Below are 57,671 nucleotides of genomic sequence, written 5' to 3'. Positions count from 1 at the left end.
TGGAAGCCTGACAGCTAAAACGGATTCCGTTTGGTGGCAGGGATGGATTGAGCTTGGCAAATTGCTGACGCAGGTTTTCCTTTTGCACCTTAATGGTATTTGGACTTGTCAGGTCGGCAGGAATTTTCAGGCGCTCGGCAAAGTTGATCACCGTCCTGAAATACTGACTGGCATTCATAGGGACACAGCCGCCAACATTTTGCCAAAGTTGAACCCGTGCGTTTTCATCAGGCATAACCCGTGCGACAACTCTTGCCTGCAATGGGCTTAGTTTTGCTGAAGTCTTGGTTTCACAGTTTTTATTGACAGGCACTTCTGGCAGCAGACTAGAGATGGTTAGTGAATAACCCTCCAGACATTTTCGCTGTTTCTGCTTCGATGTATCCAATTCACAAGCCGCAGGCGTCATTTGTATATGCATGACATAACCCACCAGATCGTTATTATCTGCTGCATATAATGGCGCACTGAATGATAGAACCAAGTAGCAGAACAGGCTCTGCAAGGTTAACAACATTGATCGCTTGAATATTTTTTTCAATTTCATCAAATACAAAAACTTCATTGTTTCAAATTAAACATCTCGTGTTCTAGGGTTCATTGCGCACAGGAATGATATTCATGCGTTTCTGCAAGGATTGCGCACCCTGCCCTAGTACCACGCCATAATGTGTTGCATTGGTCATGACATGCTTGACGTAATCACGTGTTTCCAATAATGGAATGCTTTCTGTGTACTGGTCTGCCGCCATGCTCTGGAAATCTGGCTGCCAGCGTCTTGCCCGATTTGGACCAGCGTTATAACCTGCTGTTGCCAGTACCGCATTGCCACTGAGCTGGCTTTGAATCATGGACAAGTAATAGGTGCCATAGCGAATATTGGTATTCATTTCGCTCAGTGCGGCTGGGTTATAGGTTTCCCCCATTTGGCGGGCAACCAACTTGGCCGTGTTTGGCATGATCTGCATCAAGCCACCCGCTCCAACATTGGAACGCGCTGTTGTTACAAATCGGCTTTCCTGACGCATTAAACCATACGCCCAGGCAGGATCAATACCAGCATTGTAACTATGGCTGGTGACATTGCTACGGTGCGGTGTTGGAAAACGGTAGGTGTCGTTATGCTTGTTGATGGTACGGTCAGCCGCATAGATTGCCCGATCATACCAACCCATGTCATGTGCACGTTTTGCCGCGGCCAGCAACATTCCATCATCCTGCTGCAAGTAGGCCTGACGAACCGCCCAGTTCCATTCCCTGTTGATGTAGTTTGCTGGCGCATTCACATCCCGAAGTGCAAATGCACGTCTAAAATGGATGTTTTGATTTAAACGCTGTATATCCTGTGAACTCGGCTGCTCATCATAGGGTTGATGGTTATAACGCTCGCCCAAACGATCCTTGGCAAGCAAGTTATGATAGTCATCACCACTTTGCGCCAGTTTGCGATAAATCTGCTGCGCCGCCTGTTTTGATGCCGCATTTGAACGTTGCTCAGAGGCACGCGCCAACCAATATTGCCAACGATCTTCCTGTTTCTGGGTGACTGACATCGCATCAATCGCACGAATCAAGCTTTCCCATGCACCGAAACGAATCGCCTGACGCGCGTAAATTTCGGCTTCCTCTGGGCTCAGCGGATAGCCATAACTTTGGTCGTAGGCATTGAGCACTTCACGATTAAAACCATTTTTCATCACTGTGGTGCCACCCACATATCCAATGGTACGGTACAAATATTTTTGTACAGGCGGTGGCGTATCCTGAGCCGCGCGCTGGATATTTGCCAGGGCATTGCTTAAATCACTGTCAGCCACACGCCCCAGAGCAAAAATCAGATAGGCATAATCCGCATCATTGGTTTTTGGCGCACTCCATAAATACCCCAATGGGTTTTCCTGAATCTGATTCAACTGGGCAAGTGAAAGATTCAGCCCCATAGTTTGTGCGGTTGCAATAGCCTGCCCCGACTGCCCTGCGCGCAACTGTCCCCACAAGCGTTGCTGACGGTCCTGAGCAGTCATAAGCGGGCTGGAAAGCATCATTCGCCCCAATCCCGTGCATGAGTCAGGCTGGGCATTGGTGGCTAACCAGACATCTTTATATTCCGCATAAACCAGACTGTCGCCTGTCTGTGCCCTGACCTGCGCAACCGCGCAACTTTCGGCCTGGTCTGGATTGGTCACATAGCTTAAAACGGGTTTTGCTTCGCTAAAATTCGCTTGTTTGACTTTTTCTTCTACATAATCCGCCGCTAGCTTCTCAGCCATTGCAGATTTTGGGTAGCGTTGGGCAAAGCTGAGAATTGAGGACGCAGGCTGAAAACCGAGATTGGTGTTGAGTTTCCAATATTCTGGATAATAGCCCAATACATCATTCTGCATCGCAGCTTGATATTGATCCAGCAAGGCGGTGTTGCTGCTATTGGCCGCACGCAGGGCATCGTTAAACTGTTCATCCAGCGCATAGACAGAAGAGCACACAATCATTCCACCAACCGCCACAATACGGCGGAAGTTTTTCTTGTTATTCAGTTTGTTGGTCACGGTTGTTATAAAATCATGTTGCTTATTCATCTTCATCAATACATTTGCCCAGTTTTGCCCTACGGTTATAGTGTAATAAGTCTGGCTCCCCACTATTGTTGTGTTATGTAACTTGCTGATTCATATTCATTAAGATTCACGTAATTTCACCCACAATGTGTCCATTTTTTTCAGTTTTTTATTCTCTGCGCACATCGAAAAATACTGCTATAATCCGCGGTTTGTTTAAATCTACCTTGTTTAGGAGCCTGCATGACGGTTCAAACATTCATTCCCAGTGCTGTAAAAGCTGCCTCAGAAAACACTGTTACCCAGCCAATGCACACCGCTGATGTTTCAATAAAGAAGCTGTATATTGAAACTCAAGGGTGTCAGATGAATGAGTATGACAGTCATCGTATGGCAGATTTGCTGGGTGATTCACATGGCTATGTGCTCACCGACAATCCAAATGAGGCAGATATTCTGCTCATGAACACCTGCTCGATCCGTGAAAAAGCGCAGGAGAAAGTGTTTAGCGGTTTAGGCCGCTGGCGTAAGCTAAAAGAACAGAATCCTGATCTGGTGATTGGTGTGGGTGGCTGTGTTGCGTCTCAGGAAGGTGACAACATCCAGAAACGTGCGCCCTATGTGGACATGGTGTTTGGCCCGCAAACCCTGCACCGTTTGCCACAAATGCTTGATCAGCATCAGGCACAGGTGGAAAAGCCGAAGAAAGAAAAAATCAAACTGGTTGATATTTCTTTCCCTGACATTGAAAAGTTCGACTTCCTGCCTGAACCACGTGTTGAGGGATTTAAAGCCTTTGTCTCGATTATGGAAGGCTGTTCAAAATACTGTTCATTCTGTGTAGTGCCGTATACTCGTGGTGAAGAGGTTTCTCGCCCACTGGATGATGTGTTGGCAGAAATTGCAGGGCTGGCTGAAAAAGGCGTACGCGAGATCAGCCTACTCGGTCAAAACGTGAATGGTTATCGTGGTGAAACCTTTGATGGTGAAATCTGCACTTTCCCTGAATTACTGCGTTTAGTGGCCGAAATTCCAGGGATTGGTCGTTTGCGTTATACCACCTCCCACCCGCTTGAATTTTCAGATGACCTGATTCAATGCTACCGTGACCTGCCACAGATGGTGTCGCATCTGCACTTGCCTGTGCAAAGTGGTTCCAACGATGTGTTACAGGCAATGAAACGTAACCACACCATTGATGTCTACATCGATAAGATCGCGAAATTGCGTAAGGTCCGCCCAGATATGCATTTATCCAGCGACTTTATTATTGGTTTCCCAGGTGAAACCGATGCACACTTTGCTGAAACCCTACAGTTCATTAAGGACTTGGATTTCGACCATTCCTATAGTTTTATCTATTCAAAACGACCTGGTACGCCTGCGTCAGACCTGCCAGATGATACGCCTGAACAGGTGAAAAAAGACCGTTTGGCTCAGGTTCAGCAAGTGATTAAGCAATCAAGTATTGATAAGACCGATGCCATGCTGGGTAAAATTGAACGTGTCCTGATTGAAAAGGTGTCTGACAAGGACCCGAATGTTTTAATTGGTACAGCGGACAATACCCGTCTTGTGAGCTTTATCGGTGATGTCGCGTGGATTGGGCGTTTCGCGGAGATTGAGATCACTGAAATTAAAACTTTAAATTTAGTTTATGGTGAACTCTTGAATCTTGAACCTGACGTGGCGTAATGTAAGGGTATTCCTACACGTGAGCTAAAAGGGTTTCTCTTGACTTCAGCGATTAAACGTACTGTAACGTTCCCTGAAATTTCCATGGAACATTTAAAACGAATGCTCGGTGCATACAACGGGCATTTAAAGCAAATCGAACAACGTTTAGATGTCAAAATTACTCACCGAGGCGATGCCTTTTATCTAGACGGTGATATCGAAACAATCGAAAGGGCCGAGGCACTGTTGCAACGGCTCTATCAAGAATCAGAAATTTCTTCACAAATCAGTGCCGATGTCCTGCATTTGATGATTCAGGGTTCACAGACCGACCGTGAACTGATGGATGATTCAGATCAGGAACATACAGGACTGGATAGCGTTTGGTTGCAGACCCGCAAAGGACGAATCAATCCGCGTGGTGCCAACCAGAAACGCTATGTGCAGCGTATTTTACAAAGTGACATTTCATTCGGAATTGGCCCTGCGGGTACTGGTAAAACCTATCTCGCCGTTGCTGCCGCAGTGGACATGCTGGAACGCAATGAAATCCAGAGAATCTTATTGGTCCGTCCTGCGGTTGAAGCGGGTGAAAAGCTAGGTTTCCTGCCAGGTGACCTCACCCAGAAAATTGACCCTTATTTACGCCCACTTTACGATGCCCTCTATGAAATGCTGGGCTTTGAAAAAGTGGCCAAACTGATTGAACGTCAGGTAATTGAGGTTGCTCCGCTTGCCTATATGCGTGGACGAACCCTGAATCATTCTTTCGTCATTTTAGATGAGGCACAAAATACCACACCTGAACAGATGAAGATGTTCCTGACCCGTTTAGGTTTTGGTTCGCGTGCCGTGATTACAGGTGACGTGACTCAGGTGGACTTACCTCGTGGACAGCAATCTGGTTTGGCTCATGCCTTACGGGTGCTTGAAAATGTCCATGAAATTCATATTACCCGTTTCCATTCCCGTGATGTGGTGCGTCATCAACTGGTACAAAAAATTGTTGAGGCCTACGAGGGCTGGGACAGCGAACAGCAACGCCTGTCTGCTGAAGCCCGTGCCGAACGCAAAGCTCGACAAGAAGCATTGATTGCAGAAAATGATTCTGCGGCAGATGCACAACACATTTAAAAATCCCCCTCACTCCCCCTTTTATTGCAATACTTTAATCGCATATCAGGGGGACGATTTTAAGGATCTATTTTGAAAATCAATTTAAGTCTTCAACAAGACTTTCAAGCGAATGAATTACCACTAAAACGTGGTCAAATTAAAAAGCAGATTGAAACCACACTGCGTCATGTTGGTTTCAATACAGACTGTGAAATAGGTATTGCCTGTGTTGATCTGGCAGAAAGCCACGAGTTGAATCTACAATACCGCGAGAAAGACAAACCCACCAATGTACTGTCTTTTCCAAGTGACATTCCAGAAGAAGTGCTTAGCTTACTGGATGCAGAACCTTTGGGTGACTTGGTGATTTGTATTCCCGTGGTTTTACAAGAAGCCGCAGAACAGCAAAAAAGAGCAACTGATCATTTCACCCATTTATTGGTTCACGGCATCCTGCATTTGCTTGGCTATGACCATGAAACCACTGAAGCTGATGCTGAAGAAATGGAAGCGTTGGAAATTGAGATTCTTAAAAAGCTTGGTGTTGCAAATCCATATCAGGCAGATGAAATCTAGAATAACCTCCCATGTATATCGTTATTTTTAAAGCCACTGTCAAAGAACTGGATTCAACCCACTCAGCAATGGCACAAAAGCTGAGGAATAAGGCATTGAGTCAATTTAAAGGAATAAGGCATTACGTTTTATCCATTGGAGCGTAAAACCTCGGGGTTTAGCCCGAGGATATAAGCGACTGGCGTAAGCCATACGACATGAAATGTCGTTTTAAATACTTTTGCCATAATCACTATTAAGAAAAATACGGTTAAAATAATTGTATGAAGACACTCAAATTACGCATAAAAGACAAACATTGCAAGGTGCTAAATCAGATGGCATCTGAGGTGAATTTTGTCTGGAATTACGTGAATGATTTGTGTTTTAAACATCTACAACGAAAACAACAATTCTTTTCAGCATACGATATTGCTAAATACACAAAAGGCACATCGAAAGAATGCAATTTGCATAGTCAAACCATTCAAGCCATAACAGAAGAACTCATTACACGCAGAAAGCAATTCAAAAAAGCAAAATTAAAATGGCGAGTCAGCAATAAAAAATCAGCTAGGCGTTCATTGGGCTGGATACCATTCAAAAAAGTTGCAATCAAATATGCTGATGGATATGTTCAATACGGCAAGCATCAATTCAAACTATGGGACAGCTACGGACTAAGCAAATACAATGTTAAAACAGGCTCGTTTGTAGAGGATAGTCGTGGGCGTTGGTATGTCTGTCTTGTAGTTGATTCAATTAAAACAGAGAAAACCAGCGCTAAAACCTCAATTGGTATAGATTTGGGATTAAAAGACTTAGCTACTTGTTCAGATGGTATAAAGCTCAAAGCTCCTAAAATCTATCGCCAATATGAACAAAAACTTGGCATAGCCCAACGAGCTAGAAATAAGAAACGTGTCAAAGCAATTCACGCCAAGATTAAAAATATACGTCAAAACATGCTGCATCAATTCAGCCATAAACTGGTGAATGAACATGCAGCAATCTTCGTTGGCAATGTAAATGCCAAGGCATTAGCACAAACTAAATTAGCTAAATCAGTGCTAGATGCAAGTTGGACAACACTAAGAACCATGCTCAAGTATAAATGCGAGAACGCAGGGGCATGGTATGAAGAAGTCAATGAGGCCTATACCACCCAAACGTGTTCGTGCTGTGGCTCACGCTGTAGTAGTCCGAAAGGTAGGACAGGTCTTGGAATAAGAGAATGGCAGTGCATGGAGTGCGGTACGCTCCATAATCGAGATATAAACTCAGCACTGAATATTCTTGCGCTCGGACATGAGCGTCTAGCAGTAGGAATCCCCGTCCTTTAGGTCGGGGAGGATGTCAATCAATATGCTGTTCGCCCATATAATCAATGCACCTCAAATTCAGCATCGACAGGATCAAAACGCCAGGTACGCACAATTCGTAACTCAGAAATATCTTTCATATTGGCATCAAAAGCTCCAAATGGTGCACCACGGCGTACAGAGGCTTTTGCTGCCTCATCCAGAATTGCATGTCCAGAGCTTTCAATAAGGCGAATGGCACGGATACCCCCCTGCGCATTCAGGATGACCATTAGACGCACTTCACCCGACAGGCGCTGTTGTTTTGCTTCATCTGGATAGTAACGGTTGCCATACAACTCAACTTTCTGACGGAACTTATCCAGATAAGCCGCCGAAGCATCCTGCTTTGCCTGAATGCCATCAACCGTTTTAATACGCTGTTTACGGCTAAAGTTTTGCTGGCGTTTCAGATACTGGGCCTCAAGGCTTGCCACCATTGCCGCTTTCGCCTGAAACTGGCTTTGCAATTCATCCAGTGCCTTTTTCCGCTCACTCTGTTCAGCCTGTTTCTGCCAGCTAAGTACGGTCATCAAGACTTTTTCTTCGAATTTTAATTCCCGTTTTTGTTGAACCTTTTCCAAGCTTTCCAGTTCTGACTCACCTGTCGTTGCATCGGCCTGCATTGGTGAGGGCATGTCACTCGACATCAAGTGTGCCTCGCGGAATTCACCTGAACCCTTTTGGTCAGCCTGTGCCAAAAAGTCGGCATCTTTCACCTGCTCCTTGCTGGGATGAACCGTGACCGCAATTTCCTTGGTTGAGGTATCGGCGGGTGATGGCATCGCAAACTGAATGGTCAAAACAACACCATGCAACAGCATCGCCAAAGCCACTGCTGCAATAAAGACTGGATCTTGCCACCAATAAGGAGACAGTTCAGAACGAAAATTTATTTTCTTCAACATGCGATTCAAGCGACAAAAATGCCTCATCCCCAACGGTGGTTAACGTATAAAAACCTAACCGATATTCAAAATTTTACAAAAATGTGATCCACTTATAGCTACAGTGTTTCCATACCATCATTTTATGAAAATGTAGCAATTAATTTTGCTACACTGCAAGTTAGAAATTTATTTTTATTTTTAGTTATTACAAAGATTGTGGCATTGCATTAAAAACAATTCACTTTCTGGAACAACTTTTATGCAAACGCTAATTTCATCCGTTGTTAAACGTCTACGTAAAGTTTACCAAAAAGCCGAAGAATTCATCGAAGAAGAAAGAGAGTTTTCATTGTCACAAGTGTTTGTCAATGCGACAATGGAACGTTATGTCACAGAAAATGTCAGTATTATGCAAGACCTGCATGCTGACCTCTATGATGGCTGGCTACGCCTCTATACCACTCTGGACGTTAAGGGCTTACACACAACTTTATCTGTCGACTTAAAATTGATTCAGATGGAAATGAATCAAGATGTACAGTTAATGGTGTTTGAACAGATTAGCAATACTCAGGTCATTGAAGCACGTTTCAAGCACATCTTGCAGAAATGGGGATTTTATATTGCGATTTGGTATTATCAAAAATTTCGTGATGAAGATCCTCTAGGCAAAATTTTAGAGCATTTTAAAGTCGTTAGTGTCGAAGGTGATTTACTTTATCTTGATTTAAACCAATGGTTTAAAAATAAGCCAAGTATTATCGAAACACTGAGCAAGGTGCATGTGAACCGTGCCAGAGTACGCCCCGCCGAATTGATTGTCTGGGGCAATGTCAATCTGGCCGCAATCCTGTATCCATCCAACGAAGATCACCTTGATGATGATGGGCTGGACGAGACTGAAGTTACCCCTATCCAACAGAAAGATAGCAGAAGGTAAGGAAATCGCATACATAGGGCATGTTATAAAATCTTTCACGCCTCAAAAATACACATCTTCATGTTTTATACGAAAAATTAACAAGCGCTTAGTAAAAAACCTGATCTTTTCTTCATAATCTACAGGCATAATAAGCATAAATCTTAATGATAAATGAGTGTTCTACTTTGCGACTCACTCAAAGGAAACCATGTTATGACAAAGAAATTATCGAAAGTTCTTGGTTTTACGACAGTAACCTCAGCTGCAATCCTATGTGCAGGCTTATCGAGTCATGCATTGGCAATGGCCCCTTTTCAGGCGAGCTATCAGTTCAGCTACAACAACAAGAATCTCGGTTCTGCGACACGTACCCTTTCGCAACAAGGCAACAACTGGACCTATGTATTCAATGCAAAGGCAGGTGGTATTGCATCCGCAACTGAAACCAGCCAGTTTAGTTTTGTGGACAATAAAATCATCTCACAAAAATTTAACCGCAGCAGTAAAGTCCTGATCCACAATAACACCATGAGCATCAACTTCAATCCAGCCAGCAAGGTGATCAACACCAAAAAGGATGACAAAACCCGTTCATTTGCCTGGCAGGCAGGGGCACTGGATGAGTTGAACGCCGAACTCCAGTTGCGTGAAGACCTAAAGAATGGCAACACACTCCAGCCGCGCTACTTGATTGCTGATGACAAGGCTGTGGATGAACGTCGTTTTGTGAAACAGGGCAACGAAACCGTCAAGACCAATTATGGTACTTTTAACACAATTAAGGTGGTACTCCAGCATGATAAGCCTGAACGCAATACCGTTTTCTGGCTGGCACCAAAGCTCGACTATCTGCCAGTAAAAGTGACCCATAATGATGGCAAATCATCCTATGGCCTTTTATTGACAGGCTATTCAGGGAAAACCAACTAATTTTTAAAACAATATGCGGCTTCGGGTTCAGTGTGTAAATAGGGTTGAAAACTACATTAACCCGATAATTTTGGCTTGCAATTTTTGGGATGCTTTTTAAAATATGCCTTTGCTTGAAAAAGCATCCGTTTAGAGGATTCTCCCGTGTACGCTTTAGAACAGAAAATCTTAAATGAAGGTATTGTTCTATCTGACCAAGTCTTGAAAGTTGATGCTTTCTTAAATCATCAAATTGACCCCGTGTTAATGCAACAGATTGGTAAAGAGTTTGCTGCTCGTTTTAAGGATGCGGGAATTACCAAAATCATCACCATTGAAGCATCGGGGATTGCGCCAGCCATCATGGCGGGTCTGGAACTTGGTGTTCCTGTAATTTTTGCCCGTAAATATCAGTCCTTAACACTTAAGGATGATCTTTACCGCTCTAAAGTGTTCTCATTCACCAAACAAACTGAAAGTACCATTGCCATTTCAAACAAGCATCTCAGTTCAACCGACAAGGCACTGGTGATTGATGACTTTCTGGCAAATGGTCAGGCTGCACTGGGCCTCATCGACCTCATTCATCAAGCCAATGCGGAAGTTGTGGGTGTGGGGATTGTGATTGAAAAATCATTCCAGCCAGGCCGTGATGTCTTGCTTGAGAAAGGCTACCGTGTTGAGTCGCTGGCACGCGTAAAATCTTTGGCGGATGGTAAAGTTAGCTTTATCACAGAATAAGCCTGACTGCTGACGAAAGGGCGCCTTGAGCGCTCTTTTTTTATATTGGAAAATGAAAAAATACTACACATCGCAAGTGTCATGCTGGGCGCAATCAGGGTATCATGACAACAATTTTGCTGTTCCATATTCATTGGTTTCAATCCCTATCCTGATTAACCACAGAATGTTTTAGAGAAAGTTATGCGTACATATTTAGACCTTTTACAACATATCCTCGACAATGGCGGTGACAAGGGTGACCGCACTGGAACGGGTACACGTTCGGTATTTGGTCATCAGATGCGCTTTGACCTTTCCAAAGGTTTCCCACTTTTAACCACAAAGAAAGTTCACTTTCGTTCCATTGTGATTGAGCTACTTTGGTTCCTGAAAGGTGACACCAACGTTCATTATCTCCAGGACAACAAAGTCACCATTTGGGATGAGTGGGCAACTGCGGAACAAACCGCACGTTTTGGCCGCCCAGAGGGTGAGCTTGGGCCTGTCTATGGCCACCAGTGGCGCAACTTTGGCGCAACCCAAAATGAAGATGGCAGCTACCAGCAAAATGGTTTTGACCAAATCAAGTGGCTGGTCAATGAAATCAAAACTAATCCCAATTCACGCCGTTTGATTGTGTCAGGTTGGAATCCAAACGAGGCTGGGAAAGTGGCTTTGCCGCCCTGTCATACCCTGTTCCAGTTTTTTGTTCAGGATAACAAACTGTCATGCCAGCTTTACCAGCGTAGCGCGGATGTTTTCCTAGGTGTGCCATTTAATATTGCCAGCTATGCCCTGCTTACACATATGATTGCGCAGGTATGCGGTTTAGAGGTAGGTGACTTTGTCTGGACAGGCGGTGATACGCATTTATATGCCAACCATTTTAAGCAGGCCCAGTTACAGCTTACGCGTGAACCCTTATCGTTGTGCCAGTTAAAGCTTAACCCAGACATCAAGGATATTTTCGATTTTAAATTTGAAGATATTGAAATTGTGGGTTATGAATCACATCCTGCGATCAAGGCACCTGTGGCAGTTTAAAATCAGATGAGGGAGACGATCAAATGGCATGGCAAGGTATAGAAGTTGTTCACGTGGTGGCAATGGATAAAAACAACTGCATCGGCAAGGGCAATGCTCTACCCTGGCATATTTCTGCTGACCTCAAGCATTTCAAGGCCATCACCCAAGGTGGTGTGGTGATCATGGGCCGTAAAACCCTGGAATCAATGGGACGTGCCCTGCCAAACCGTGTGAACTGGGTGATTACCCGTGATCCGTCATGGCAGTATGAGGGTGTCAAGGTGGCGCACAGCATCGAAGAGGCACTTGATGGTGCACTTACAGACCTACAACACGCTGAAAAGTCATCCTTATTTATCATAGGTGGAGGAGAGATCTTCAACCAAACACTTGCGATTGCCGATCGCCTTGAACTGACCCATGTGGATCTGGATGTTCGGGGAGACGCACATTATCCAGAACTCTCTGAGGATTTTTATAAAGTAAACTCAGAACATTATACTGATGAAAAAACCGATATAGCGTTCGAGTTTGCAAGCTACCAAAAATAAAAAATGGATTGCGAAGGCTTATGCATAACATTGCATCACGAGAGTTCTTTATTGCTCTAGGGATTGGTTTCCTACACAGCCTTTTTGCCCTGTTCGTGATCATCTCCAGTATCTGGTTATGCCTTGCTTTATGGATTCAACAACCTCTTGGAACGCTGCTTAGCCGTGTGGTCATTGTCATCTGGGGCTTATTTGCCCTGAGTCTGATTGGCTTTTATGTCAGTGGGCATTTATTTAACCGCCGTACCGACATCATTATCTACTTTCTGGTGTTTGCCTGTTCACTTGGCTGGTATTTTTCCCAGGATGCAAAACAGAACCGAGACTGGGATCCTGAAGTTGCCGAGCAGTTGAGTTATGAAAAACACGGTGACCTTGTAACCTTGCATAAGGTCCGCAATTTTGACTGGCATAAAGATGGCAGCTACGATATTCGCTGGGAAGACCGTCACATAGACCTGAATAAAATCACGGGCGTGAATGTGATTACCTCCTACTGGATGGGGCCACAAATTGCCCATACATTGGTCAGCTTTGATTTCTCTGATCAAAAGCCCCTGGTTTTTTCTATTGAAATTCGCAAAGAAAAGGGTGAAGAGTTTTCAGCCATTGGCGGTTTTTTTCGTAAATATGAACTTAGCCTAGTTGCCTCTGACGAAAAAGACATTGTGTATACCCGAAGCAATATCCGCCATGAACAAGTCTATTTATTTCCCATTAAAATGCCTGCCACTGAACGCAAGGCCCTCTTCATCGAGTATCTCGACAAGGCTGATGAGTTGCAAGCTGAGGCGAAATGGTACAACACGCTGACCAGTAACTGTACTACGCTGGTATTTGATATGATACAGGCGATTAATCCACAACGACTGCCTAAAGATTACCGTTTATTGGCATCAGGCTATCTACCCAATTACCTCTATGATCTTAAGGCAGTGGATCAAAATTACAGCATGAAAGAATGGTATCAGATGGCCCATATCAATACGCGTACCGCAGATTTTGGGCAGCAGTCAGACCAAAGCAGTGAGGCATTTTCCAGATTGATTCGAACAGGTTTACCAAAGAATGAATAATTAAGTATAAATTCACGTGAATATTTACCAAAAACTACGTTCATCCTACGAAAAGACATATAAAACCGTGAATCATTTCATATTATATTTTGATGTAATATATTCAGCAAAACAAACAATTACCCTATTTGAACGTCCGTGGATTGGCACAGAAATCAACGGCAAATTCCTAGAGGTCGACAGTCCCAACCGCCCTGCTATTTATTTTGATGCAAAAAACAAGCGTTTTGCAGGTGCAGATGGTTGTAACAAAATACAGGATAGCTTTGACAGCAATAATCAACACTTAAAGCTGGGTCAAATAGCGTCAACATTAATGGCCTGTCATGGTGCCCAGGATACTATTTCTCGTGAATACAATGATGCACTGGCACAAACCAATCGCTATGAGGTGAAAGGACATGAGCTGAAGTTTCTAGATAAATCAGGTCAAACTTTAGTGAAGTTTGTGACGGTTATTCAGCCGCTTCCTTTCAAGAACTGATAATGTCTTGAAGTAAAAAGTAAAAACCCGTTTCAAATACGGGCTTTTACTTTTTAGGCACTTCGTTTACTTTAATAGCATTCTGAAAAATTAGAAAAGGGAAATATATGCAGCAGGCACTGTTTGGTGGTGGATGTTTTTGGTGTGTAGAGGCTGTGTTTTTACAACTTAAAGGTGTAGAAAAAGTGGTGAGTGGCTATGCGGGCGGTATTGTCCACAACCCAAATTATGAGCAGGTCTGTCAGGGCAATACACAGCATGCCGAGGTGGTCCTGATTGATTTTGATGAACAGCAGATCAGCTATTCACAACTCCTGAACGTGTTTTTCACCACACATGATCCAACCACATTAAACCGTCAGGGCAATGATATTGGCACACAATACCGTTCCGTCATTTACTATTTTAATGATGAACAGAAACAGCAGGCTGAACAGGTCATTCAGGGTCTGGAAGATGAAAACCTCAACATTGTCACCGAGTTAAGTCCAGCACCTACATTTTATCCTGCGGAAGAGTATCACCAGAATTTCTATGCCCGTAACCCATCACAGGGTTATTGCAACTTTAGCATTCCACCCAAGCTTTCCAAGCTACGCTCGAGGTTTGCGGACTTGCTCAAAACCGAATAGCCAAAAAAAAGCAACTCATCATAGAGTTGCTTTTTTTATCCAGCCCACTACAAGATCAGTTTTCACTGGCAAATGCGATATCTGTCAAACCTGCCTCACTGGCACGGGACATCACCTGAGCAACTGTATCATATTTTGATTCTTTATCCGCCCTTAACACAATGGTAGGCTGAACAGACTGCTTCGCCTGATCCTGAAAGCGTTGCTCAAGCTCATCCAGACTTACCACTTCCGCATTCCAAGCCACTTCACCTTGCTGGTTCACGTTAATCGTGATCGGTTTCTGTGGCGGTGGCTGTATCTCAGCCGTTGTTTTTGGCAAGGTTAATGGAATGGAGGGGTTGGCAACCGTTGCTGTGACCAAGAAAATAATCATCAATACCAGCATAATGTCGATCAGAGGAATGAGGTTCATCTCATTCATGCCACTATCGTGGTCTTCACCCAATTGAAAACCCATTAAGCCTGACCTCCAACTAAGCTTTGTTGAGTCGCTTTAGTTTCTGTTTTTATAGGTGTCTCTTGCTGCAACATCGTATCGATTAACAGGCTATGCGCTTGATCTTGTAAATCATGTGCCAAGCCACGATTGAAACGTACACAAACGTTGTAAGCCAATACCGCAGGAATCGCTACAGATAATCCCAAACCAGTCATGATCAACGCTTCACCAACAGGTGTTGCGACTTGCGCTAAGCCTGCCTGACCGCTCGTACCTACAGCGACCAGTGCATGGAAAATTCCCCACACCGTACCAAACAAACCCACAAATGGTGCAAGTGAGGCAATCGTCCCAAGAACAGAGACACCTTTTTCCGCCTGTGACTTTTCGGCAGAGATCTGGCGAAGCAATGCCTGCTCCGCAACCGCCTTGCGCTGTTCAAAGGTTAAAGGCTGTAGTTTAGATTTCAACGTCGCCAGAGCCTGAGCAAGCTGGGCATAGGCCTGTTGCTTCAACTGGCGTGTTCCCAATAAGCGTAGAATGAAAATAGTCCATGTCGCAATCGACATTGCTAATAGGATGAAATACAGTGTTTTACTTACTGCATCTGCATGTTGCCAATAAACTGAAAAGTTCATACACGAACTCCTGATTTTATCTGTCGCGAGGACTCAAATTGGTTAAGGACTAAGATCAAACGGTTGTTCTGCGCGAATTGGGTACGCAACACCATTTTCCATATAGGGTTTAAATTTCGCACTTTTAACGGCACGTAAAATCTTTTCATCCAGACCTGGCAAACCACTACTGCGCGTAATACGGGCATTGGTAATTTTACCTTTCTCATCTGCTTCGATGAGTACCATTGCCGAACGCGGCTGGTTTTCCAGATCTTTTGCGGACACTGACAGTTTTGGTGAACGGCTCCACTGCACGCCTGAACCACCAATTGAAACACGTTTTGGCGATGGATCGGCTGGCGGCGCTGCGGGTTTAGGCGCTTCAAAAACAGGCTGAGGTTTCTCAATCACTTTTTCTGTGACAGTCGTGTTCACCACAACCGACTCAACCTTTGGCTCAACTTTTTCAACCACAGGTTTCGGTGCCTCAGCTTTTTTAACCTGCTGAATTTTTTCTATTTTCTTAGGTGGTGGTAATGCCTTTTCAACCACCTTGATCTGTTTCACTTCTTTTTTAGGTTCTGGTGGTTTGGGCTTTTCTTTAGGCTTCGGTGGCTCAGGCTTAGGTGGTTCCTGAATCTTGACAAATTTTATCCTGATTGGATCTTTTTCAACTGGTTTAAGTTCCATCGTTTTCATGTGGTTCACCGCCCACAGAACTCCCACATGACCCATCACGACCACCACGAGGGCGGCAAGGATTTTTTTCTTCATCGGATGAGATGTATTCAATAGTGCAGGAGATTGACTCATGAGAATCTAGTTACCTAATAGATGGTGACGCTTTAAAAATAAAAAACGATTTCACTCATCGGATAGAACAATGAAAGTGCCGTAATAATAAATGAGAAGTGTTTTCATTTTCAACTATTTTTTCTTGTCGAATCATTATCCATTGAAAAATAGACATAAAAAAACATGCCCTGAAGCATGTTCTTTTTACATAATGCATACACAATAACAGATTAGAACACTACGGTTTTATTGCCATCGACAATGATGCGGTCTTCCAGATGCCATTTGACTGCACGTGCCAATACATTACGCTCTACATCCTCGCCCAACTCGCGCAATTGCTCAACATTGTAGTCATGGCTGACACGTTCAACATCCTGCTCAATGATTGGCCCCTGATCAAGGTCGGCAGTGACATAATGCGCTGTGGCACCAATCAGCTTCACTCCTTTCTCATAGGCCTGTTTGTACGGGTTTGCACCAACGAAAGCAGGCAGGAATGAATGGTGAATGTTGATGATCTTCATTTCCCATTGCGAAACAAACTCTTCGCTCAGGATTTGCATATAACGCGCCAGAACCAATAGGTCATTGCCTTGCATCATCTCATTGATCTGGGCGTAGGCTTCCACCTTGTTGTCCTTGTTGACAGGCACCACATGGAACGGAATACCAAAATTTTCAACTGATTCACGCAAATCTGGATGGTTTGAGATGACTTGGGTAATTTCACATGGCAATGAGCCACGTGCATGGCGCCATAACAATTCCAATAACGCATGGTCCACTTTAGAAACCAGAATACCCACTTTCTTTAACTCACCCACAAAAGTGAGTTTCCACTGCATTTCATAGCGATCTGCAACATTGGCCGCAAAGGTTTGCATCAGGGCTTCTTTACGGGACTGTAAATGATCCAGCTCAAACTCAACACGCATAAAGTAACGTCCGCCTTGAGCTTCTGTTGCGTACTGATCAAGTGCGGTAATGTTTGCTCCCTGATGATACAAAAAGCTCGATACAGCTTGCACGATCCCTGGCTTGTCTTCGCAAGTAATCAGTAGTCGTGCCGTATGGGCAGTGGTCGTGTTCATGTGGTTAATATCACTTATTGGAATCAAAATTAAAAATCAAGCCGAGCATTCTAGCTCTTTTTTGCTTATGACTAAATAGGTGAAGCCTACTCATCGTCGTCATTTTTAAGGTTGGAGAGGCTGGCAAACAATTCTGATGGACCGAGTGAGCGCAGTAACTGCTCGTAGGTCTGACGGCTTTCCCCCATTAAATATGGACCTTCCAGGAAAACCATTTGACGCAGTGCCTGCCAGACCCACTTTTCCTCCAGACGGTTGTTGTCACTGATATGGCCCGACATATACAAAAAGTTGGTCCAGTTGGTCAGCACAATCCAAAGGTTGATGATCAATGCCTCAATTTCCGAGTCCGTCATTTTCATCAGGCCAGCATCCACGAATGCACGGTAAATTTTCTGGCCCTGCTGCATCACCTGTCCAGCAAAGCGAGGATAAATCTTTCGGAAGTCATCATTGTTTTCAACAAGATGATAGACATCACGATGAATAAAACGATAAGCCCACAACTGGTTGCTCAACACCTGAAAATACCTGATTTTGTCATTGGCATTTAAAGGTCGATCTGTTGGTAATGCCAACATTTCCAAAGTTTCAGCCTGATATTGCTGTGCTAATTCCTTAATAATTTCCTGCTTGTTTCTAAAATGATAATACAGGTTGCCTGGGCTGATCCCCAGTTCAGCCGCAATGTGGTTGGTTGTGACCAAACGCTCGCCACGCTCATTAAACAGCTGCAAACTGATTTGCAAAATTCGATCTTTGGTTTTGTTCGGTTTAGCATGCGACATTGATTTTAACCATCTATAACATTATCAATAGGTTATAAAACAAACCTATAAAGCGACTTGACACTTTAGAGTATTTACTCTAAAAATTAAAAAATAATAAGCTTTTTTTTGGTCTACTCCTATGAACAGTCAAACAAAAACAACCGCGATGACACCTCGTGTCGATGTGCAACGGTTACATGATTTGCTTGAGCAGCAGCAAGCAGCCTACCAACGCCATCCTGTACCAAGCGCCAAAGAACGTATTGAACGCTTAGCCCGACTTAAAAACATCTTGGTAAAATATCAAGATCAATTTGCGAACGCAATCAGTCAGGATTATGGCAACCGTGCCATTATGGAAACCAAGATTGGTGAAGTTCTTACCTGTTTAGAACATATCAAGTACTATAGCAAGAACCTGACTGAATGGATGCAGCCCTCTAAGCGCCACATCAGCATGTTACACCAACCTGCAAAAGGCTGGGTACAGTATCAGCCATTAGGCGTGATCGGCATTATTGCACCGTGGAACTATCCACTGCTGCTTTCAGTTGGCCCACTGATCTGTGCATTGGCTGCGGGTAACCATGCCATGATCAAGATTTCAAGTGCATCATCAAACTTCGGTTATGTGCTTGAAAATGCCCTTTCTGAAGCATTCCCTCAGGAACTTGTGAGTGTTATCAATGGTGGTGGCGCGATTTCAGATGCCTTTAGTCATTTAGCATTTGATAAATTAATTTTCACAGGTTCAACCTCTGTCGGCAAAACCGTGATGGCTGCCGCTTCACAGAACCTTGTTCCTGTAATTCTGGAACTAGGTGGAAAATCGCCTGCTCTTGTACATTCGGCAATGAATATTCGTGATGTGGCACAACGTATTGCGGTAGGCAAGCTCTGGAATGCAGGCCAGACCTGTGTTGCGCCTGACTATATGTTCCTGCCTAAAGGCAAGACCGCAGAGTTCACAAAACACTATCAGGATTTTGTGAACACCATGTACCCAACACTGCGTGACAACAAGGACTATACCTCTATTGTCAATGACAAGCAGTACAACCGTCTGCAAGGTTATCTGGAAGATGCACGTGACCAGGGCGCAAGTATTGTTGAGTTAAACAGCAAAAATGAGCCTTTAACTGAGGTCCGTAAAATTGCCCCTACACTCTTGACGGGTGTGACCACCGAAATGGACATCATGAAGAATGAAATCTTCGGCCCTATTCTGCCTATTTTAGAATATGAGCACATTGAAGACGCGATTCAATTCATCAACAGCCGCCCACGTCCATTGGCTTTCTATTATTTTGACATTGACAGCGCACGTGCGGACTATGTTGCTGGACGCACCCATTCAGGACACTTCGGTATCAATCAGGTACTGACCCATGTGGCACAGGATGACCTGCCATTCGGGGGTATCGGTGCGTCAGGTATGGGTAAATACCACGGCAAGGAAGGCTTTTTCAGTTTCTCACATGAACGCTCAGTGATGTCTAATCCAGTCAGTCCAAAACTGTACAGCCTCAAATTTATTTTGCCGCCGTACAATAAAGCAGCGCACAAACTGCTTTTGAAAACCCTATTTCGTTAAGCTGATCAAGGCATGATCTATTACACGATATCATGCCGTGTTTTTACTAAATTCGCTTGTCTTTTAATCGTATTTTTGGTATAAAACGCCCCTTGAATGATTTCATCCGTTTACTTGAATGGCTAGTTGCACGAAACCGTGCTGTATGAACTAGCAATGGAGTTCACCATGTCTAAGGTTTGCCAAGTTACCGGCAAGCGTCCAATCGTTGGTAACAACGTATCGCACGCAAACAACAAAACCAAACGCCGGTTCGAGCCGAACCTGCACCACCACCGCTTTTGGTTAGAAAGCGAAAAACGTTTTGTACGTCTTCGCTTAACCACTAAAGGTATGCGTATTATTGATAAATTGGGTATCGAGAAAGTTGTTGCTGATCTCCGTGCTCAAGGTCAAAAGATCTAAGGAGTCTGAGCAATGCGTGATAAGATTCGTCTCGTTTCTACAGCTGGTACTGGTTATTTCTATACCACAACTAAAAATAAACGTACTATGCCGGAAAAGATGGAAATCAAAAAATTTGATCCAAAAATCCGTCAACACGTAATCTTCAAAGAAGCTAAAATTAAATAATTTTAGTTTTCTTAAAAAACGGCTTCTTTTGAAGCCGTTTTTTATAGTCAAACTACTTTATTATCCATACAGGATTCGAAAAAAACTCGAAATAATTCATCGACTGAGTTGTATTAGTTTTATAATGATTTGACTATATTGCCTAAAAAATGCTATTAATAGTAAGAAATGAGTTACATGATTTTTTTTGATCATTAAAAAAATTTTCATCAACAAATTCGATTTTACTTGTTACAATTTATGCGCTGTTTTCTTGGCATGTTTTATGCTCATTTATTTCTACCTTAACCGCAACGATTAAGGAGCTTCGATGCCACATGATGTTGATTTAATTATATTACTTGCTGTTGGCTTTGGTATGGCTCTTATTTTTGGCTATATCGCAGCACGTTTACGCCTACCTCCTTTGATCGGTTATTTAATTGCGGGCATTATCATTAGCCCAAATACACCAGGTATCGTCGGTGACATTCATCTCGCCAACCAGCTTGCAGAGCTAGGTGTTATGTTTTTGATGTTTGGTGTGGGAATGCATTTTTCCCTCAATGATTTACTTCAGGTGCGCCGTATTGCCCTACCTGGTGCGATTCTACAAATTGCGGTTGCCACCCTGCTTGGTATCGGTGTTTCCATGTACTGGGGTTGGAGCTTCGGTTCAGCGCTCATCTTTGGTTTAAGTTTATCGTGTGCCAGTACCGTGGTCTTGCTCAAGGCACTGGGTGATCGTGGGCTACTCGACTCGGTCAATGGGAAAATCGCAGTGGGCTGGCTGTTGGTTGAAGACCTTGTCATGGTTCTCGCCCTGGTTCTTTTACCTGCAACCGCCATGTTACTGGGCGGACACGCCTTGCCTGGTACAGACACCTCACAAAGTATCTGGCTGACCATTGGCATTACCCTACTCAAAGTCACAGGCTTTATTGCATTTATGCTGATTATTGGTAAACGTCTTGTCCCAATGATCATGCAGTTTGTTGCCCGTTTAGGTTCCCGTGAGCTCTTTACACTCACCGTGGTTGCTGCCGCAGTTTCAATTGCCTACGGTTCCTATGCAGTTTTTGGCGTTTCCATGGCACTTGGCGCTTTCTTCGCGGGTATGGTGGTGAAAGAGTCCGACTTTAGCCATCGTGCAGAAGAGGAAACCCTACCATTACGTGAAATCTTCTCAATTTTATTCTTTGTCTCAGTTGGGATGTTGTTCGATCCAAGTATCCTGATTGAAGAGCCTTTTCGTATTTTGGCTGTGATTGCCATTATTATGGTGGGTAAAACTTTGGCTGCGATAGCACTGGTTTTATTCTTCCGTTATCCGATCAATACAGCATTAACGGTCGGTGCCAGTTTGGCGCAAATCGGTGAGTTTTCATTTATCCTTGCGACACTCGGCTTATCACTAGGTTTACTCACCCCTGATGCACAGAACCTGATTCTGGCGGGTGCGCTGTTCTCCATTACCCTCAACTCATTTGTGTTCTCAGCCATTGAACCTGTTCAACGCTGGATTCGGGAGCGTTCGCATTTAGCACGGTTATTAGAGCGTAGTGCTGACCCACTGGCCATGCTGCCAGATGAGGTGGATCAGGCTTATTTACGTGATCAGGTGGTGATTATTGGCTATGGAGGCGTAGGTCGCCGTATCAGTGAAAACCTGATACAGCAAAACATCAAGGTGGTGATTGCTGAAGAGAACCGTGAGATTGTGGAAAAACTGCGTTCTCAAGGCATTGCCGCGGTCAGTGGTGAGGCAACTGAACCCAATGTGCTAATTCAGGCCCATATCCAGCATGCACGCCTACTAGTCATTTCCCCAATGGATATTCTGGATATTCACCGTATTGTTGATATTTCCAAACAGCTTAACCCTGAGATTCAGGTGCTGATCTGTGCTGAAAGTAAGGAAGAGGCTGCCGTGATTCGGCAGGAAAACCTGGGTGAAGTATTCTATGCCAAGGAAGAAATGGCAAAGAATATGAGTCATCATATTTTGAACCAGATTGAACTCGCACACCAATACCCTGCACATTAAGCATTTTCAGGACAATAAAAAAGCGTACCCAAAGTACGCTTTTTTAACATTCAGCATTAGCTGAAATGGGTAGGTTGTTCATCCACAATCTCGGCCTGCAACTCATTCATCTGCTTTTCCAGCAAACCAAACAGGGCTGCCTGAATCATATGCTGTGCAACCATTGGTGTCTGTTCACCTAAAATTGCCTTAACTTCATCACTAAACTGTATCTTCACCAAAGGTTCCTGTTCAGAACCCGCATTACGCAAAGCAAGTTCGCCACCTTCAAGTTGAACCAATTCCAGTATCGCTTCCTGATTACCGAATAACTCTTTTAACTGTTGCATTGACATATATTTTCTCCATGCTTCAACATGGTGGCAAAGTACCCTTGCACTTTGCGCTCTCACGTCTTATCTATATGAGTCCTGTTTGCGCAGATTTCAAGTCTAAGATCAATTCAGGCTAGAACTCAACCATCTCGTTACGAAAACCATCAATTAAATGGCTTAACTCACGATGCCATTCTCGTAATATTTTCGCATCGGGTAACCATGCTTGAGGACTTTGAGTCACTTTAATAATCAAATTCGATGAAGTCTCATTTTCAGGTTCTGGTGCTGTTGGCTCAGGTGCGTATTGACACATGCGGTAAGCACGTTTTAATTCGGCAATAAAGCCATCTTTCGCCAGTTGCTGCAACACAAGCACTTCTGGCGACACCTGCCCCTTGTCCGCCATGTGTTCCTCAATGGATTTAAAGGTCGGCTGTAAATCATTTAAGCGGTAGTAGCGCACCAGTTCCTGCAAAAAAGCTAGAATCGCCCCGTGCAAATGGAAAACCGCAGCTTCACGATAGGCCTGTGCCTGTTGGATATGTTCAGTTTGCTCAGCTTGTTGACATGCGAGTCGGGCAAAATACAGTTTTTGATTGGTGCGATCAGCATGGTAACGGGCAACACGGGACATAACGATAACCTATAAATCAGGTAGGAGTGAATCAGATTGTAAAATGAATTATCTCAAAAACAAAAGCGATCTTTCAGATCATTCATGCAATTCAAGAGTTTGACATCCTCCCCGACCTAAAGGACGGGGATTCCTACTGCTAGACGCTCATGTCCGAGCGCAAGAATATTCAGTGCTGAGTTTATATCTCGATTATGGAGCGTACCGCACTCCATGCACTGCCATTCTCTTATTCCAAGACCTGTCCTACCTTTCGGACTACTACAGCGTGAGCCACAGCACGAACACGTTTGGGTGGTATAGGCCTCATTGACTTCTTCATACCATGCCCCTGCGTTCTCGCATTTATACTTAAGCATGGTTCTTAGTGTTGTCCAACTTGCATCTAGCACTGATTTAGCTAATTTAGTTTGTGCGAGTGCTTTGGCATTCACATTGCCAACGAAGATTGCTGCATGTTCATTCACCAGTTTATGGCTGAATTGATGCAGCATGTTTTGACGTATATTTTTAATCTTGGCGTGGATTGCTTTGACGCGCTTTTTATTTCTAGCTCGTTGGGCTATGCCAAGTTTTTGTTCATATTGGCGATAGATTTTAGGGGCTTTGAGTTTCACACCATCTGAGCATGTTGCAAGGTCTTTTAGCCCTAGATCAATGCCAATGGCTGTGCTTGATGTTGTTTTCTCTATCTTTGGTGCTTCTACAACTAAACAGACATACCAACGCCCACGACTATCCTCTACAAACGAGCCTGTTTTAACATTGTATTTGCTTAGTCCGTAGCTGTCCCATAGTTTGAATTGGTGCTTGCCGTATTGAACATAGCCATCAGCATATTTGATTGCTACTTTCTTGAACGGTATCCAGCCCAATGAACGCCTAGCTGATTTTTTATTGCTGACTCGCCATTTCAGTTTTGCTTTTTTGAATTGCTTGCGTCTTGTCACTAATTCTTCTGTGACCGCCTGAATCGTTTGGCTATGCAAATTACATTCTTTCGATGTGCCTTTTGTGTATTTGGCAATGTCGTATGCTGAAAAGAATTGTTGTTTGCGTTGTAGATGCTTGAAACACAAATCATTGACATAATTCCAAACAAAGTTTACCTCCAACGCTAGTTGGTCTAGCATCTTGCAATGTTTGTCTTTTATTCGTAATTTGAGTGTCTTCATACAATTATTTTAACCGTATTTTTCTTAATAGTGATTATAGCAAAAGTATTTAAAACGACATTTCATGTCGTATGGCTTACGCCAGTCGCTTATATCCTCGGGCTAAACCCCGAGGTTTTACGCTCCAATGGATAAAGCTTTATTTTAGCCCTTACTTCAAGTGGCTGTAATAATGGACGAACATTATTGATCGCCCAGGCATAATATCCATCTGCCCAATAAGATGCACATGCAGCATTCATTTCGTCTGGCTGCCACGGATGCGCTGATTGAATGTCAATCAGCACCACTGCCAATCCCGCTTCCTCATCACCATCATTCAAAAGGAAGTTTTGATTCTCAACAATGACCAGGTTTTTTAATGAAAAGCTTTTCAAGTTGCCATGAGCGAACCTCCAGGGTCTTTAGCCCTTGTGCAATCCGCCCAACATTCGGTGTGACAATAGATAACGTGGTATATTGCTTTAATATCTGGATTTAGGCTTTGTCTTCCGCTATTTTCACACGGATACCAGCGCCTTTCACTTTCAAGGTATTTAGGCCTTTAACAGCCTTAACCGCCTCACGTGGATTTGGCATTTCAACAAAACCGAAACCTTTCGATTTACCCGTTGCTTCGTCTTTGACCACGACACAAGACTCAACTTTTCCATATGCTTTAAATAAGTCGAGAATTTCCGCATCAGTCACATTACGGTCTAAATTACGAACTAAAATTTTCATGCTAAAACCTAAAAGATGATTCACGCTTAAATAGGCGAATCAAAAAATCAATCTGGGTAGTTTAATCGAAATCAATGCCAAAACCTAAATTGTTTGCAACACGATATCGAGTCTGTGATTGTCCAAAACTTTGCGGAATTTGCCGATGAATCTGAACATCGACTAAATGTTGAGGTAAATCATTGAGGAAGTAACTTTCTATTTTTCTTCCTAACTCATCATATTGATCTTGTGACCATAAATTTAAGTTTTGTTTGGTTAAAATCAACTCATTTTCTGCACGCGTCAATGCGACATACAAAACACGTCTCTCCTCTTCGACATCGTTAAAATCACCCTGCGCCCGTGCATGTGGATATTGATTGGGAGATACATGTGGAACATAACAGACTTTTTGTTCAGCACCCTTAGCTGAATGGATGGTAATCAATGTCACCAAGTCCTGATCTGGAGTTTTATCAATTTCTGAAACTGAAATCGGATCAAGTACATATTCCTCAAGGAATTCTCCAAGCGAACTGTGCTTGCGTGCCAGTTGTTTGACTAGGTCAAAGTCTTTGACACGGCGTGTCCAGTCTTTAGCTTTATAATTATTTTCCAGCTGTTCATTCAAGGCATCCAGTGCCAGTCCAATGCAGGCTTCGACATGCTGTTGCAATACATCCAGTTGCATCAAGATTAAAATCGCTTGTTGTGGTACTTTGCCATGTCGTTCCAAACGCTGGCAGCGTGCCTCAATATCAGGTAATTGAATCAATTCCTGCGCCAATTTGCTGGCACCGACATCACCCACCCCATCCCAGAGCGTCAGGAAACGCATCCAGGCCAGATCATCCTGTGGATTGACACTAACGCGAAGCAAGCTCAACACGTCTTTGACATGCGCTGATTCAAGCAGCTTCACTCCACCAATAAAACGATATGGAATATTTGCCGCAATTAACGCTCCCTCAAGATAACGACCGCTAAATCCTGAACGCAACAGAACCATGTGTTCAGCCCAAGCAGCACCTTGCAGATGTCGCTGATTTAAATCCTGAACAATCCAGTTGGCTTCTTCAAACTCATTACTCAAGATATGCAGTTGTGGTTTTAAACCTTGACCACGATAGGCCTGTAAATGTTTGCCATACTCAATCGGACTTTGTCCCAGCAACCAGTTGGATAGATCCAGAATGCCTTGTGTGGAACGATAATTCATTTCCAGCGTCAGCACTTCAGCATCAGGTACACGCTCTTTAAAGTGATGAATATTTTCAAAGTCAGCGCCACGGAAACCATAAATGGATTGTGCATCATCCCCAACACAAAATAGCTTAACCTTGCCAATCAAAGGTTGTAGTAAGTCCCATTGCAGGGGGTTGGTGTCCTGCATTTCATCGACTAATAGTGCCGAACAAAAGCCTGTGACCCAATTCACCAACTCAGGTGAACTTTGCAAATGCACCGCAACAATCGCCAGAATATCGTCATAATCCAAGAAATTACGTTCCTGCTTACGCTGTTCGTAGGCTTTCATCAATTCAGCAATTTGTGTTTTATATTCGATGGCTTGAGGCAACTGCTCAACTAAAGCATCCGACAGCTTGGTTTGTGTATTACGTGCATAGGAATATAGATCGCAGAGTTCAGCCGCTTTGGGTAAGACATTGCCCTTATCCTTACCGCGCAACAGGCGAAACATCAGCAACTGATCATCCCGATCAATAATACTAAACTGTGTGAGACCAAAGGCTTTAGGATTGCGGCGCAATAAATACATACAAAAGGTATGAAAGGTCGAAGCTCGTAGCCCTTTGGCTTGTGCGCCCATATGCTGTTCAACGCGGGTCACGATTTCACTGGCTGCACGACGGGTAAAGGTCAGAATCTGGACCTGTTGCGCTGGCAAACCTTGATCAATTAAATACGCTGCCCTTGCCACAATGGTTTTGGTCTTGCCACAACCTGCCCCTGCCAGCACCAGACAGTTTTGTGCTGTTGCGGTGGCAGCCCGTTTTTGTTGTGGATTCAGTTCATCAATTAGCTTGGCAAGCGTCATAAAAGCAATCAATTAAAAGCGAAGTGCTATTTTAACAGACTAAAAGTACGAGAGATATTTTCTGCTACAAAACAAAAAGAGCATGTGTGACACATGCTCTCACTTGTCAAATGAATCATGAATTAAACTGTGGTTGAACTATGGGGTAACTGCTTAATCGCTCCTGCAAAACTCAGATAGTTGATTCCCTGAAATAAAATATCAATTGCAAGGAACATTCCCAATACCCAGAACGGTGAATCAGGTGATGATAAAATCAGGATACCTGTTAAAAGTGTTAATACACCTGAAAACAACACCCATCCCCAGCCTGAAATCGGCCTCAGGATAAATGCGTTTACGCTACGGATAATCCCCGCAATAATTAAGGCAACTGCCAAAAAGCTGGTCAACACAACAGCGGTTATCACAGGTGTGGTAAAGGCAAAGTAACCTGCCACCAAATACAACACACCAAACAACGCCCACAACCAGCGTGTACCGCCCTTAAACACCGTAAATGCCGCAACAAAATGCAGGATACCACCCAGCATCATCAATACACCGAACAGCAGTACGGCAGACAATGTTGCGAATGGCAAAGCAGCTAAAAGAATCAAACCGAAAACAACCAACAAGACACCCAATAACAGATACCATTTACGATCAGCGTGTAGCTGATTGCGAATCAGATCGTTACCCACCGTTTTCATCATGATTTACTCTTTTATCATCAATGTGCTATGTATATATTGAGCGTGTTGTAGACCTAATTCTGTATAAGTCATGTTGAGAATTCATAACAAAATGTTGAAAAACCTGTGTTTTATTCCATAATTTTTTATTGAGCTTGTTGTTTTGCAAGATATGGATAAGTCAAAACTTATCCACAATTTACTTGATCCAGCCAATTTCCTGAGCAGTCAGTACACTGATCACGGTTTGTTCCAAATCATTCGGCATTTTACTTTTATGTTCGGACAATGGAATCCGTCCGCCCATAATTTCAGCTTCGGTTTGTGGATAGAGCGGCTGTTTATCTGCCTGTGCATAGCCAATCGGGAAAATAGGTTCACCATTGGCTAAGTTATATTTATCGGTAGCGCCAAAACCATGCAATAACTCATGTACCAATACCACATTGTTTTGCTGTGTCTGTTTAGCTGAGGCAAACAGATTGACTGAACCAATGCGTCCACGTTCCAGCGCAGTTGAATGCTTGAGTTCCCGATTTTGCTTCGGATCATAGAAATTCAGATATAAAGTTAAACTCGGTGAACCATCAATCGATTGATGCTGCCTCCATCCATAAAATCTAAACTTTAGACTCCATAGAATATTATTCAGAATACTTGGCTGCTCAGACATCTTCGGCGGTGCTTGCTGTAGTTCCCGCCCAATCTCGATCATAAAGTAACTGCTTTGCCCTCGATATTGCTGGCTATTTTTTTCCAGATAATGTTTGACTTCATAGAAATCATCCAACTGCAATTGCTGGATATATTTTTGGGTAGAGGGTAAACCATCAGCGTTGATCGGATGCAAAAGAATATTTATCGGCTGATTCCAATCCTGATTTTGATCACGATAAGCATTGACTGCAACAATCAATAACACCAGTAGTAAGCAAGCGACTCGAATATTTTTCCACATGCATTTCACCCCAATCAAAATTAATTTTTCTTTTTATTTGTTCAATAAAAAATGCCAGCAATCGCCAGCATTTTTTAAACTTTAATGTTTAAGCTTCTACCCATTTCCCATCTTGGAACACCAGACTCCACTTGGTTTGCTTGCCTTCAGCGGTTTCAGAACCTACATATTGTGCTTGATTCTTACGGCTGAATTTCACGACCGTTGGATTACCTTCTGGATCAACATCTGGTGCTTCTAACAAGAACTGATACTTCGGATCAAGCTGCTCAGCCACACTGCGTAATTCAGCCACTTTTGGTGCACGGGTCTCACGAATTTTCGGAAATTTGCTGGCTGCTAAGAACAGACCTGCCGCACCATCACGCAATACAAAATAATCATCGTGTTTGGTTGAGCGTAGGTGTTCCATTTTGATTGGGTCAACACGCGGTGGTGCAGGCTGACCATTCTTCAACACTTTACGGGTATTATCACAGCTTGAGCAGGCAAAATATGGACCAAAGCGACCTGTTTTAAGCTGCATTTCGCCATCACATTTATCGCATGGAATGGTTGGGCCATCATAACCCTTTATCTTAAATTCACCTTCTTCAACTTCGTAGCCATCACAGTCTGGATTATTACCACAGACATGCAGTTTACGGCCACCATCCACCACATAGCTGTCCATCGCTGTACCGCATTTAGGACAGCGATGTTTTGACATCAAGTCTGCTGTTTCAGCACCATCATCATCAGACAATGCAGCCAAAGACTCGACAGGCGTTAAGTTCAATGTACCTTTACAACGTTCTTTTGGTGGCAGGTTATAGCCAGAACATCCTAGGAATACACCTGTTGTGCCTGTACGAATCTGCATTGGGCGAGAACATTCAGGACAAGCCACATCTGCAACTTCGATAGGTTGATTACGGCGCATACCGTTCTCACCTTGTGCATTAGTCAAACGCTTTTTAAAGTCGCCATAGAATGTATCCAGTAATTCTTTCCAGTTACGCTCACCTGTCGCCACACGGTCCAGTTGCCCCTCCAAATCTGCGGTAAACGCATAATTCATCAGGTTGTTAAAACTTTCATCCAAACGGTCAGTCACGATCTCACCCATCTTTTCTGCAAAAAGACGGCGATTTTCCAGTTTTACATAACCACGTTCTTGAATAGTTGAAATAATCGCAGCGTAGGTTGATGGACGACCAATACTGCGTTTTTCCAGTTCCTTAACCAAAGATGCTTCGGTAAAACGTGCAGGTGGTTTGGTAAAATGCTGGCTTGGGTCAAGTTTTTCCAACTTAAGCACTTCGCCCACTTTTACCGCAGGTAATAAAATATCATCATCAGATTTATTGGCACCACGAACACGAGTAAAACCATCAAATACCAAAGTACGGCCTTTTGCCTTTAACTCAACATTCGCCGCTTCAACCGTTAAGGTTGAAGATAGGTATTCTGCGGGGGTCATCTGACAGGCAACAAATTGTCGCCAGATCAAGTCATACAGACGCTGTGCATCACGCTCTACGCCCGCCAGTTTATCGCCTGTCAATCCTACATCCGATGGACGGATTGCTTCATGCGCCTCTTGCGCACCCGCCTTGTTACCATAACGGTTTGGTTTGGCTGGGACATATTTTTCACCAAAATTTTGCTGGATATAGTTACGCACCATATTCACCGCATCATCACTCAAAAAGGTTGAGTCAGTACGCATATAGGTAATAAAACCACCCTCATACAAACGCTGCGCCAGCATCATGGTTTTCTTCACTGAAAAACCTAAACGTGTGCTGGCTGCCTGTTGCAGGGTCGAGGTGATATATGGCGCACTTGGATTGACCTTGGTCGGTTTATCCTCACGCAGTGCCACCTTATATTCGGCATCTTTTAATACGTTTAACAACGCATCCGTTTCTGCTTTATTCTTGAGTTTAAGCGTTTTACCTGCCTGCTTAACCGCCTCTAAGCGAATTTCTTCTTTCTTTGATAGCGTGTCTGCAAAAACCTGCCAATATTCTTCTGGGATAAAGGCACGGATTTCACGTTCACGTTCTACCACCAGTTTTACCGCAACCGATTGAACACGGCCTGCCGATAAACCACGGGCAATTTTCTCCCACAGCAATGGCGACACCATAAAGCCCACCACACGGTCAAGGAAACGGCGTGCCTGTTGCGCGTTGACACGGTTTAAATCTAGACGTGTTGGCTGTTTAAATGCTTCCTGAATGGCATTCTTGGTAATTTCGTTAAAGACCACACGATGGTAACGGCTATCATCACCACCGATCACTTCCCGTAGATGCCATGCAATTGCCTCTCCTTCCCTATCCAAGTCCGTTGCGAGATAGATGGCATCCGCATCTTTAGCGAGTTTTTTTAGTTCGGCAACCACATGTTCCTTGCCAGGCAGTACTTCATAATGGGCAATCCAGTCATGTTCTGGATCGACACCCATACGGTTGATCAGGGCAGATTGTGCTTTTTGTTCTTTTTCCGCTTCGGTCAGTTTGGTACGGGTGGCAGGCTTCTTTTCAGTCGATTTTGCACCGCCACCTGTAGGTAGGTCACGCACATGACCGACCGATGACCTGACAATAAATTGTGAACCCAAATATTTATTAATGGTTTTCGCTTTTGCAGGCGACTCCACAATCACTAAGGCACGTTTAGTTGCAGCAGAGTTAGAAGCTGCTGTGCTTTTGGAAGCAGAGCGTGGAGTATTCGCCATAATAAATCGTTTTTCCTATAATTAATCAAATAATTAGCGCTGAGCTAATTCATGTAAATATGCTTTCATTGCTTCAAGCTGAGTGGCTCTTAAATCAGTTTCTTCATCCCAATATAGCCCGACACAGTTTGCTTGCATATCAATAGCATAAACTCCTTTTAATGCAATGGGTAAATCATTAAATTTCTGATCACCCTGCACCACCTGAAGTTTTCCATCCACCACGCGCGCGCGCATGAGTGCCAAACGTGCATCTGGAATCAGTACACTATAATAAGCCACCATGCTGGCACGTTTTTCGGATGCCATTGGAATCTTTGTCCATTCAGGTGCCACAATCAAACGTGGATGCAGCCCCATTTTACGCGCCTGCTCACGCATCATGCCAAGCGCCTTTTCCCGTGGACTGACACGTAAGCCAAAAATAGAGCCAAGTACAAACAGTACAATCGCAACCGTGATCCAAATTCCAATATTACTCATAAAGCCGCCTAAAACTTCCTTTTATTAGCGTTACATAAGTTTAAGTTAAAAGGCAAGTTGATCACATTATATTTATTTTAGCATTGCCCAAAGGTCGATATTATTTTGTAAATAAACAGGTTTATTTTCCTGAATTTGAACGATTTGATACTTTTTCAGCAAATTTAGCATATGTGTAATTTGCGCTTGGTTTTCAAACTTCAATGCTGCCTTGATTGAATTAGATAAGGTTTCTAACTTTGAGGGTTTGTTATTGTTGACTTTGGATAAATAGTCACAGTATTGCTTGATATGCATCAAATGTGGACGTTCTTTAATATATGCCATTGTCATTTTATCATCATCACTTACTGCTTTTGTTCCATTGACTTGTAGAAACTTTTTCATTTGTTTTTGATGATATTCAAGTTTATTCTGCTTGATTGAAACCATCTGTAATTTTTGTAAATCAAGTAACATATCTTCAGCTTGTTGTTGATTTAAACTACACCAGGACATTAATGATTTCAGCAACGATTTGCTCTTTTTGGGCTGATTTTTAAGTAAAAGTTGCACAGCCTTATGTATAGCATCATCTACAAAAGTCACTTGTAATGGGTTGATTTTAGTTTCAATCGTTGTGACAGCTACCTCAACCATTTTCTTAGGTTCAGTTAATTGCTGTTTGAGTTGTGCCGATTGAATTCCCACTTGTTCAAGTAACTCAACTGCATAAGACATCGCTGCATCATTTGACATGACATCAATTGAGCTTCCTTTATCTAACTGAGCAGACAAACGCCCAGCTATGAATGTCAAACCAAAGTCAGCAGAATTTGCACCTGTTTTAGGCATTTTAATGATGAGCAAGCGTTTATCTTGTATGGCAAGACTGAGTTCCATTAAATCATCTAGTGCAATATTTAAATGTGAATTTGCATAAACCAAAATCACTTGACTGTATTGTTTTAATAGAAAGTTTAATTCACGAACTTTTTTGGGTTGGTTTTCGATATCCAATAATAATATGTTCTGCATATGACCTATCATATTTTAATAATGTGGTGGTTTATTACTCATGGGATCAAAAGCGGCTATTCCCTCAGACAAGTCAGATGCCTCAACACGCTGGTACAACAACTGCATCTGTTTTTTTAAATCAGCAATTTCACGCGTCTGAATGGCGAGCTGTTGATTCAATTGCTCAACTAAATCATCCAAAAATGCAATTCGCACTTGCAAATCTTCAATGGGTGCGGAAAATGACGCGTGATCATCAAAATTTTTTGGTTTAGTCATTTCAGACCTCATCTGAGCTTTTAGGAAACATTATGGCCTATATTACTTTAAGGGATGTCCATCTCGCATTTGGCGGACCTGCCCTACTCGACGGCGCGAACTTTAATCTGGAGCGTGGCGAACGAGTCTGTTTAATCGGTCGTAATGGCGAGGGTAAGTCTACTTTATTAAAACTGATTGAGGGAAGCTTATTACCTGATACAGGTGAAGTTTCGATTCAAAATGGTTTAACTGTTTCAATGTTAGCCCAGGACGTGCCGATGGATTCAGGCAAAGTGGCCGATATTGTTGCTGATGGCGCAGGCGAAGCTGCAACCGTACTCAAAGACTACCATGAAGCAAGTGATGCCTGTGTATTAGGCGATATGGAAGCCTGTGACCGTATGGGCATGCTCCAGCACAAACTCGACCAACTGGATGGCTGGGCACTGGAAAACAAGGTCAATACCATTTTGGGCAAAATGGGGCTAGACCCAAATGCCGATCTGGCTGACTTGTCTGGTGGGCGTAAGCGTCGTGTCTTGCTTGCCCGTGCCCTATTAACCCAGCCTGATGTGTTATTACTGGACGAACCAACCAACCATTTAGATGTAGAAAGTATTGAATGGTTAGAAAAGTTCCTGCTCGACCAGAATAATCTAACTCTTTTATTTATTTCACATGACCGTTCCTTTGTTGACAGCATTGCAACACGTATTGTTGAACTTGATCGTGGTGTTTTGCGTGGTTATGAGGGCAATTATTCACGTTACCTCGACCTCAAAGCTCAGCAAATGGAAGCAGAAGAAAAACAAAATGCTTTATTTGACAAAAAGCTTGCTGAGGAAGAAGCCTGGATTCGTCAAGGCATCAAGGCACGCCGTACCCGTAACGAGGGACGTGTCCGCGCCCTAAAAACCTTACGTGAAGAATCAAAAGCACGTCGTTCCCAACAGGGCAAAGTCAGCATGGCAACTCAGGAAGCCAATCGCTCAGGCAAGCTGGTGTTTGAAATTGAACATCTACGCGTCAGCTATAATGAACAACCTTTGATTAAGGACTTCTCCGCAATCGTGTTGCGTGGAGACCGTATTGGTCTCGTTGGTGACAATGGCGTGGGTAAAACCACCTTGATCAAGGCCATTTTAGGGGAAATCGAACATGGTGGTTCAGTCAAGACAGGTACACAGCTCGAAATCGCCTATTTTGACCAGTTACGCAATGCGCTAGACCTTGAAAAAACGGTGATGGCCAACGTGTCTGAAGGTTCTGATTTTGTGGATGTGAATGGTAACCGCCGCCATATCTATAGCTATTTACAAGATTTTTTATTCTCACCAGAACGTGCCCGTACCCCAGTAAAGGCACTGTCTGGTGGTGAGAGAAATCGCATCTTACTGGCAAAACTATTGCTCAAACCCTCAAACCTGATTGTGATGGATGAGCCGACCAACGACCTGGATATGGTGACACTTGAACTGCTGGAAGAAATGCTGTCTGAGTATAAAGGCACATTGTTACTGATTTCGCATGACCGTGCCTTTATGGATAACGTTGTCACTTCAACGTGGGTGTTTGACGGTAAAGGTAATATTGATGAATACATTGGTGGCTATCAAGATTACTTAGAACAACGTCCTGACCAGAAAGTGGTTGATCAGAAAAGTGATGTGAAAAAAGCACAAGCCAAAGCCGAAGCAGCGGCTGCCGCAGCATCGGCACCGAAAAAGGTCAAGCTGAGTTATAAAGATCAGCGTGAGTTAGAACAACTCCCTGCTGAGATGGAAAAGCTAGAAAAAGAACAAGCCGAACTTTCAGCAAAACTTGCAGATGGTTCTTGGTTTGTCTCTGACGCTAATGCTGCAACTTTAGCGAGTCAACGTTTAGCAGAAATTGAGGAATTATTGCTGGAAAAACTGGAACGTTGGGATGAGTTAGAAAACCTGTCAAAGGGCAACTAAACATGGGGCGAAAACAATACACCGCAGGAGAATTTCAATGGGAATTCTTACTGCCTAAATATTGGAAAATCTGGGTTGCCATCATCTTCCTTATGCTCTTGGCAATTTTGCCCTGGGCCATTCAATGGCGACTGGCACATGGTTTAGCAACGATATCTTGGAAATTACTGAAATCTCGGCGTAACACCACACTTAGGAATTTAGAGGTTTGTTTTCCTGAATGGTCGTCCGCCGAAGTTGAACAACAAGCCAAACAAGTTTTTGTGGATATGATGCTCGGCGTATTTGAAACGCTGAATGCATGGTATTGCCCAAAATGGTTTCAAGATCGACATAGCATCGAAGGTTTGGAACATCTCACTCAAGTCAAAGCAACTGGCAAAGGTGTCTTGTGTTTGGGGACACACAGTACCTTACTCGATGCAGGCGGTTATTTGTGTGCGCAATATCTACCTATTGAAGTGGTATATCGCCCTCAAAATAATCCAATGTTAGATATGTTGATTTATCGCTGCCGTGCCACGATTTATCAACATCAAATTGATCATGATGATATGCGGGGTTTAATTCGCCACTTAAAAGCGGGTGCTACCGTTTGGTATAGTCCCGATCAGGATTTTGGCTTAAAACAAGGGGTCATGGCACCATTCTTTGGCGTGCCTGCCGCTACCGTTACAGCGTATCGTCGACTCATCAAAATGTCGAAATGTGTTGCTATTCCGCTGTATTTTTATCGTTATGGCGATATTCGGAATCCGCAATATAAAGTTGTACTTGAACCTGTTGTTGAAAATATGCCAAGTGGAGATGAGGTGGCTGATGCTGTTCGCGTGAATAAGATTATTGAAGCCCAGCTTCGTATTGCACCAACACAATGGATGTGGTTCCACCGCCGTTTTAAAACTAGAGCTGAGGGTTACGAGAAAATTTATTAATAATTTGAAAAAATTAAAACCCGAGTTTCGCATCCTGCAAAGCTCGGGCAAATGAGGTTGTGCTTTCACAATATTTTTATTATCTTGCTTCCATAGCATGCATCATATCCATAATGCTTTTTCCATCTCAGCGTTGCTATCCTTAATCGAAAATCCTTTCCTGCATCCCTGTGCTGATGTATTTAGAATAAATCTTTTAAGCGACCATGACTATTCGCTGTGGACTGAAATCACTGTACGATAATGCTTACATGAGCGTTTAGTGCTTATTCTTAATGATTACACTTTTATGAGTCTGGGCAAGTTCATCCACCACCACTTTCCCCTCCTGCTCCGCTTTCGCTATACCCTCCTGAATCGCCTGCTGTGCCTCATCCTCATCACTTTCTGTCTGCTCCAGCTCTTGCTGCTTTTGTTCAAATATCCGTCCCGTTTGCAGCACCACATAGATTGGAAAATGGTCTGAACCAATATGGGGCAAACGCTTCATTTCAACCAGACCAAAGTCTGTACTGTGGAAAATATGGTCCAGCGACCAACGTAATAGTGGATAATCCGCATGAAAGGTATTCATAAAATAACGCCCCACACGCGGGTCAAGCAGACCACTGATCCGCTGGAACAGGCGGGTGGTTCTTGACCATGCCACATCATTCAGGTCACCCATCACAATACAGCTCTCATCAATATCCTTGATCTGGTCGCCCACAATCAGGAGTTCAGCATCCCTTAAGGTGGAATCCTTTGCCTCTGTGGGACTTGGCGGCTTTGGATGCAGACAGTACAACTGCACACTTAGCCCCGAACGCAGGCGTATTGTTGCATGGATGGATGGAGTTTCATCACTCAGGATGAATTTCACTTCGGTGTCCGCTAACGGCAAGCGGCTATATAGATGCATTCCATACAAATTATCCTGAGGCACTGCAACGCGGTAAGGATAATCCGCTTCAATCGGTTTTAATGCTTCCTGCCAAACCTGGTCAGTTTCCAGTGTCAGCACCACATCAGGCTGCAAACGATTAATCTGTTCCAGCAACAGGTGATATTTATGGTTCGGGGTCAGCACATTGGCGACCAGCAATGAGATTTGCTGCTCAACATTCAGTTGATCCTGACGCACATGCAAAACCTGCTTTTTCCAGACAGGTGTATAAGGCAGCACCATCTTAAGTTGGTAGGCAACCGCCGCAATCACACCCAAAAGCAGCAATTCCCTAACGGATGTCCACTCTGCATTAATAAAAAGCAGGCCAGCAAGCGCAACCAACCCCACGAACAGAATCTGTAATCTTGGAAAATCAGCCCCCCGAAACCACCACTCATCCCGTCGAATCAATGACCATCCACTCAACCAGATCGCCAGCACCGCACAAACCTCAATTGCTATCATTTTGCCCTACTCTTATTACACTTCATTGCTGATATTATGGATTTCTTAATCATATTATGGTCTTATCAATTTTCTATCTAATACAAACAAGTTATTCCACTCAAGAAAATTATGGTTTTATTTAGGTAAAGCTTGCAGTTGCAGGCACTTTTGATACACTCAAACCCCTTATAAAGTTTTTTACATACCGAGGCACAATGACATGAAAGTAGGTCTGGTCGGTTGGCGTGGGATGGTTGGTTCTGTCCTGATGCAACGTATGGTTGAAGAGAATGATTTTGCTCACATTGAGCCATTCTATTTTTCTACCAGTAATGCAGGTGGTGAAGCACCTGCATTTGGTGGTAAGACTGCCCCAGCACTTATGGATGCATCAGACATTAACAGCCTGAAGCAAATGGATGTCATTTTAACCTGCCAGGGCGGTGACTATACCTCTGAAGTTTTCCCAAAGCTTAAGGCTGAGGGCTGGGATGGTTACTGGATTGATGCCGCATCCACCCTGCGTATGGCGGATGATGCCATCATTGTGCTTGATCCAGTCAACCTGAACGTGATCAAGGATGGTTTGGTGAATGGCACTAAAACATTCGTTGGCGGCAACTGTACCGTTTCCCTAATGCTGATGGGCCTGGGTTCACTGTTCCAGAACAATTTGGTGGAATGGGCAACCTCAATGACTTATCAGGCCGCTTCTGGTGCGGGCGCGCAAAACATGCGTGAACTCATAACCGGCATGGGTTATTTGTATAACAACACCAAAGCGTTACTAGACGATCCAAAATCTGCCATCCTTGACATTGACCGTCAAATTGCTGATTTACAACGTGGTGAGGGTTTCCCTAAAGCCAACTTTGGCGTGCCGTTGGCAGGTTCCCTAATTCCTTATATCGACAAGCAACTGGAAAGCGGCCAGTCAAAAGAGGAATGGAAAGGTCAGGTCGAAACTAACAAGATCCTGGGTAACCAGCAAATCGTTCCTATTGATGGCCACTGTGTTCGTATTGGTGCAATGCGTTGTCACTCTCAAGCCATTACTTTGAAGTTGAAAAAAGATGTGCCACTTGACGAGATTGAGGACATGATCCGCAATTCAAGCCAGTGGGCAAAAGTGGTTCCAAATACCCGCGAAGCCTCCATGACTGACCTGACTCCTGTGGCGGTTACAGGTACTTTAACTGTTCCAGTGGGCCGTCTGCGCAAGCTGAATATGGGTAAAGAATACCTAGGCGCATTTACAGTGGGTGACCAACTGCTGTGGGGTGCGGCAGAACCGTTACGCCGCATGCTGCGCATCTTAGTGGAATACAAGAACGCCTAAGCAAAAAATAGATGAAAATCAAAAGCCGATCACAGTTGATCGGCTTTTTTTCTTGTGATTGCCGATGAAGATTTTACAATTCATTTACATCACGGTAATGTATACTTTTGAATTGACTAAAACATCACTGTTTCATGGATCAAGATGACTATTTATAACAAATTAAAAATTGCCATTTTAACCATATTATCCTCGCAACATCTTTATGCAATCACACTTGATCCATTGCAAATCCAGTCCGCACCAGGCGAGTTGCTTTATGCCGAAATGAGCTTTCATCAGGCAGATGCCAATTCAAAACTGGATGTTAGCCTTGCAACGCCAGAAGACCTGATGATGCTCGGTGCAATACACCAACCACCCGCCGCCCTTAATTTTTTTACACGTCGTAACAACAAGGGTGAAGGGGTGATTGTCATTACCTCTTCAAGACCCATGACCGACGCCGAGCTGAACATTATTATTAAAATTCAGGAAAATGGCGCAGCACACCTAAAACACATCAGACAGCCAATACGCCAAAAAACCCAGATTGCAGCAGCCAAAAGCAGCAATGAAAAAACGCTGGCGCCTAAATACATTGTCAGTGAAAAAGATATAGCACTGAACTTGCCAGAAAGCACACGTTACAACGCAAATTCAGCAACAAATTCAAAAGAAACAAACCTAAAGCAGGAGAAACTCCTAAACGCACCCTTTGCTCTTCCTCCTGCATTAAATATTCCAGAGAGCAAAGCGCCTGTCGTCACAGCTATCTCGGTTGCACCTCCAGCTAAAGCAGAACAGACGACCACCATTCAGGCAGCAAACAATCCAACACCGCCTCCTATTTCCAATACAGCAGTGGCCGAGCAAAAACCAGTAACGCCTGCACCAACAATCAAGCAGGAAGTTCAGCAGGCTGCGGTTGTTCAGGCGACAAATGCCCAGCCAGCCAATGAAAATATTCCTGCTGAGAAACCAATCCAAAATACTGAAAATAAACTTGTGGAAAAAAAGCAGGATACCATGGCTGAGTATCAGGCAAAAAATAAAGAGCAGCCAATTAAACAGCCACCGCCCCAAAGCACCCCATCCGCAGCATCAGGTGAAAATAGTCAACAGCAACATCTGGTTAGACGTAATGAGTCACTATGGAGCATTGCACAGAGAATTGCAGGACAAACCCAGCAACCTGTGTACAAAGTCATGAACCAGATCAAGGCGCAGAATGAACATGCTTTTGTTGGGGGTAATGCCAATCGGTTAAGACAGGGTGCTCATTTAAATTTCAATTTGGGCACTGTCCCAAGCCACAAAAACCCAAGTACAAATCAAATGGCAGCCCAAACAGCGCATGGTGTGCCAGCAGGAAAAGCAAAATATCGCCTACAACAGGCGGAAATGACCCTGATTGCTGAAAGTAATCAAGATTCCAGTACTGGAAGTGCGAAAAAAGACACACAACAACAAAAAACCAGTGCAGATTTATCATTAAAAGTTATGACAGCACGCGAAAAAACCGTTACATTACAAAGAAACGTAACACAGTTAGAATTGGCATTACGTGGTAAGGAACAACGAATTCAGTTACTGAACGCTCGGCTTGCAGAGCTACAGGAACAGTTGAAAGCGCAACAGGAAACTAAAAAGCCAACACGCTAGGTTACGGGAAGATTCTCATAAATTTGCACAAAAGCGGCTCTATCTTCAAGGGGTATGGATCATGTCAACTATAATAATTGTACTGCTAGTCGTCGTACTGGTTGTTGCAGTCGTTTTAAAAAAACGGGGTGACAATCAAGGCAATACAGCATCCAAAAAAGGTGCTAGCAAGACAGCTAAAACAGCAGCTACAAAAAAAGTTTCACGTACAACACTGGCACGTGAAGAGCAGAAAGCCGCCCCACAATCCACGAACCCGATTCCAGACCGTCTGCGCCAGAAACTTGAACAGCAGATTCAAAGTGGCAACTACCAGACTGCTGAGGCACAGATCAATCAGGCCTTAAAACAGGATAATACCCAGCATGAGCTGTATCTGTTCCTGCTTGATATCCATTTGGCACAAAAAGATGATTTTGCATACAATCAATTGCTAAATCAAATTAAATCATTAAAACTCTTTGATATAGTTCAAGCTGCGGAAACTAAAAAGAAAGAACATCATGTAGTTGATGATCAATCCTTTGATACAATCGAGTTTAGCCCAAGCAATTTTCAACAACCGCATACACCTGCTGCACCGCCTGTTCAGAACCATACCGCTGATTTTGATGCACTGGTTCAAACCCCAGCAACACAGTCTTTTGATGATTTACAGTCTGAATACAGCACACCTGCTGAACAGGAGAAAGCTGCTGAACAAGTTCCTGAAGTTCAACCTCTGGATTTCAACTTTTCTTTTGAACAGAAAGAAAGTGCTGAGCCTAGTCCTGTAGCTGAACCCGTTGAGACAAAACAACAACAGCAACCACTTGAATTCTCATTCAATTTAGAACCAAGCACCACCTCTCCAGCAGTTGAAGAAACAAAAACTATAGAGAGCAAGCCAGAATTAAACTTCGATCTATCCATTCTGGAAGTCGGTTCAAACCAGACTGAAACCAAGTCAGAGGATATTCCAGCCCCAAGCCTGGATTTTAATTTTGAGCCATCTGAGAATAAACTAGAGACGCCACCTGCGGCTGAAAAAATCGAGTTCACCTTTGACGTTACAGAGACAGTTACCCAGACTGAACCTAAAACAGCATTTATTGAACCAGCACCGCAAGCCCCCGCAACAGGCAATGATCCTTTGGCCCAATCATTCCCTGATCTGCAACAGCTTGATGAAGCACAGCTTAACCTTGAACTGGCTGAACAATATATTGAGCTCGGTGTCTATGAGTCAGCACGGGAACTGTTAAAGAACAGCCAAGCGCTTCTAAATGCGGAGCAACAACAACGTTCAGAAAAGTTACTCAATAAAATAGCTTCCTGAATTTGATCCGTCTAATATAAGCAGTCTTATAGACTGCTTTTTTTATACCAAAAATTCTGATTATGCAAAAAATCGCTTTGATTTATATGGGTGGTACATTTGGCTGTATTGGCGAACCACTTATGCCAATGCCCGAACAAGCCTTTTTACCTTTGCTGGAAAAGGTTATCCCCCCCCATTTACAGGTTGAATGTTTCGCAGCTCCTAGCATTAAGGACAGCAGTGCATGCACAGCAGTGGACTGGCTGCAACTGATACAACAGATTCAGCAATTACAGCACAACAATTACCAATATTTCGTGATTATTCATGGTACAGACACACTAAGTTATGCTGCGGCAACACTTGCCCGTTTTCTGGGAGATTCATGCCATGCAATCATTACAGGAAGCCAGTATCCGCTACTGAATGTTGACGGAAATGACACACGGGAATTTACCGATGCGCTTGGAAATCTGTATTTGGCACTGGAACAGGTACTAAAGCTCCCTGAGGGTGTATATCTTGCTTTCCACCAACAGGTTTTTCATGCTCAAACCACATTGAAAGTACACACAACCGAACTGGATGCTTTTACAGGAATCCCTGCTACCAAAGAATGCCTGACATCTACCAATCAGTTTATTGTAAAAGATGATCACATTACACAGGCTGCACAACTGTGTGTGCTTAACCTCATGCTACAGCCAATACCGCAACAGCAACTAATCTTACAACTCAAAAACGTTCTGGCTGCACCTCCACAGTTTTTGGTGCTGCAAGGTTTTGGAACAGGCAATATCGCTGTCAATGATGAGATTTTGGCCTTGTTTGAAGATCTATATCATCAAAAGTGCCTGATCATTGTCAGCAGTCAGGTTACTTTTGGCCAACTTGACCAGCGTTATGCGGTCAGCTCATGGATGCAATCTGCCAGGGTTTTAATCAATGATTGTCACAGTCATGCCGATTTATATGCAAAAACATTGCAAATGTATTTAAAATACCCGACCCATGATCAACGCTTTGAACATTGGCATCATCATTAGCACTGAGGTTTAAATATGCAACGTTATGCAATTGGTATTGAATTTTGTGGTACTCAATACCGTGGCTGGCAAACCCAACAGGCAGGCGTTGCAAGTGTTCAGGAAACCATTGAGAAAGTTCTCAGCAAAATTGCCAATGCACCTGTCCTACTACATGGTGCTGGACGTACCGATGCAGGCGTGCATGCCACCAATATGGTTGCCCATTTTGACACTGAGGCAGTCCGCCCTGAACGCGGTTGGCTGATGGGCGCGAACAGCCAGCTTCCAAAGGATATTTCAATTCAGTGGATCAAGTGCATGGATGAAAATTTTCATGCCCGTTTCAAGGCTGTTGCGCGTCGTTATCGCTATGTCGTGTATAACGCCCCTCACCGCCCAGCATTACTAAATAAACAGGTTACGCATATCTATTATGCGTTAAATGCAGAGAAAATGATTGCGGCAGCGGCCAAGTTTGAGGGCACTCATAATTTTGAGTCATTCCGTGCAGCGGCCTGCCAGTCAAACCAGCCTGTACGCCATGTAAAGCATTGTCGTCTATTTAAACATGGTCGTTATTTAGTTCTTGATATTCAGGCAGACGGTTTCCTACACCATATGGTACGAAATATCATGGGTTGTTTACTGGAGATTGGACAGGGCCTATATGAGATTGAGCATATTGACACCATGTTCGCTGCACAGGACCGTAAAGCTGCTGGTATTACTGCACCGCCTGACGGACTTTACTTTATTCAGGCCTATTACCCTGAAGAATTTGACTTGCCACAGCCACCATTAGGTCCACAGTGGTTAAACCTGCCTGAATAAAAAGCCCTATCAATAAAAGATAAGACCTGGCCATTTTAAAAAATCTAGCGTTGTTTGCGTTTACGGTATTCCACTGGCGTTTCATTGGTCCAGCGCTTAAAGGCACGGTAGAACGTACTTGGCTCGGAGAACCCTGTTAAATAAACGATTCGCTCCACACTTTCATTGGTGCTCGCCAGCAGCCTCTTCGCCAAACGACAGCGATAGTCAGAAAGAATCTGCTGAAAGCTGGTATTGGCTTCACTCAACTGGGTACGCAAACGGCGTGGGGTAATATTCAGTTGTGCCGCAACAGTTTCCAGTGTGGTTTCACCACTTTCCAGTGTCGAACCAATAGCACGGCGTACCTCACCCACTAAATCGTATCGAGCCAGTTCTTGCAACTTCTCAATCGCAAGCTGTTCATGCAGCTGCAGTAATTCAGGTTCAGCTTGCCATAATGGATAATCAAGCACGGCATCATCAAAATAAAGGCGGGTTTCTTTTTGACCCAGACTGACAGGGCAACCATACACCCGAAAATATTCATCATCATCCGCACCTTCATTGAAGTTGAAGTCAATGTAGATTGGCTGAAACTGCCCTTCGGTAATGAATTTAAAGAAACGAAGAATACCTGACATCGCACATTCAGAAAAATGGCGATTGACCAGATTGTCAGACCAGTACTGTTCGCCATTGCTTAAATAACAGCGTCCATCCTGAATCACCAGTTTGGCATCAAAGGCATCACTGATCAAGCGCTGATAGGCCAGAGCACGTTTCAGGCCCTCCCCAAAGGTTTCACTACTGATAAATAGATGCTCAATCACCTGACCACGATAGAGCGGTAAATGCTCACCTAAATGCAATCCAATATCAGGATCATTGCTGACTTCCTGTGCCGCAATCCAGAATGCATTTTGCGCACTTAATGGCGTTCTGGCATTGGTATCAATTTGATTTAGCGCTACTCCTGCTTTTGTCAGAATCTCTTCAGTTGGCAATCCTGCTTTACGAATTGCCTGATAACCAAAGCGTAATACAACTGATGCATCTGTTAACTGACCCACGCAGTGCCCTTCCCTGTAGATACTTTATTATGACAATAACACTAAATTTAGATTAACGTTGATTGACCAAACTGACAACACTATTCTGCTTCTTTTGTTAAAAAAATTCGTCGATTGTCTGACAGTTTTTTCCAAATGATTACTCAAAGCTTTGCTGCAACTTCACCTTGTAAAATTCAAATAAATTGACTATAATTTGCCCCTTTCCAATTTGATCATCAGGTAGGCCATGGCCAATAAAGAGGAACTCATTGAGTTCGAAGGCGTTGTCACCGAAACGCTTCCTAATACGATGTTCCGTGTACGTCTAGAAAACGGTCACGAAGTTATTGCTCACATTTCTGGTAAAATGCGTAAACACTATATCCGTATTTTGACAGGCGACAGCGTAAAAGTTGAAATGACACCTTATGACTTAACCAAGGGTCGTATCACTTATCGTGCACGCTAAGAATTAGTGAATGCAAAAAAGCCACATCAATATGTGGCTTTTTTTAGGTGCATAAACAAGGGTTTATTCACTTAAACGTGTGGTTTTACATCCTACGGTTTGGCACTCACGTAGACGTTCCAGCAACCAGTGATTGCGTTCCTGTGTTGTGGTCAAGGCGGCATTGCACATCAACACTGTTCTGCTGTGAATCTGTACAGCTTGCGTCGCGATGACGTATCCATACGAGCTGTGCCTTTTTTAGAATCTTTTGTTGTGTCTCATTGAGCTGCTGGCGTAACTGCTGATAATTCTTGTTTAAGTCAGCATCGGCACTCGCATAAATTTTATTGGTACAGTAAATATCATCATACGTATTGCGTGCCTTATCACAATTATCTGCATGACTGAATGTTGCTAAAGCGCCACACATCAGCCCAAATATAAATTTGTGCATCAAGTTTTCTCAATCGCTTATTTGCGATCTATCTAAGCACATTTGAACTCAATTGAATATTGCCTAAAATAGACTAGTTTGTATATTTTTGTCAGTTCATACAAATGAACTTGCCACCAACATAATTTAAGAATTGAATAAAAATAGATCAAAATGGAAAAATTAAGTATTTATAATTTCTAATCATATTATCTTTACAAGCATGTACCACTGCATACCAAAATCGAACCAGCCTACCTAATTATTTACAACTTTTTATTGGGCAATCTGCAATCATAATCCAACAGCAGTTCGATTTAAAACCTCTAGGTTTTCAGACTATCGCCCAGCCAATCAAACAAAGCAGTCAGCTAATTTACACTGTCATTCGCCGAATTCGTATTCCTACTCCAACCGCTCAATCGGCTGGACTTGGTGCTCAAAATATACCAATTCAAAGTGCTGGCAATACAGATAGTAATTATGATCTCAATTTAAAATGTCATATCATTTTTGAGCTAGACCAACAACAAATTGCTCGCTCTATTCGCTATGAAGGCAAGGTGTGTTAGTTCGCCTATTGCATTGAGTTATAAAAAACGCAGCCTAAGCTGCGTTTTAAATTGGCTATAACACTTAGTTTAGTGCTGAAACTACAGCTTCACCCATAGCATCTGTGCCAACTTTTGTCATGCCTTCAGACATAATATCTGCTGTACGCAAACCTTGATCCAATACTTGACCTACAGCATATTCAATTGCTTTTGCTGCATCTTCTTCACGGAAGGTATAACGTAACATCATCGCAACTGAAAGAATAGTTGCCAATGGATTAGCAACATTTTGACCAGCAATATCTGGTGCAGAACCATGACATGGCTCATACATGCCTTTACCATTTTCATCTAAAGATGCAGAAGGCAACATGCCGATCGAACCTGTCAACATTGCTGCTTCGTCAGATAGGATATCACCAAATAAATTACCTGTGACGATCACATCAAACTGCTTTGGTGCACGTACTAACTGCATCGCTGCATTGTCCACATACATATGTGACAACTGGATATCTGGATATTGTGCCTGCTGCAAGTCAGTTACGGTTTGCTTCCACAATTCAGTCACTTCAAGGACATTTGCCTTGTCAACTGAACACACCTTGCCACCACGCAGACCTGCAAGCTCAAACGCCACCTTGGCAATACGCTTGATCTCACTTTCTGAATAAACATCAGTGTTATAGCCTTGCTTTTCACCATTTTCCAGTTCACGAATACCACGTGGCTGACCGAAGTAGATACCACCTGTAAGCTCACGTACAATCAGGATATCCAGACCAGCAACAATTTCTGGCTTCAGACTTGAAGCGCCCGCCAATTGTGGATAAAGGATTGCAGGACGCAGGTTGGCAAACAGGTTCAATTCGCTGCGGATTTTTAACAGGCCACGCTCTGGACGGATTGAACGTTCAATGGTATCCCATTTAGGCCCACCAACCGCGCCCAACAAGATTGCATCGGCTTTTTTCGCCTGCTCACTGGTGACAGCTGGGTAAGGTTCCCCATGTGCATCAATCGCAGCCCCCCCCAACAAACCCTGTTCCCATGTCAAACCCAAATTAAATTTTTCATTGACCTTGTTCAGGACCTTCTCAGCAGCGCCCACAATTTCAGGACCAATCCCATCACCTGCCAAAATTAAAATATGTTTAGACATCTATTTTTCCAGTTTCATTAGTGCAGTTTTAAACTGCAATTCATTAAATCTTTTTCTCAACAAACTCGCCCACTCCTGTCACCACATCATATGGGCGGCAGAAGCGGCGAATGGTATGCTGTTCTTGCTGTAAATCCACACATAAGGGTTCAGGTGCAGATACATTTAATAAACTACCCGAACGATATGCACGGTCTCGGTACATTTTAAAGGTATAGCTTTGATTCGGCTTGAACTCGTGAATCACATGGAATATCTCGGCGCGGTCTGGTGAAATTGGATAGAAACGAATCACAACCTCATATTGCTTGGCAGGTATACTTAAATAGACCTGCTGTTTTCGGCTGAAAACCGAACCATCCAGGCGGATGATGCCATGTTCCATTGCCTGCCGACTGATACGATGGGATTTCGCATCCATCACAACAATGTCATTGATTCGTTCAAACTCACAATTCTCAACACCTGAACAATATAAAGTTGCATTATTCACTTTATTTTCCAATGTGGTCTGTGTAATTCGAACCTGATCAACAACAGTCGGCGCGTTTTGACATGCCGTTAAAGTTGTCGCAAGACCTAAACACAGCAAAATACTGTAAGCGAGTCTTCTTTTCATTATTCAAGCCCAGCCCTCATAACATGCACACATGCAAGCAAATATTATTCGCTAGCATGTTAGCAAGAGTTCAATGTCTGCGCTATGACTATCTTTAAAATGTCCCCAGACATTCAGGTATCTCCAGTCAACAAAAAACTAGGCCTTTATTTCCTGAAACACCCAGGGACGCGCCTGTTTGGCTTTTTCTTCATAGGCACGAATATCATCTGCCACTTGTAAAGTTAAGCCAATATCATCCAAACCATTTAATAGGCAGTGCTTACGGAATGAATCAATTTCAAATTTAAATGCTTCACCTGTTGGCGTACGTACTTCCTGAGCCTCTAAATCGATGGTCAATTGATAACCCTCAGTTTCAGCACATTCCTTGAATAACTGATCAACAATCTCTTCAGATAAAATCACAGGCAACATGCCATTCTTAAAGCAGTTGTTAAAGAAAATATCGGCAAAGCTTGGCGCGATCACGGTACGGAAACCATACTCATTCAATGCCCAAGGCGCATGCTCACGGCTTGAACCACAACCAAAGTTCGTGCGTGCCAATAAAATCGTTGAACCTTGATAACGCGGTTTATTCAACACAAATTCAGGGTTAATCGGACGTTTGCTAATGTCCTGCCCTAAATAACCTTCATCCAGATAACGCAATTCATCAAATAAGTTATCGCCAAAACCTGTACGCTTAATTGACTTTAAAAACTGCTTTGGAATGATTAAGTCGGTATCAACATTTGCACGATCTAAAGGTGCAACAATACCTTGTTCTACAGTGTATTTTTTCATGATTTTGCTCCTTTAGAATGAACGTACATCAACAAAGTGACCTGCGATTGCAGCCGCTGCAGCCATTGCAGGGCTCACCAAATGTGTGCGACCACCGTTACCCTGACGACCTTCAAAATTACGATTCGAAGTAGATGCACAATGTTCACCTGGTTGTAATTTATCAGCGTTCATTGCTAAGCACATTGAACAACCTGGCTCACGCCATTCAAAACCAGCGTCTAAGAAAATTTGATCCAAGCCTTCTTGTTCTGCTTGTTGCTTCACCAAACCTGAACCTGGAACGATCATCGCCTGTTTAATACTAGATGCAACTTTACGCCCTTTCACGACATCTGCCGCAGCACGAATATCTTCAATACGAGAATTGGTACATGAACCAATAAAGACACGATCCAATTGAATATCAGACAATGCTTGACCAGCAGTTAAACCCATATATTGATAAGCACGAGTCCAGTCATTACGTTGAACATCATCTTTTGCTTGTTCTAAAGTCGGTACTGCTTGCGAAACAGGGATCACCATTTCTGGAGATGTTCCCCAAGAAACTTGTGGCTCAATCTCAGCACCATTCAATACGACTACCGCATCAAATACAGCATCTTCGTCTGAGTGTAAGGTATTCCAATATTCTACCGCTTGATCCCACTGCTCACCTTTAGGCGCATAGTTACGATCTTTCACATAAGCGATGGTTTTGTCATCAACAGCAACCATACCTACGCGCGCACCAGCTTCGATCGCCATGTTACAAACAGTCATACGTCCTTCGATCGACATATCACGGAACACCTGACCACCAAACTCAATCGCATAGCCTGTGCCGCCAGCAGTACCGATTTTGCCAATAATCGCTAAAACAACATCTTTCGACGTCACGCCTTTGCCTAATACACCATCAACACGAACAAGCATGTTTTTCGATTTTTTCTGTACTAAACATTGAGTTGCTAACACATGCTCAACTTCAGAAGTTCCAATACCATGTGCCAAACAGCCAAAAGCACCATGTGTTGCAGTATGTGAATCACCACACACCACCGTCATGCCAGGCAATGTCAAACCCTGCTCTGGCCCAACTACGTGCGCAATACCCTGACGGATATCATTGATACCAAATTCAACGATATTAAATGTTTTACAGTTATCATCTAAGGTTTGGACTTGGATACGAGACGTATCATCCTCAATCCCAGCAATACCTTGCTCACGCTCTTTTTTAGAGGTCGGAACGTTATGATCAGGTGTTGCGACATTGGCACTTAAACGCCATGGCTGACGATCAGCAAGTTGTAAACCTTCAAATGCTTGAGGGCTAGTCACTTCATGTAATAAATGACGATCAATATAAATCAAGCTTGAACCATCATCGCGCTGCTTAACTAAATGGTCATCCCATAATTTGTCATATAATGTCTTGCCTGCCATGTCGTCGCTCTCCAACGTGCTTGTCATAGGACTGGGTAACTAAATCTTAGATTTATTATAGCAATGCTTTCACATAAATCTAATTTATCATTTTTATTAGTTATTAAACTTTTTGGAATATATAATTCATTTGTGCATCAATTTTTTCAATAAAAGAGATAAATCCTTAGCTATCTAAAAGTTCGATCATCAAGAGTAGAAATTTCTTTTTTACTTTTTAAATGATAATCATTATTATTTAATTAAATAGGATTTGAAGTGGTGAGCGATATGGCAAACATTCAGCAATTCGTGATTAACAATCAACGGACTTTAAAAAAAACCTTGAGTTACTACATCATGCATATTAGTGTTGCAATGATAGTTGCCTATATGATTACTGGCAATTTAATCATGGCTGCAACCTTGAGTTTAATTGAACCAACCGTACAAGCTTTTGCCTTTTTCTTCCATGAAAAAGTTTGGAATTATTTTTAATTTTCCGCATCAATATTTGAGCACCTATTTTTAAAGTTATTTGAGTAAGCCTGTATGAATCTTGCTGCATTTGAAGCATTTTTAAAAGTGATGGAAACGGGTTCAATCTCAATTGCAGCAGAACAACTTTTTATTACCCAGCCTGCCGTCACTAAACGTATTCATGGTCTGGAAGAATATTTTGGTGTCAAACTATTTGAATCTGCGGGACGAGGGATTCAGCCGACCCATGCAGCACATTCCCTTTTACCCAAAGTGAGAACCTGGCTGAATGAGCTTGGAGAAATTCACCATACGCTGAGCCATGAACAATCACAGGTACAAGGCCGTTTAAAGATTGGCACCAGTCACCACATTGGCCTACACCACCTTGCTGCACCCCTAAAGCGTTTTGTACAGCAATTTCCGCAAGTGACATTAGATGTGCATTTTGTTGATTCTGAACAGGCGCATGAGCAAGTTCTGGCAGGTGAACTGGAGCTGGCGTTTTTAACCCTGCCTCCTGTTGGCGATGATCGTCTCAACTATGTCACCATCTGGAATGATCCTTTGATTTTTGTCACTGCACCTTTTCACCCATTAGCACAGCAAACAGAACTGAGTCTGGAAAACCTGATTGCCTATCCAAGCCTGCTTCCCGCCTCACATACCTATACCAGCCAGATCACGCTGGCGGAATTTGAAAAGAAAGGGCTAAAACCGAAAATTACCATGAGCAACAATCCTTTAGAGTCAATCAGGATGTTAGTTTCTATTGGTTTAGGTTGGTCGGTATTACCTAAAACGTTGGTGAATCAAGATTTAAAACAACTTGATCTGAATCTCGATATGCAACGTCAACTGGGTATGGTGTGGCATCCTGCACGAATCCAATCAAAAGCAGCGGAAGAATTAATCAATATGATGCAACTTGGCTAGGTTAGCTAAAGCCAAGTTAGTCACCGCCTCCGCCACAACTGCTACAGCTACTGCCACAACTGGATGAAGATGATGATTGATCTTGCACATATTTTGCAAAATCTTTAGTCATTTGCGCCAGTTCAAACGATTGTCCATTTTCCCAACCCAACACCTGATCAACCGCAAATAGTCGTGGCAATTGCATCGTATTCCTTGGATTATATCCATGTAACATACAGCTATATTTCCAAGCTTCAAATAATTGCTTTGCTTGTTCTTCTGGTCTCGTTGTTCCGTCATAAGGGCTATGATTCAACATTCGACCTATGGTTTGCTCACATAATTGCTGATACTGGATCGGATATTGCAACATCACATGCCATAAAGCATCGACTGCATGTGAAGGCATGGCATAGGCTTGTTTTTGCATCACGTGTAATGCCAAATAATCCTTAAATCCAAGTTCAATCAGCCGACGTTGTTTTAAGCTCAGTTCGGGATATTGTTGTTTTAATTTATTCCAAAATATTGGATCAATGTTGAGTTGCTCAATCTTCTCTAATTTATTCCTTCGAGTCTTGGCGATCAAAACATGGTTTAAAATAATAATTGTCCATATTAATGGGAGTAAAACCCAAGCGGTAAAGATCTGCTGTTGCCAGCTATACATGAGCAGTAAGACTAAAATCGGCAGGATAATCCAGCGTATTTTTATATGCGGTTGATGGCGTTTTAATTGAATTAATGCATCAAGCTTGTTGGAAGTCTGTGCTTCCTGATTTATTTTTATTTTCATGCTTAAATCTCAAGAAGAAAAGATGACAATAAGATGACAAAAAACCTCCCTTTAGGGAGGAATGGTGTAATCCTTTATCCAATCTGCAATAAACGGCGAAGCTGCTGCGTGATCTGATTCACGTCCAAATTATGGTTTGATATGGTCATCGTCAGCAACTGATCTGAGCGAAAGGTACGATCAATTTCCAGCATGATATGCGTTTGCTGCGCTTCAGCAACAAAGGATACCTCCACCTCATTAAAACCACTAAACATCTGTGAAGATACAAACTCTAGCTCCTGATAGCAGCCAATCGTTGATCTAAAATTTCTTGCGGTCAGTTGCCCTTTTTCAACATCCACAGTCGACAGAACAAATCCACATTGTTGCATCGCCTGTAAAAAAGCCTGCATCGCTGGTGTTGGGGTCACTTTTAAATAGTCACGATCGGTTGAATCCAGTCCCCAGTCAACATCCATGTGTGTTTCAATCCATACACGAGCGCCATTACGTCGGCAGGAAACTTCAGTGATAGGGGTTTCATGAGGGATTTCCATGGTAAATGGAATATGATGTGACTCATTTGCAGCCAGCAAGAATTTCGAGCTAATCAACCACTGATCCAGCACCAAAGCCTGATTAAATTCATGATCGCCAGACTCAACCTCTGCAATGGTCATCAATTTTAGATATAAGCCATTAATTTCCTTATTCGTTGACCCACCAGTAAAATTAATTTCACCGCGTAGTGTCTCACCAGCCTGTAACGTAGGATTATATAAACGTGTTTCGACGTTTACCCCTTGCATATTTAAACCAGACATCATTTTTTTAAACATTTTTTTCACAAACCTTTTAAATTATTTCAATTCATCTGTAGCAATATACCGATGATTAAAGTGCCTCATCTCCAGCAATCTGAATCCTACCATCGGCAATCTCATTCATAAAATGCTGATAGTCATTTAAATTCCGTTCCATAGACTGTGTGGCATATTCCTGTAAAACCTCCACCATGGTATTCCCCTCGCCCAGATAACCCATCAAAACATCGGCATTCCCCGCCTTGGCATGGGCATGGGCTAAAGCCAGACCACAGCTTTCCGCATATTCATGAAAATACTCATCGTCCATATCGGTTAAGTCGACTGAAATCTTCATATCACGCAGTTGGCGGACATGGAAATGCTGCCCCAAGGTGGAATAGCCAAGAAAAATATCGCTTGCAGCTTGCATCAACTGCTGGCCATACACCACACGCTCGCCTTCATGCTTCACTTTTTCAGAGAATAATGGACTTAAAATAGAGGGGTTGGCTTCTTTCATCTGTAAAATCAACGGCTCACGATCGGCATCCTGAAACAGTGCAATGGCTGAACGTGTGCCCACGCTCCCCACGCCCACCACTTTGAATGCCACATCGGTACGTTGATAACGGTCAAATAGGACCTGCCGATCATGTTTCAATGAATCACGATACTGTCTAAAAAATTCATCCACATTCTTGCTGAACGGTTCATTTGGCTTTGGATGCCAAAGCAAAGGTTCATCATCAATAAAATGTCTAAAACCTGTTTCTTTGTCCTGTTGGGTCAGTTTAGGCAAAACCGAGTGGGCATTTTTTTCTGGGCGGAGTCCAAATGTCTGGCCCGTTTTTTTCTGAGTTTTCGACATTCCGTATTTTCCAGCAATGTACTGGCATCAACTTTCTCATACCATACCTGTAATGGTGATAACTCCATATTTTCAAGTAAATGTTGGCGGTAACTATTCAACATGGTTTTAATGGCTTTTAAGCCTACACGGTTGCCCAACCCAACATCTTGTGCAGCAATCACAAAGCTGGTTGCCAAACGTTTCAAATCCCATTCAAATGGCGCAACCAAGGTCTCATCAAAATCATTGATTCCAAAAAGAAGATTACGTTCAGGACTGGCAAAACCACCAAAATTACTTAAATGACAGTCGCCACAAATCTGTTGGAACAAACCCGAATGATGCTGCTCCCATGCCTGATCAAACAGCATCTGGGAAGGCATACCACGATAAAAGGTAAATGGAGACACACTCATCCTTTTGGCACGAATGGGCTTAAGCTTTTCTAAACGTCCCTGATTGCTCCAATCATAAATGCTTAATGCAGATATACCCTGTGGTCGCGCTGACAACTGTGACAGATGTTCCCTTGGAATCTTTTTACGCTGAGCCTTGCCCAATTTGAAACCATCACGTTTACTCAGCAACTGACCTTGATAACTGTGTCGGGTTAAATCAACACTTTGCTCTTTCCACAACTTCTCTGGCAATTCAATTTGTTGTTTTTTCATTATTTACCCCTATCAAAAACATTTTTATATCAAAAAAAACCTTTCCTAAAAACAAAATATTTTCACTTCTCATTCTGCTGAGCTTTTTGATAGTTTAGCCTTTGCTTTTTCACATATTTTTTCGCTATAAAATAAACTAACATCGCAAAAGGTAAAATCAAAAATAGTGCACCTACGCCAAAAGCAACATAGGCAAAATAAACATTCCCAATTAAAAAACAGATTCCTAATAATGTAAGTTGTACGATCAATTCCCCACAACCTTCGGCGACATAATCTAGCCAGGTTGGTTTTTTAGTTTGTTCAGTTTCATCACGATACTCTTGCATTTTTTATATCCAATTAGTGATCTTCTTATTATTCAACATGTTAAACATATTAAAACTGTAATATGTTTAACATTTTTCTATATTTTTTGATTAAATCGACCAGTCCTGAATTTCCCAGCCCTGTTCGCGTGCCAGCTTCTCCAAACGATCATCAGGATTGACTGCAATGGCATGGGTGGCATATTCAAGTAGGAAACGGTCATTAATCGAGTCTGAATAGGCCCACGATTCTTCAACCATCCGACCATCTAGCCATTGGTCCAGACGTGCCAGCTTGCCTTTCTGGTAGCATGGCAAACCTGTGACCTTACCCGTATATTTACCCTCAAGCACCTCGGCATTGGTGGCAATAATTTCAGTAATGCCAAACTCACGGAAAATTGGTGCGGTAATAAAATCACTGGTTGCGGTAATCCCAACGATGGCATGTCCCATATCCTGATGCTTCCTGATGGCCTCAAAACCTTTGGGACGCATTTGTGGACGAATCACCTTTTGCATAAACAACTGATGCAGTTCAGTTAAATAAGCATTGTCATGTTTGGTGAGAAATTCAAATACAAATTCATTATAGGCAATTGGGTCGAGTTGTCCCGCCTTGTAGTCTTCATAAAACTTGTCATTCATTTGGCGATGATGGACAGGATCAACCAGGGCTTCATTGACCAAAAACTCACCCCATGAGTGGTCAGAATCGGTATTTAACAGGGTGTGATCTAAATCAAACAAAGCCAATTTCATATAAATACTCATTTAAATGCAAATTAAAGAAAAAAAACGTAAATCTATTTCCGTAAGTCACTAAAAATTCGTTAAGATCATAGCAATTTAAACATTTTACTTTGACCTTTTTCGAGTTGGACGTGAAGAGTGACTGTCCCCGAGATCAAAGTCAACGATATAGAGAAAATTTAGGTAGCCAAATGATCGACTCAGAAGGTTTCCGACCCAACGTCGGGATCATTTTGGCAAACGATGACGGACAAGTTTTATGGGCAAAACGCATTGGTCACAATGCTTGGCAATTTCCACAAGGAGGGATCCAGTTTGGAGAAACCCCTGAACAGGCACTTTACCGTGAACTGAGAGAAGAAGTCGGTTTATTGCCCGAACACGTCCAGATTATAGCGCAAACTAAGGGTTGGCTGCGTTATCGTTTGCCACATCGGTACATTCGGTCAGATTCAGATCCCGTATGTATTGGACAAAAGCAAAAGTGGTTTTTACTGAAATTAACGGCATCGCCGCATCATATTCAGTTAAATCTATCAGACCCACCCGAGTTCGATGAATGGCAATGGGTGAGTTACTGGTATCCATTGGGTCAGGTGGTAAACTTCAAAAGAGATGTTTACCGCAGAGCCATGATGGAGTTGTGTTTACAGTTACCTCAGCGTTAATTGTCGCAAAATCATGACTTTAAACAATGATTTTTAACGATATAGCTGTTATAAATAGGCATATAACGATTCAATAAACAGGAGCAGACACCTCATGTCAAACATGCAACTCGACACGCTCAGACGCATTGTGCAAGAAATCAATGCGTCCGTCAGTTTGCATGACTCTTTGGACATTATGGTCAATCATGTGGCTGAAGCGATGCACGTGGATGTATGCTCTATATATCTCTTAGATGAGCGTAATCGTCGTTATGTGTTGATGGCCTCAAAAGGTTTAAACCCTGAATCCGTTGGACAAGTATCTTTAAGTGTCGGTACAGGTTTGGTCGGTTTAGTCGGTCAACGCGAAGAAATTGTCAACTTAGACAATGCGCCGAAACATGAACGCTTTGCTTATTTACCCGAAACAGGTGAAGAGCTGTTTAACTCATTCCTCGGCGTACCTGTCATGTACCGTCGCAAAGTCATGGGCGTTCTAGTGGTTCAAAACAAGGAATCCCAGGACTTTAGCGAGGCGGCTGAATCGTTCCTTGTCACACTGTGCGCACAGCTTTCTGGTGTCATCGCCCATGCGCATGCAGTCGGAAATATTGATGTTTTCCGAAAACCGAATAGTGGTTCCACCTACAAGACCTTTCAGGGCGTTTCTGGCGCGGGTGGTATCGCATTGGGTCGGGCGATTGTGCTCTACCCGCCCGCCGACCTGACCGCAATTCCAGACCGTGAAGCTGAGGACATTAGTGACGAGCTGGCATTGCTTGATCAGGCCATTGCCTCTGTTCGTAAGGAAATCCAGTCTCTGGATGAAAAAATGCAGGATTCCCTCATGTCAGAGGAACGCGCGTTATTCAGCGTGTTCCTGCGCATGCTGGATGAAAATGCATTACCCAGTGAAATCAAGGACCATATCCGCACAGGTAGCTGGGCTCAGGGTGCAGTGCGCAAAGTCATTGACAAGCATGTGGCACTGTTTGCACAAATGGAGGACGATTACCTGCGCGAACGGGTTTCTGACCTCAAGGATTTGGGACGGCGCATTTTAGCCTGCCTACAGGAGGCGGATTCAAGCCATCGTGAACTCAGCCCTGACAGTATCCTGATTGGTGAAGAGATCAGCACTGCGGCGCTGGTTGAACTGCCTGTCGATAATATTGCAGCGATTGTGACCTCTGAAGGCGCTGCCAATTCAC

At 43.2% G+C, this 57,671-nt stretch carries 58 protein-coding genes and 4 pseudogenes (2 of these 62 only partly in view); 30 read left to right on the top strand and 32 right to left on the bottom strand.

From position 1 onward, the window contains the following. A protein-coding gene (locus F972_RS02265) for a ribonuclease T2 family protein (protein WP_004680512.1) crosses the window boundary here: on the bottom strand, positions 1 to 517 show its 5' portion. Its footprint begins 122 nt before the window's first position; 517 of the gene's 639 nt are visible here — the first part of the coding sequence; its start codon is at positions 515 to 517; its stop codon lies beyond the left edge, outside the window. 73 nt (positions 518 to 590) lie between these two features. Beyond that, positions 591 to 2,489, bottom strand: coding sequence for a lytic transglycosylase domain-containing protein (locus tag F972_RS02260; protein WP_171055724.1), 1,899 nt, complete (start codon positions 2,487 to 2,489; stop codon positions 591 to 593). Positions 2,490 to 2,798: 309 nt separating this feature from the next. On the opposite strand from F972_RS02260, the gene miaB reads away from it, so the two are divergent. The 5 genes and pseudogenes from miaB to F972_RS02240 all read left to right on the top strand — a co-directional run bounded on the left by miaB (position 2,799) and on the right by F972_RS02240 (position 7,246). Beyond that, the gene (miaB, locus tag F972_RS02255) at positions 2,799 to 4,250 is read left to right on the top strand and encodes a tRNA (N6-isopentenyl adenosine(37)-C2)-methylthiotransferase MiaB (RefSeq protein ID WP_004680516.1); all 1,452 of its coding nucleotides are present in this window, start codon (positions 2,799 to 2,801) and stop codon (positions 4,248 to 4,250) included. Positions 4,251 to 4,289: 39 nt separating this feature from the next. Continuing rightward, positions 4,290 to 5,366: a PhoH family protein gene (locus tag F972_RS02250; RefSeq protein WP_004680518.1), complete on the top strand. Its 1,077-nt coding sequence runs from the start codon at positions 4,290 to 4,292 to the stop codon at positions 5,364 to 5,366. A 72-nt stretch (positions 5,367 to 5,438) separates the two neighbouring features. Next, entirely contained in the window at positions 5,439 to 5,924 is a 486-nt protein-coding gene (ybeY, locus tag F972_RS02245) for an rRNA maturation RNase YbeY (protein WP_004680521.1), read from the top strand. An 11-nt stretch (positions 5,925 to 5,935) separates the two neighbouring features. Beyond that, positions 5,936 to 6,043, top strand: a pseudogene (locus F972_RS16175) (antibiotic biosynthesis monooxygenase); the annotation flags it as partial. 144 nt (positions 6,044 to 6,187) lie between these two features. Further along, a complete protein-coding gene (locus F972_RS02240) occupies positions 6,188 to 7,246 on the top strand; it encodes an RNA-guided endonuclease InsQ/TnpB family protein (protein ID WP_034427441.1) in 1,059 nt (352 codons plus the stop codon). A gap of 41 nt (positions 7,247 to 7,287) precedes the next feature. Here F972_RS02240 and F972_RS02235 read toward each other — a convergent pair whose 3' ends face one another. Further along, on the bottom strand, positions 7,288 to 8,172 hold the full coding sequence (locus tag F972_RS02235) for an energy transducer TonB (RefSeq protein ID WP_004680524.1): 885 nt from the start codon (positions 8,170 to 8,172) through the stop codon (positions 7,288 to 7,290). Positions 8,173 to 8,413: 241 nt separating this feature from the next. Here F972_RS02235 and F972_RS02230 point away from each other — a divergent pair, with 241 nt between their 5' ends. From F972_RS02230 to msrA, 8 genes are all read left to right on the top strand, one after another. Next, on the top strand, positions 8,414 to 9,094 hold the full coding sequence (locus tag F972_RS02230) for a hypothetical protein (protein WP_004680526.1): 681 nt from the start codon (positions 8,414 to 8,416) through the stop codon (positions 9,092 to 9,094). A gap of 195 nt (positions 9,095 to 9,289) precedes the next feature. Next, positions 9,290 to 10,006, top strand: a complete 717-nt coding sequence (locus F972_RS02225; protein ID WP_004763759.1) for a DUF3108 domain-containing protein — start codon at positions 9,290 to 9,292, stop codon at positions 10,004 to 10,006. Positions 10,007 to 10,150: 144 nt separating this feature from the next. Further along, the gene (locus F972_RS02220) at positions 10,151 to 10,726 is read left to right on the top strand and encodes a xanthine phosphoribosyltransferase (RefSeq protein ID WP_004763758.1); all 576 of its coding nucleotides are present in this window, start codon (positions 10,151 to 10,153) and stop codon (positions 10,724 to 10,726) included. 183 nt (positions 10,727 to 10,909) lie between these two features. Further along, positions 10,910 to 11,752: a thymidylate synthase gene (gene thyA, locus F972_RS02215; RefSeq protein ID WP_004763756.1), complete on the top strand. Its 843-nt coding sequence runs from the start codon at positions 10,910 to 10,912 to the stop codon at positions 11,750 to 11,752. A gap of 23 nt (positions 11,753 to 11,775) precedes the next feature. Continuing rightward, on the top strand, positions 11,776 to 12,285 hold the full coding sequence (locus tag F972_RS02210; RefSeq protein ID WP_004756163.1) for a dihydrofolate reductase: 510 nt from the start codon (positions 11,776 to 11,778) through the stop codon (positions 12,283 to 12,285). 20 nt (positions 12,286 to 12,305) lie between these two features. Continuing rightward, positions 12,306 to 13,361, top strand: coding sequence for an Lnb N-terminal periplasmic domain-containing protein (locus F972_RS02205; protein WP_004680535.1), 1,056 nt, complete (start codon positions 12,306 to 12,308; stop codon positions 13,359 to 13,361). Between the two features lie 67 nt (positions 13,362 to 13,428). Then, a complete protein-coding gene (locus F972_RS02200; protein WP_228127116.1) occupies positions 13,429 to 13,845 on the top strand; it encodes an META domain-containing protein in 417 nt (138 codons plus the stop codon). Between the two features lie 107 nt (positions 13,846 to 13,952). After that, the gene (gene msrA / locus F972_RS02195) at positions 13,953 to 14,477 is read left to right on the top strand and encodes a peptide-methionine (S)-S-oxide reductase MsrA (RefSeq protein WP_004674608.1); all 525 of its coding nucleotides are present in this window, start codon (positions 13,953 to 13,955) and stop codon (positions 14,475 to 14,477) included. A 55-nt stretch (positions 14,478 to 14,532) separates the two neighbouring features. Here msrA and F972_RS02190 read toward each other — a convergent pair whose 3' ends face one another. The 5 genes from F972_RS02190 to F972_RS02170 all read right to left on the bottom strand — a co-directional run bounded on the left by F972_RS02190 (position 14,533) and on the right by F972_RS02170 (position 18,216). Next, positions 14,533 to 14,937, bottom strand: coding sequence for an ExbD/TolR family protein (locus tag F972_RS02190; protein ID WP_004680539.1), 405 nt, complete (start codon positions 14,935 to 14,937; stop codon positions 14,533 to 14,535). Next, entirely contained in the window at positions 14,937 to 15,557 is a 621-nt protein-coding gene (locus F972_RS02185) for a MotA/TolQ/ExbB proton channel family protein (RefSeq protein ID WP_004756166.1), read from the bottom strand. The genes F972_RS02190 and F972_RS02185 overlap by 1 nt, the downstream gene beginning before the upstream one ends. Before the next feature lie 42 nt (positions 15,558 to 15,599). Further along, positions 15,600 to 16,352: an energy transducer TonB gene (locus F972_RS02180; RefSeq protein ID WP_004756167.1), complete on the bottom strand. Its 753-nt coding sequence runs from the start codon at positions 16,350 to 16,352 to the stop codon at positions 15,600 to 15,602. Between the two features lie 212 nt (positions 16,353 to 16,564). After that, positions 16,565 to 17,428 (bottom strand): formyltetrahydrofolate deformylase, encoded by an 864-nt coding sequence (purU, locus tag F972_RS02175; protein ID WP_004756168.1) that lies wholly within the window; start codon positions 17,426 to 17,428, stop codon positions 16,565 to 16,567. 86 nt (positions 17,429 to 17,514) lie between these two features. Then, a complete protein-coding gene (locus F972_RS02170) occupies positions 17,515 to 18,216 on the bottom strand; it encodes a TetR/AcrR family transcriptional regulator (RefSeq protein WP_004756169.1) in 702 nt (233 codons plus the stop codon). Positions 18,217 to 18,337: 121 nt separating this feature from the next. On the opposite strand from F972_RS02170, the gene F972_RS02165 reads away from it, so the two are divergent. The 4 genes from F972_RS02165 to F972_RS02150 all read left to right on the top strand — a co-directional run bounded on the left by F972_RS02165 (position 18,338) and on the right by F972_RS02150 (position 22,391). Then, the gene (locus tag F972_RS02165) at positions 18,338 to 19,792 is read left to right on the top strand and encodes a coniferyl aldehyde dehydrogenase (RefSeq protein WP_004763752.1); all 1,455 of its coding nucleotides are present in this window, start codon (positions 18,338 to 18,340) and stop codon (positions 19,790 to 19,792) included. A 168-nt stretch (positions 19,793 to 19,960) separates the two neighbouring features. Further along, positions 19,961 to 20,197: a 50S ribosomal protein L28 gene (gene rpmB / locus F972_RS02160; protein WP_004649871.1), complete on the top strand. Its 237-nt coding sequence runs from the start codon at positions 19,961 to 19,963 to the stop codon at positions 20,195 to 20,197. 12 nt (positions 20,198 to 20,209) lie between these two features. Continuing rightward, a complete protein-coding gene (gene rpmG, locus F972_RS02155; protein WP_003654787.1) occupies positions 20,210 to 20,365 on the top strand; it encodes a 50S ribosomal protein L33 in 156 nt (51 codons plus the stop codon). 310 nt (positions 20,366 to 20,675) lie between these two features. Continuing rightward, complete coding sequence (locus F972_RS02150; RefSeq protein ID WP_004763750.1) at positions 20,676 to 22,391, top strand: cation:proton antiporter; 1,716 nt, start codon at positions 20,676 to 20,678, stop codon at positions 22,389 to 22,391. Between the two features lie 56 nt (positions 22,392 to 22,447). On the opposite strand, the gene F972_RS02145 is transcribed toward F972_RS02150, so the two are convergent. From F972_RS02145 to F972_RS02090, 12 genes and pseudogenes are all read right to left on the bottom strand, one after another. After that, the gene (locus F972_RS02145) at positions 22,448 to 22,726 is read right to left on the bottom strand and encodes a hypothetical protein (protein WP_004674593.1); all 279 of its coding nucleotides are present in this window, start codon (positions 22,724 to 22,726) and stop codon (positions 22,448 to 22,450) included. Between the two features lie 112 nt (positions 22,727 to 22,838). After that, positions 22,839 to 23,342 carry a DUF6586 family protein gene (locus F972_RS02140; RefSeq protein ID WP_004674592.1) on the bottom strand — a complete coding sequence of 168 codons (504 nt, stop codon included), beginning with the start codon at positions 23,340 to 23,342 and terminating at the stop codon, positions 22,839 to 22,841. Positions 23,343 to 23,458: 116 nt separating this feature from the next. Further along, entirely contained in the window at positions 23,459 to 24,517 is a 1,059-nt protein-coding gene (locus F972_RS02135) for an RNA-guided endonuclease InsQ/TnpB family protein (RefSeq protein WP_034426780.1), read from the bottom strand. An 89-nt stretch (positions 24,518 to 24,606) separates the two neighbouring features. Beyond that, positions 24,607 to 24,988: pseudogene (locus F972_RS02130) on the bottom strand (ASCH domain-containing protein). A gap of 6 nt (positions 24,989 to 24,994) precedes the next feature. After that, entirely contained in the window at positions 24,995 to 25,240 is a 246-nt protein-coding gene (locus F972_RS02125; protein WP_004680554.1) for an RNA recognition motif domain-containing protein, read from the bottom strand. A 61-nt stretch (positions 25,241 to 25,301) separates the two neighbouring features. Further along, entirely contained in the window at positions 25,302 to 27,281 is a 1,980-nt protein-coding gene (locus F972_RS02120) for an ATP-dependent helicase (RefSeq protein ID WP_004680555.1), read from the bottom strand. A gap of 122 nt (positions 27,282 to 27,403) precedes the next feature. Further along, the gene (locus F972_RS02115; RefSeq protein WP_004674586.1) at positions 27,404 to 27,976 is read right to left on the bottom strand and encodes an HdeD family acid-resistance protein; all 573 of its coding nucleotides are present in this window, start codon (positions 27,974 to 27,976) and stop codon (positions 27,404 to 27,406) included. Between the two features lie 178 nt (positions 27,977 to 28,154). Beyond that, a complete protein-coding gene (locus tag F972_RS02110) occupies positions 28,155 to 28,913 on the bottom strand; it encodes a hypothetical protein (RefSeq protein ID WP_004680557.1) in 759 nt (252 codons plus the stop codon). An 88-nt stretch (positions 28,914 to 29,001) separates the two neighbouring features. Beyond that, positions 29,002 to 31,641 (bottom strand): type I DNA topoisomerase, encoded by a 2,640-nt coding sequence (topA, locus tag F972_RS02105; protein WP_004763747.1) that lies wholly within the window; start codon positions 31,639 to 31,641, stop codon positions 29,002 to 29,004. A gap of 33 nt (positions 31,642 to 31,674) precedes the next feature. After that, positions 31,675 to 32,124: a hypothetical protein gene (locus F972_RS02100; protein WP_004680560.1), complete on the bottom strand. Its 450-nt coding sequence runs from the start codon at positions 32,122 to 32,124 to the stop codon at positions 31,675 to 31,677. 72 nt (positions 32,125 to 32,196) lie between these two features. Continuing rightward, positions 32,197 to 33,141: a PIN domain-containing protein gene (locus F972_RS02095; protein WP_004680561.1), complete on the bottom strand. Its 945-nt coding sequence runs from the start codon at positions 33,139 to 33,141 to the stop codon at positions 32,197 to 32,199. A 15-nt stretch (positions 33,142 to 33,156) separates the two neighbouring features. Then, a complete protein-coding gene (locus F972_RS02090) occupies positions 33,157 to 33,402 on the bottom strand; it encodes a SlyX family protein (protein WP_004674576.1) in 246 nt (81 codons plus the stop codon). A gap of 32 nt (positions 33,403 to 33,434) precedes the next feature. Between F972_RS02090 and F972_RS02085 the strand changes: the two genes are divergently transcribed. Further along, positions 33,435 to 35,342 carry an ATP-binding cassette domain-containing protein gene (locus F972_RS02085; protein ID WP_004756180.1) on the top strand — a complete coding sequence of 636 codons (1,908 nt, stop codon included), beginning with the start codon at positions 33,435 to 33,437 and terminating at the stop codon, positions 35,340 to 35,342. Positions 35,343 to 35,344: 2 nt separating this feature from the next. Further along, positions 35,345 to 36,277 (top strand): LpxL/LpxP family acyltransferase, encoded by a 933-nt coding sequence (locus F972_RS02080; protein ID WP_004762173.1) that lies wholly within the window; start codon positions 35,345 to 35,347, stop codon positions 36,275 to 36,277. Positions 36,278 to 36,536: 259 nt separating this feature from the next. On the opposite strand, the gene F972_RS02075 is transcribed toward F972_RS02080, so the two are convergent. Continuing rightward, positions 36,537 to 37,670 (bottom strand): endonuclease/exonuclease/phosphatase family protein, encoded by a 1,134-nt coding sequence (locus F972_RS02075; RefSeq protein ID WP_004674563.1) that lies wholly within the window; start codon positions 37,668 to 37,670, stop codon positions 36,537 to 36,539. 202 nt (positions 37,671 to 37,872) lie between these two features. On the opposite strand from F972_RS02075, the gene asd reads away from it, so the two are divergent. From asd to truA, 5 genes are all read left to right on the top strand, one after another. Further along, the gene (gene asd / locus F972_RS02070; protein ID WP_004674561.1) at positions 37,873 to 38,991 is read left to right on the top strand and encodes an aspartate-semialdehyde dehydrogenase; all 1,119 of its coding nucleotides are present in this window, start codon (positions 37,873 to 37,875) and stop codon (positions 38,989 to 38,991) included. 144 nt (positions 38,992 to 39,135) lie between these two features. Further along, complete coding sequence (locus F972_RS02065) at positions 39,136 to 40,635, top strand: FimV/HubP-related protein (RefSeq protein ID WP_004680564.1); 1,500 nt, start codon at positions 39,136 to 39,138, stop codon at positions 40,633 to 40,635. 61 nt (positions 40,636 to 40,696) lie between these two features. After that, complete coding sequence (locus tag F972_RS02060) at positions 40,697 to 41,953, top strand: hypothetical protein (protein ID WP_004756184.1); 1,257 nt, start codon at positions 40,697 to 40,699, stop codon at positions 41,951 to 41,953. 62 nt (positions 41,954 to 42,015) lie between these two features. Further along, positions 42,016 to 42,981 (top strand): asparaginase domain-containing protein, encoded by a 966-nt coding sequence (locus tag F972_RS02055; protein ID WP_004756185.1) that lies wholly within the window; start codon positions 42,016 to 42,018, stop codon positions 42,979 to 42,981. 15 nt (positions 42,982 to 42,996) lie between these two features. Further along, positions 42,997 to 43,794: a tRNA pseudouridine(38-40) synthase TruA gene (truA, locus tag F972_RS02050; protein WP_004756186.1), complete on the top strand. Its 798-nt coding sequence runs from the start codon at positions 42,997 to 42,999 to the stop codon at positions 43,792 to 43,794. A gap of 44 nt (positions 43,795 to 43,838) precedes the next feature. On the opposite strand, the gene F972_RS02045 is transcribed toward truA, so the two are convergent. Continuing rightward, positions 43,839 to 44,846 carry an AraC family transcriptional regulator gene (locus tag F972_RS02045; protein WP_004756189.1) on the bottom strand — a complete coding sequence of 336 codons (1,008 nt, stop codon included), beginning with the start codon at positions 44,844 to 44,846 and terminating at the stop codon, positions 43,839 to 43,841. Positions 44,847 to 45,075: 229 nt separating this feature from the next. Here F972_RS02045 and infA point away from each other — a divergent pair, with 229 nt between their 5' ends. Continuing rightward, positions 45,076 to 45,297: a translation initiation factor IF-1 gene (infA, locus tag F972_RS02040; RefSeq protein ID WP_001284370.1), complete on the top strand. Its 222-nt coding sequence runs from the start codon at positions 45,076 to 45,078 to the stop codon at positions 45,295 to 45,297. 63 nt (positions 45,298 to 45,360) lie between these two features. Here the strand turns inward: infA and F972_RS02035 are convergent. Next, a pseudogene (locus F972_RS02035) lies at positions 45,361 to 45,733 on the bottom strand (lysozyme inhibitor LprI family protein). A gap of 182 nt (positions 45,734 to 45,915) precedes the next feature. On the opposite strand from F972_RS02035, the gene F972_RS16525 reads away from it, so the two are divergent. Continuing rightward, positions 45,916 to 46,284: a hypothetical protein gene (locus F972_RS16525; protein ID WP_081399026.1), complete on the top strand. Its 369-nt coding sequence runs from the start codon at positions 45,916 to 45,918 to the stop codon at positions 46,282 to 46,284. Positions 46,285 to 46,348: 64 nt separating this feature from the next. Here F972_RS16525 and leuB read toward each other — a convergent pair whose 3' ends face one another. From leuB to leuC, 4 genes are all read right to left on the bottom strand, one after another. Then, positions 46,349 to 47,428 carry a 3-isopropylmalate dehydrogenase gene (leuB, locus tag F972_RS02030; protein WP_004680571.1) on the bottom strand — a complete coding sequence of 360 codons (1,080 nt, stop codon included), beginning with the start codon at positions 47,426 to 47,428 and terminating at the stop codon, positions 46,349 to 46,351. 43 nt (positions 47,429 to 47,471) lie between these two features. Beyond that, positions 47,472 to 48,047, bottom strand: coding sequence for a hypothetical protein (locus F972_RS02025; protein WP_004756193.1), 576 nt, complete (start codon positions 48,045 to 48,047; stop codon positions 47,472 to 47,474). Between the two features lie 138 nt (positions 48,048 to 48,185). Continuing rightward, positions 48,186 to 48,836 carry a 3-isopropylmalate dehydratase small subunit gene (leuD, locus tag F972_RS02020; protein WP_004680574.1) on the bottom strand — a complete coding sequence of 217 codons (651 nt, stop codon included), beginning with the start codon at positions 48,834 to 48,836 and terminating at the stop codon, positions 48,186 to 48,188. A gap of 12 nt (positions 48,837 to 48,848) precedes the next feature. Then, the gene (gene leuC, locus F972_RS02015) at positions 48,849 to 50,267 is read right to left on the bottom strand and encodes a 3-isopropylmalate dehydratase large subunit (protein WP_004659116.1); all 1,419 of its coding nucleotides are present in this window, start codon (positions 50,265 to 50,267) and stop codon (positions 48,849 to 48,851) included. Between the two features lie 270 nt (positions 50,268 to 50,537). Between leuC and F972_RS02010 the strand changes: the two genes are divergently transcribed. Next, a complete protein-coding gene (locus F972_RS02010; protein ID WP_004674543.1) occupies positions 50,538 to 50,744 on the top strand; it encodes a DUF2061 domain-containing protein in 207 nt (68 codons plus the stop codon). Positions 50,745 to 50,798: 54 nt separating this feature from the next. Next, the gene (locus F972_RS02005; RefSeq protein WP_004756195.1) at positions 50,799 to 51,662 is read left to right on the top strand and encodes a LysR family transcriptional regulator; all 864 of its coding nucleotides are present in this window, start codon (positions 50,799 to 50,801) and stop codon (positions 51,660 to 51,662) included. A gap of 16 nt (positions 51,663 to 51,678) precedes the next feature. On the opposite strand, the gene F972_RS02000 is transcribed toward F972_RS02005, so the two are convergent. The 5 genes and pseudogenes from F972_RS02000 to F972_RS01980 all read right to left on the bottom strand — a co-directional run bounded on the left by F972_RS02000 (position 51,679) and on the right by F972_RS01980 (position 55,819). Then, positions 51,679 to 52,440: a glycine-rich domain-containing protein gene (locus F972_RS02000; protein ID WP_004680580.1), complete on the bottom strand. Its 762-nt coding sequence runs from the start codon at positions 52,438 to 52,440 to the stop codon at positions 51,679 to 51,681. 74 nt (positions 52,441 to 52,514) lie between these two features. Continuing rightward, entirely contained in the window at positions 52,515 to 53,261 is a 747-nt protein-coding gene (locus tag F972_RS01995; protein ID WP_004680582.1) for a sporulation protein, read from the bottom strand. A 55-nt stretch (positions 53,262 to 53,316) separates the two neighbouring features. Beyond that, a pseudogene (locus F972_RS01990) lies at positions 53,317 to 54,752 on the bottom strand (DUF2252 domain-containing protein). A gap of 59 nt (positions 54,753 to 54,811) precedes the next feature. Further along, complete coding sequence (locus F972_RS01985; RefSeq protein ID WP_004680584.1) at positions 54,812 to 55,078, bottom strand: hypothetical protein; 267 nt, start codon at positions 55,076 to 55,078, stop codon at positions 54,812 to 54,814. Between the two features lie 90 nt (positions 55,079 to 55,168). Beyond that, on the bottom strand, positions 55,169 to 55,819 hold the full coding sequence (locus tag F972_RS01980) for an HAD family hydrolase (protein WP_004680586.1): 651 nt from the start codon (positions 55,817 to 55,819) through the stop codon (positions 55,169 to 55,171). A gap of 182 nt (positions 55,820 to 56,001) precedes the next feature. Between F972_RS01980 and F972_RS01975 the strand changes: the two genes are divergently transcribed. Beyond that, a complete protein-coding gene (locus F972_RS01975; RefSeq protein WP_004680587.1) occupies positions 56,002 to 56,478 on the top strand; it encodes an RNA pyrophosphohydrolase in 477 nt (158 codons plus the stop codon). A 94-nt stretch (positions 56,479 to 56,572) separates the two neighbouring features. Continuing rightward, on the top strand, positions 56,573 to 57,671 hold the 5' end (the start) of the coding sequence (gene ptsP, locus F972_RS01970; protein WP_004680589.1) for a phosphoenolpyruvate--protein phosphotransferase. The gene runs 1,196 nt beyond the window's last position; 1,099 of the gene's 2,295 nt are visible here — the first part of the coding sequence; its start codon is at positions 56,573 to 56,575; its stop codon lies off the right edge, out of view.

Source organism: Acinetobacter sp. CIP 102529 (genome assembly GCF_000368325.1).
In the GTDB taxonomy this organism is placed as follows: Bacteria; Pseudomonadota; Gammaproteobacteria; order Pseudomonadales; family Moraxellaceae; genus Acinetobacter; species Acinetobacter parvus.
The sequence above is the reverse complement of the archived record's forward strand: the minus strand, read 5'-3'. Positions and strand labels throughout refer to the sequence as shown.

Bases quoted from the DNA above. Each gene is read 5' to 3' on its own strand.
- rpmB (WP_004649871.1), top strand. From the start codon at position 19,961: ATGTCTAAGGTTTGCCAAGTTACCGGCAAGCGTCCAATCGTTGGTAAC.
- F972_RS02145 (WP_004674593.1), bottom strand. From the start codon at position 22,726: ATGTCAATGCAACAGTTAAAAGAGTTATTCGGTAATCAGGAAGCGATA.
- topA (WP_004763747.1), bottom strand. From the start codon at position 31,641: ATGGCGAATACTCCACGCTCTGCTTCCAAAAGCACAGCAGCTTCTAAC.
- leuD (WP_004680574.1), bottom strand. From the start codon at position 48,836: ATGAAAAAATACACTGTAGAACAAGGTATTGTTGCACCTTTAGATCGT.
- F972_RS02115 (WP_004674586.1), bottom strand. From the start codon at position 27,976: ATGATGAAAACGGTGGGTAACGATCTGATTCGCAATCAGCTACACGCT.
- F972_RS02150 (WP_004763750.1), top strand. From the start codon at position 20,676: ATGCCACATGATGTTGATTTAATTATATTACTTGCTGTTGGCTTTGGT.
- F972_RS02095 (WP_004680561.1), bottom strand. From the start codon at position 33,141: ATGCAGAACATATTATTATTGGATATCGAAAACCAACCCAAAAAAGTT.
- F972_RS02190 (WP_004680539.1), bottom strand. From the start codon at position 14,937: ATGGGTTTTCAATTGGGTGAAGACCACGATAGTGGCATGAATGAGATG.
- leuB (WP_004680571.1), bottom strand. From the start codon at position 47,428: ATGTCTAAACATATTTTAATTTTGGCAGGTGATGGGATTGGTCCTGAA.
- F972_RS02260 (WP_171055724.1), bottom strand. From the start codon at position 2,489: ATGATTGTGTGCTCTTCTGTCTATGCGCTGGATGAACAGTTTAACGAT.
- F972_RS02225 (WP_004763759.1), top strand. From the start codon at position 9,290: ATGACAAAGAAATTATCGAAAGTTCTTGGTTTTACGACAGTAACCTCA.
- F972_RS02230 (WP_004680526.1), top strand. From the start codon at position 8,414: ATGCAAACGCTAATTTCATCCGTTGTTAAACGTCTACGTAAAGTTTAC.
- F972_RS02185 (WP_004756166.1), bottom strand. From the start codon at position 15,557: ATGAACTTTTCAGTTTATTGGCAACATGCAGATGCAGTAAGTAAAACA.
- asd (WP_004674561.1), top strand. From the start codon at position 37,873: ATGAAAGTAGGTCTGGTCGGTTGGCGTGGGATGGTTGGTTCTGTCCTG.
- F972_RS01995 (WP_004680582.1), bottom strand. From the start codon at position 53,261: ATGTTTAAAAAAATGATGTCTGGTTTAAATATGCAAGGGGTAAACGTC.
- F972_RS02005 (WP_004756195.1), top strand. From the start codon at position 50,799: ATGAATCTTGCTGCATTTGAAGCATTTTTAAAAGTGATGGAAACGGGT.
- F972_RS02080 (WP_004762173.1), top strand. From the start codon at position 35,345: ATGGGGCGAAAACAATACACCGCAGGAGAATTTCAATGGGAATTCTTA.
- F972_RS02000 (WP_004680580.1), bottom strand. From the start codon at position 52,440: ATGAAAATAAAAATAAATCAGGAAGCACAGACTTCCAACAAGCTTGAT.
- F972_RS02180 (WP_004756167.1), bottom strand. From the start codon at position 16,352: ATGAGTCAATCTCCTGCACTATTGAATACATCTCATCCGATGAAGAAA.
- F972_RS02235 (WP_004680524.1), bottom strand. From the start codon at position 8,172: ATGTTGAAGAAAATAAATTTTCGTTCTGAACTGTCTCCTTATTGGTGG.
- F972_RS01985 (WP_004680584.1), bottom strand. From the start codon at position 55,078: ATGCAAGAGTATCGTGATGAAACTGAACAAACTAAAAAACCAACCTGG.
- purU (WP_004756168.1), bottom strand. From the start codon at position 17,428: ATGAACACGACCACTGCCCATACGGCACGACTACTGATTACTTGCGAA.
- F972_RS02205 (WP_004680535.1), top strand. From the start codon at position 12,306: ATGCATAACATTGCATCACGAGAGTTCTTTATTGCTCTAGGGATTGGT.
- F972_RS02135 (WP_034426780.1), bottom strand. From the start codon at position 24,517: ATGAAGACACTCAAATTACGAATAAAAGACAAACATTGCAAGATGCTA.
- truA (WP_004756186.1), top strand. From the start codon at position 42,997: ATGCAACGTTATGCAATTGGTATTGAATTTTGTGGTACTCAATACCGT.
- F972_RS02120 (WP_004680555.1), bottom strand. From the start codon at position 27,281: ATGACGCTTGCCAAGCTAATTGATGAACTGAATCCACAACAAAAACGG.
- F972_RS02075 (WP_004674563.1), bottom strand. From the start codon at position 37,670: ATGATAGCAATTGAGGTTTGTGCGGTGCTGGCGATCTGGTTGAGTGGA.
- infA (WP_001284370.1), top strand. From the start codon at position 45,076: ATGGCCAATAAAGAGGAACTCATTGAGTTCGAAGGCGTTGTCACCGAA.
- F972_RS02090 (WP_004674576.1), bottom strand. From the start codon at position 33,402: ATGACTAAACCAAAAAATTTTGATGATCACGCGTCATTTTCCGCACCC.
- leuC (WP_004659116.1), bottom strand. From the start codon at position 50,267: ATGGCAGGCAAGACATTATATGACAAATTATGGGATGACCATTTAGTT.
- F972_RS01980 (WP_004680586.1), bottom strand. From the start codon at position 55,819: ATGAAATTGGCTTTGTTTGATTTAGATCACACCCTGTTAAATACCGAT.
- F972_RS01975 (WP_004680587.1), top strand. From the start codon at position 56,002: ATGATCGACTCAGAAGGTTTCCGACCCAACGTCGGGATCATTTTGGCA.
- F972_RS02065 (WP_004680564.1), top strand. From the start codon at position 39,136: ATGACTATTTATAACAAATTAAAAATTGCCATTTTAACCATATTATCC.
- F972_RS02110 (WP_004680557.1), bottom strand. From the start codon at position 28,913: ATGTGGAAAAATATTCGAGTCGCTTGCTTACTACTGGTGTTATTGATT.
- msrA (WP_004674608.1), top strand. From the start codon at position 13,953: ATGCAGCAGGCACTGTTTGGTGGTGGATGTTTTTGGTGTGTAGAGGCT.
- F972_RS02010 (WP_004674543.1), top strand. From the start codon at position 50,538: ATGGCAAACATTCAGCAATTCGTGATTAACAATCAACGGACTTTAAAA.
- miaB (WP_004680516.1), top strand. From the start codon at position 2,799: ATGACGGTTCAAACATTCATTCCCAGTGCTGTAAAAGCTGCCTCAGAA.
- rpmG (WP_003654787.1), top strand. From the start codon at position 20,210: ATGCGTGATAAGATTCGTCTCGTTTCTACAGCTGGTACTGGTTATTTC.
- F972_RS02165 (WP_004763752.1), top strand. From the start codon at position 18,338: ATGAACAGTCAAACAAAAACAACCGCGATGACACCTCGTGTCGATGTG.
- F972_RS02125 (WP_004680554.1), bottom strand. From the start codon at position 25,240: ATGAAAATTTTAGTTCGTAATTTAGACCGTAATGTGACTGATGCGGAA.
- F972_RS02140 (WP_004674592.1), bottom strand. From the start codon at position 23,342: ATGTCCCGTGTTGCCCGTTACCATGCTGATCGCACCAATCAAAAACTG.
- F972_RS02210 (WP_004756163.1), top strand. From the start codon at position 11,776: ATGGCATGGCAAGGTATAGAAGTTGTTCACGTGGTGGCAATGGATAAA.
- thyA (WP_004763756.1), top strand. From the start codon at position 10,910: ATGCGTACATATTTAGACCTTTTACAACATATCCTCGACAATGGCGGT.
- F972_RS02055 (WP_004756185.1), top strand. From the start codon at position 42,016: ATGCAAAAAATCGCTTTGATTTATATGGGTGGTACATTTGGCTGTATT.
- F972_RS02060 (WP_004756184.1), top strand. From the start codon at position 40,697: ATGTCAACTATAATAATTGTACTGCTAGTCGTCGTACTGGTTGTTGCA.
- F972_RS02170 (WP_004756169.1), bottom strand. From the start codon at position 18,216: ATGTCGCATGCTAAACCGAACAAAACCAAAGATCGAATTTTGCAAATC.
- F972_RS02100 (WP_004680560.1), bottom strand. From the start codon at position 32,124: ATGAGTAATATTGGAATTTGGATCACGGTTGCGATTGTACTGTTTGTA.
- F972_RS02025 (WP_004756193.1), bottom strand. From the start codon at position 48,047: ATGAAAAGAAGACTCGCTTACAGTATTTTGCTGTGTTTAGGTCTTGCG.
- F972_RS02240 (WP_034427441.1), top strand. From the start codon at position 6,188: ATGAAGACACTCAAATTACGCATAAAAGACAAACATTGCAAGGTGCTA.
- F972_RS02085 (WP_004756180.1), top strand. From the start codon at position 33,435: ATGGCCTATATTACTTTAAGGGATGTCCATCTCGCATTTGGCGGACCT.